The sequence below is a fragment of the Corynebacterium sp. HMSC063A05 genome (assembly GCF_001809695.1).
GTDB lineage: Bacteria > Actinomycetota > Actinomycetes > Mycobacteriales > Mycobacteriaceae > Corynebacterium > Corynebacterium amycolatum.
On sequence record NZ_KV798504.1, the window covers coordinates 1 to 57,671 of the forward strand.

Annotated in this window: 48 protein-coding genes, 1 tRNA gene and 2 pseudogenes (1 of these 51 running past the window's edge); 37 read left to right on the forward strand and 14 right to left on the reverse strand. The window is 60.0% G+C overall.

Features of this window, described 5'->3' with window-relative positions; genetic code table 11:
- The first annotated feature begins 763 nt into the window (after positions 1-763).
- The 15 genes and pseudogenes from HMPREF2651_RS06540 (at position 764) to HMPREF2651_RS06605 (ending at position 15,664) form a co-directional block, all read left to right on the forward strand.
- On the forward strand, positions 764-1,771 hold the full coding sequence (locus HMPREF2651_RS06540) for a siderophore ABC transporter substrate-binding protein (protein WP_049181200.1): 1,008 nt from the start codon (positions 764-766) through the stop codon (positions 1,769-1,771).
- Between the two features lie 39 nt (positions 1,772-1,810).
- Entirely contained in the window at positions 1,811-2,758 is a 948-nt protein-coding gene (locus HMPREF2651_RS06545; protein WP_049181199.1) for an ABC transporter permease, read from the forward strand.
- 19 nt (positions 2,759-2,777) lie between these two features.
- Positions 2,778-3,794 carry an iron chelate uptake ABC transporter family permease subunit gene (locus HMPREF2651_RS06550; protein WP_049181198.1) on the forward strand — a complete coding sequence of 339 codons (1,017 nt, stop codon included), beginning with the start codon at positions 2,778-2,780 and terminating at the stop codon, positions 3,792-3,794.
- Positions 3,791-4,549: an iron ABC transporter ATP-binding protein gene (locus HMPREF2651_RS06555; RefSeq protein ID WP_038625609.1), complete on the forward strand. Its 759-nt coding sequence runs from the start codon at positions 3,791-3,793 to the stop codon at positions 4,547-4,549. Before HMPREF2651_RS06550 ends, HMPREF2651_RS06555 begins: the two co-directional genes overlap by 4 nt.
- A 44-nt stretch (positions 4,550-4,593) precedes the next feature.
- Positions 4,594-5,505: an RNase H family protein gene (locus HMPREF2651_RS06560; protein WP_038625607.1), complete on the forward strand. Its 912-nt coding sequence runs from the start codon at positions 4,594-4,596 to the stop codon at positions 5,503-5,505.
- Between the two features lie 112 nt (positions 5,506-5,617).
- Entirely contained in the window at positions 5,618-6,814 is a 1,197-nt protein-coding gene (locus tag HMPREF2651_RS06565) for a tetratricopeptide repeat protein (protein ID WP_038625605.1), read from the forward strand.
- 109 nt (positions 6,815-6,923) lie between these two features.
- Complete coding sequence (locus HMPREF2651_RS06570) at positions 6,924-7,964, forward strand: HAD-IIA family hydrolase (RefSeq protein WP_038629017.1); 1,041 nt, start codon at positions 6,924-6,926, stop codon at positions 7,962-7,964.
- A 6-nt stretch (positions 7,965-7,970) separates the two neighbouring features.
- Positions 7,971-8,234: a hypothetical protein gene (locus HMPREF2651_RS06575; protein WP_049181197.1), complete on the forward strand. Its 264-nt coding sequence runs from the start codon at positions 7,971-7,973 to the stop codon at positions 8,232-8,234.
- A gap of 5 nt (positions 8,235-8,239) precedes the next feature.
- Positions 8,240-9,079 carry a TlyA family RNA methyltransferase gene (locus HMPREF2651_RS06580; RefSeq protein ID WP_038629012.1) on the forward strand — a complete coding sequence of 280 codons (840 nt, stop codon included), beginning with the start codon at positions 8,240-8,242 and terminating at the stop codon, positions 9,077-9,079.
- The gene (locus tag HMPREF2651_RS06585; protein WP_141737495.1) at positions 9,072-10,058 is read left to right on the forward strand and encodes an NAD kinase; all 987 of its coding nucleotides are present in this window, start codon (positions 9,072-9,074) and stop codon (positions 10,056-10,058) included. The genes HMPREF2651_RS06580 and HMPREF2651_RS06585 overlap by 8 nt, the downstream gene beginning before the upstream one ends.
- A 59-nt stretch (positions 10,059-10,117) precedes the next feature.
- The gene (gene recN, locus HMPREF2651_RS06590) at positions 10,118-11,857 is read left to right on the forward strand and encodes a DNA repair protein RecN (RefSeq protein WP_038625603.1); all 1,740 of its coding nucleotides are present in this window, start codon (positions 10,118-10,120) and stop codon (positions 11,855-11,857) included.
- A gap of 25 nt (positions 11,858-11,882) precedes the next feature.
- The gene (gene steA, locus HMPREF2651_RS06595; RefSeq protein ID WP_038625601.1) at positions 11,883-13,067 is read left to right on the forward strand and encodes a putative cytokinetic ring protein SteA; all 1,185 of its coding nucleotides are present in this window, start codon (positions 11,883-11,885) and stop codon (positions 13,065-13,067) included.
- A 90-nt stretch (positions 13,068-13,157) separates the two neighbouring features.
- Positions 13,158-14,066, forward strand: coding sequence for a copper transporter (locus HMPREF2651_RS06600; RefSeq protein ID WP_049181196.1), 909 nt, complete (start codon positions 13,158-13,160; stop codon positions 14,064-14,066).
- A 69-nt stretch (positions 14,067-14,135) separates the two neighbouring features.
- Positions 14,136-14,333: a MazG-like family protein gene (locus HMPREF2651_RS10810; RefSeq protein ID WP_080972859.1), complete on the forward strand. Its 198-nt coding sequence runs from the start codon at positions 14,136-14,138 to the stop codon at positions 14,331-14,333.
- A gap of 156 nt (positions 14,334-14,489) precedes the next feature.
- Positions 14,490-15,664: pseudogene (locus tag HMPREF2651_RS06605) on the forward strand (ISL3 family transposase).
- 246 nt (positions 15,665-15,910) lie between these two features.
- Here HMPREF2651_RS06605 and HMPREF2651_RS06610 read toward each other — a convergent pair.
- The 3 genes from HMPREF2651_RS06610 to HMPREF2651_RS06620 all read right to left on the reverse strand — a co-directional run bounded on the left by HMPREF2651_RS06610 (position 15,911) and on the right by HMPREF2651_RS06620 (position 21,655).
- On the reverse strand, positions 15,911-18,148 hold the full coding sequence (locus tag HMPREF2651_RS06610; RefSeq protein ID WP_049181087.1) for an AAA family ATPase: 2,238 nt from the start codon (positions 18,146-18,148) through the stop codon (positions 15,911-15,913).
- A 143-nt stretch (positions 18,149-18,291) separates the two neighbouring features.
- Positions 18,292-19,335 (reverse strand): type ISP restriction/modification enzyme, encoded by a 1,044-nt coding sequence (locus HMPREF2651_RS06615; RefSeq protein ID WP_070586007.1) that lies wholly within the window; start codon positions 19,333-19,335, stop codon positions 18,292-18,294.
- Positions 19,295-21,655, reverse strand: a complete 2,361-nt coding sequence (locus HMPREF2651_RS06620) for an Eco57I restriction-modification methylase domain-containing protein (RefSeq protein ID WP_070586008.1) — start codon at positions 21,653-21,655, stop codon at positions 19,295-19,297. Before HMPREF2651_RS06620 ends, HMPREF2651_RS06615 begins: the two co-directional genes overlap by 41 nt.
- A 526-nt stretch (positions 21,656-22,181) precedes the next feature.
- Between HMPREF2651_RS06620 and HMPREF2651_RS11230 the strand changes: the two genes are divergently transcribed.
- The 3 genes and pseudogenes from HMPREF2651_RS11230 to HMPREF2651_RS06630 all read left to right on the forward strand — a co-directional run bounded on the left by HMPREF2651_RS11230 (position 22,182) and on the right by HMPREF2651_RS06630 (position 24,023).
- Entirely contained in the window at positions 22,182-22,406 is a 225-nt protein-coding gene (locus tag HMPREF2651_RS11230) for a hypothetical protein (protein WP_070586009.1), read from the forward strand.
- Positions 22,407-22,424: 18 nt separating this feature from the next.
- A pseudogene (locus HMPREF2651_RS10815) lies at positions 22,425-22,577 on the forward strand (transposase); the annotation flags it as partial.
- A gap of 330 nt (positions 22,578-22,907) precedes the next feature.
- Positions 22,908-24,023 (forward strand): lipase family alpha/beta hydrolase, encoded by a 1,116-nt coding sequence (locus HMPREF2651_RS06630; protein ID WP_049181085.1) that lies wholly within the window; start codon positions 22,908-22,910, stop codon positions 24,021-24,023.
- A 55-nt stretch (positions 24,024-24,078) separates the two neighbouring features.
- Here HMPREF2651_RS06630 and HMPREF2651_RS06635 read toward each other — a convergent pair whose 3' ends face one another.
- Both HMPREF2651_RS06635 and HMPREF2651_RS06640 read right to left on the reverse strand, forming a co-directional pair.
- A complete protein-coding gene (locus tag HMPREF2651_RS06635; protein ID WP_049181084.1) occupies positions 24,079-24,867 on the reverse strand; it encodes an LURP-one-related/scramblase family protein in 789 nt (262 codons plus the stop codon).
- Between the two features lie 40 nt (positions 24,868-24,907).
- A complete protein-coding gene (locus HMPREF2651_RS06640) occupies positions 24,908-25,426 on the reverse strand; it encodes a type 1 glutamine amidotransferase domain-containing protein (protein ID WP_049181083.1) in 519 nt (172 codons plus the stop codon).
- Between the two features lie 266 nt (positions 25,427-25,692).
- On the opposite strand from HMPREF2651_RS06640, the gene HMPREF2651_RS06645 reads away from it, so the two are divergent.
- From HMPREF2651_RS06645 to HMPREF2651_RS06705, 13 genes are all read left to right on the forward strand, one after another.
- On the forward strand, positions 25,693-27,324 hold the full coding sequence (locus tag HMPREF2651_RS06645; protein WP_049181082.1) for a CTP synthase: 1,632 nt from the start codon (positions 25,693-25,695) through the stop codon (positions 27,322-27,324).
- Positions 27,325-27,372: 48 nt separating this feature from the next.
- On the forward strand, positions 27,373-28,026 hold the full coding sequence (locus HMPREF2651_RS06650; protein WP_049181081.1) for an NUDIX domain-containing protein: 654 nt from the start codon (positions 27,373-27,375) through the stop codon (positions 28,024-28,026).
- Positions 28,023-28,961: a site-specific tyrosine recombinase XerD gene (locus HMPREF2651_RS06655; protein WP_049181080.1), complete on the forward strand. Its 939-nt coding sequence runs from the start codon at positions 28,023-28,025 to the stop codon at positions 28,959-28,961. The genes HMPREF2651_RS06650 and HMPREF2651_RS06655 overlap by 4 nt, the downstream gene beginning before the upstream one ends.
- Positions 28,962-29,077: 116 nt before the next feature.
- Positions 29,078-29,953, forward strand: a complete 876-nt coding sequence (locus HMPREF2651_RS06660) for a ParA family protein (RefSeq protein WP_049181079.1) — start codon at positions 29,078-29,080, stop codon at positions 29,951-29,953.
- Between the two features lie 3 nt (positions 29,954-29,956).
- Positions 29,957-30,799 (forward strand): segregation and condensation protein A, encoded by an 843-nt coding sequence (locus tag HMPREF2651_RS06665; RefSeq protein WP_181895337.1) that lies wholly within the window; start codon positions 29,957-29,959, stop codon positions 30,797-30,799.
- Positions 30,800-30,972: 173 nt separating this feature from the next.
- On the forward strand, positions 30,973-31,587 hold the full coding sequence (scpB, locus tag HMPREF2651_RS06670; RefSeq protein WP_038625570.1) for an SMC-Scp complex subunit ScpB: 615 nt from the start codon (positions 30,973-30,975) through the stop codon (positions 31,585-31,587).
- Positions 31,588-31,983: 396 nt separating this feature from the next.
- Positions 31,984-33,117 carry a PDDEXK family nuclease gene (locus HMPREF2651_RS06675; protein WP_049181077.1) on the forward strand — a complete coding sequence of 378 codons (1,134 nt, stop codon included), beginning with the start codon at positions 31,984-31,986 and terminating at the stop codon, positions 33,115-33,117.
- 248 nt (positions 33,118-33,365) lie between these two features.
- Positions 33,366-34,736, forward strand: a complete 1,371-nt coding sequence (locus HMPREF2651_RS06680) for an adenosylmethionine--8-amino-7-oxononanoate transaminase (RefSeq protein ID WP_080972840.1) — start codon at positions 33,366-33,368, stop codon at positions 34,734-34,736.
- Between the two features lie 121 nt (positions 34,737-34,857).
- Positions 34,858-35,547 (forward strand): dethiobiotin synthase, encoded by a 690-nt coding sequence (gene bioD / locus HMPREF2651_RS06685; RefSeq protein ID WP_049181076.1) that lies wholly within the window; start codon positions 34,858-34,860, stop codon positions 35,545-35,547.
- A 378-nt stretch (positions 35,548-35,925) separates the two neighbouring features.
- Positions 35,926-36,777 (forward strand): pseudouridine synthase, encoded by an 852-nt coding sequence (locus tag HMPREF2651_RS06690; protein ID WP_080972844.1) that lies wholly within the window; start codon positions 35,926-35,928, stop codon positions 36,775-36,777.
- Between the two features lie 66 nt (positions 36,778-36,843).
- Complete coding sequence (gene der, locus HMPREF2651_RS06695; protein ID WP_049181074.1) at positions 36,844-39,144, forward strand: bifunctional cytidylate kinase/GTPase Der; 2,301 nt, start codon at positions 36,844-36,846, stop codon at positions 39,142-39,144.
- A gap of 157 nt (positions 39,145-39,301) precedes the next feature.
- The gene (locus tag HMPREF2651_RS06700) at positions 39,302-40,273 is read left to right on the forward strand and encodes a PASTA domain-containing protein (protein ID WP_049181073.1); all 972 of its coding nucleotides are present in this window, start codon (positions 39,302-39,304) and stop codon (positions 40,271-40,273) included.
- An 86-nt stretch (positions 40,274-40,359) separates the two neighbouring features.
- Positions 40,360-40,433 (forward strand) — tRNA-Pro (locus tag HMPREF2651_RS06705).
- A gap of 112 nt (positions 40,434-40,545) precedes the next feature.
- Here the strand turns inward: HMPREF2651_RS06705 and rraA are convergent.
- On the reverse strand, positions 40,546-41,019 hold the full coding sequence (gene rraA, locus HMPREF2651_RS06710; protein WP_049181072.1) for a ribonuclease E activity regulator RraA: 474 nt from the start codon (positions 41,017-41,019) through the stop codon (positions 40,546-40,548).
- Between the two features lie 191 nt (positions 41,020-41,210).
- Between rraA and secA2 the strand changes: the two genes are divergently transcribed.
- The 5 genes from secA2 (at position 41,211) to HMPREF2651_RS06735 (ending at position 46,521) form a co-directional block, all read left to right on the forward strand.
- Entirely contained in the window at positions 41,211-43,490 is a 2,280-nt protein-coding gene (gene secA2, locus HMPREF2651_RS06715; RefSeq protein WP_049181071.1) for an accessory Sec system translocase SecA2, read from the forward strand.
- Positions 43,491-43,728: 238 nt separating this feature from the next.
- Entirely contained in the window at positions 43,729-44,154 is a 426-nt protein-coding gene (odhI, locus tag HMPREF2651_RS06720; RefSeq protein ID WP_038625554.1) for an oxoglutarate dehydrogenase inhibitor Odhl, read from the forward strand.
- A gap of 71 nt (positions 44,155-44,225) precedes the next feature.
- Positions 44,226-44,984, forward strand: a complete 759-nt coding sequence (locus tag HMPREF2651_RS06725; protein WP_049181070.1) for a transcriptional regulator FtsR — start codon at positions 44,226-44,228, stop codon at positions 44,982-44,984.
- A 45-nt stretch (positions 44,985-45,029) separates the two neighbouring features.
- Positions 45,030-45,629 (forward strand): bifunctional nuclease family protein, encoded by a 600-nt coding sequence (locus HMPREF2651_RS06730; RefSeq protein WP_049181069.1) that lies wholly within the window; start codon positions 45,030-45,032, stop codon positions 45,627-45,629.
- 388 nt (positions 45,630-46,017) lie between these two features.
- A complete protein-coding gene (locus HMPREF2651_RS06735) occupies positions 46,018-46,521 on the forward strand; it encodes a MerR family transcriptional regulator (protein WP_172620271.1) in 504 nt (167 codons plus the stop codon).
- Between the two features lie 144 nt (positions 46,522-46,665).
- Here the strand turns inward: HMPREF2651_RS06735 and HMPREF2651_RS06740 are convergent, their stop codons facing one another.
- From HMPREF2651_RS06740 to gndA, 7 genes are all read right to left on the reverse strand, one after another.
- The gene (locus HMPREF2651_RS06740; protein ID WP_049181068.1) at positions 46,666-48,279 is read right to left on the reverse strand and encodes a vWA domain-containing protein; all 1,614 of its coding nucleotides are present in this window, start codon (positions 48,277-48,279) and stop codon (positions 46,666-46,668) included.
- Positions 48,280-48,376: 97 nt separating this feature from the next.
- Positions 48,377-49,294, reverse strand: a complete 918-nt coding sequence (locus HMPREF2651_RS06745; RefSeq protein WP_049181067.1) for a hypothetical protein — start codon at positions 49,292-49,294, stop codon at positions 48,377-48,379.
- Entirely contained in the window at positions 49,291-50,505 is a 1,215-nt protein-coding gene (locus HMPREF2651_RS06750) for a hemolysin family protein (protein ID WP_038625543.1), read from the reverse strand. The genes HMPREF2651_RS06745 and HMPREF2651_RS06750 overlap by 4 nt, the downstream gene beginning before the upstream one ends.
- Positions 50,502-51,887 carry a hemolysin family protein gene (locus HMPREF2651_RS06755; protein WP_049181066.1) on the reverse strand — a complete coding sequence of 462 codons (1,386 nt, stop codon included), beginning with the start codon at positions 51,885-51,887 and terminating at the stop codon, positions 50,502-50,504. Before HMPREF2651_RS06755 ends, HMPREF2651_RS06750 begins: the two co-directional genes overlap by 4 nt.
- Before the next feature lie 3 nt (positions 51,888-51,890).
- Positions 51,891-53,225, reverse strand: coding sequence for a DEAD/DEAH box helicase (locus tag HMPREF2651_RS06760; RefSeq protein WP_224786556.1), 1,335 nt, complete (start codon positions 53,223-53,225; stop codon positions 51,891-51,893).
- Between the two features lie 80 nt (positions 53,226-53,305).
- The gene (locus tag HMPREF2651_RS06765) at positions 53,306-54,919 is read right to left on the reverse strand and encodes a bifunctional hydroxymethylpyrimidine kinase/phosphomethylpyrimidine kinase (RefSeq protein ID WP_038625537.1); all 1,614 of its coding nucleotides are present in this window, start codon (positions 54,917-54,919) and stop codon (positions 53,306-53,308) included.
- 47 nt (positions 54,920-54,966) lie between these two features.
- Positions 54,967-56,409 carry an NADP-dependent phosphogluconate dehydrogenase gene (gene gndA, locus HMPREF2651_RS06770; protein WP_193393892.1) on the reverse strand — a complete coding sequence of 481 codons (1,443 nt, stop codon included), beginning with the start codon at positions 56,407-56,409 and terminating at the stop codon, positions 54,967-54,969.
- Positions 56,410-56,523: 114 nt separating this feature from the next.
- On the opposite strand from gndA, the gene HMPREF2651_RS06775 reads away from it, so the two are divergent.
- Positions 56,524-57,087: a PaaI family thioesterase gene (locus HMPREF2651_RS06775; RefSeq protein WP_224786555.1), complete on the forward strand. Its 564-nt coding sequence runs from the start codon at positions 56,524-56,526 to the stop codon at positions 57,085-57,087.
- Positions 57,088-57,179: 92 nt separating this feature from the next.
- Here HMPREF2651_RS06775 and HMPREF2651_RS06780 read toward each other — a convergent pair whose 3' ends face one another.
- A protein-coding gene (locus HMPREF2651_RS06780; protein ID WP_049181063.1) for an NAD(P)/FAD-dependent oxidoreductase crosses the window boundary here: on the reverse strand, positions 57,180-57,671 show its 3' portion. It continues 930 nt past the right edge of the window; 492 of the gene's 1,422 nt are visible here — the last part of the coding sequence; the start codon falls outside the window, past its right edge; the stop codon is at positions 57,180-57,182.

Genomic DNA, 57,671 nt, shown 5'->3' on the forward strand with positions numbered 1-57,671 from the left:
CCCACTTTTGTTTTACCCACAAGTAAACAACATTAAACAAGGGTTGGTCCGGTCGGCGGCGGAAGCCGTACTTGCCGGTCTCTCAGGAACTAAAGGGTAAGGGGTATCCGGGCGAATGGGCACAAGCGTGTCTGCTCAGCGAATCGCCTGGTTGGCGCCTTTCGCTGCTTATCCCAATGCGAGTTACTGACTGCCTTTGTGGCTGTCAGGGGCGGGTCGATGCGGGGCTAGTGAGTGCGTTTATGGCGGCGGCTGAAGGCTAATCGAAGTTACTGACTGCGTTTATGGCAGAAGTAGCGCGAAAAATGGCTTTAAAGTGTCATAAAGTTGCACAGTTTCAGATTTGCAGCCCGTATCCACGCATGCTGCCCGCGTTCACAAGTATGGCCTCCAATCGCGTGCACAATCCGTCCATCACAATTACAGCCCCAGTTCACACGCAAAACCCACAAACGCATTCGCAACTACGTCCAACTCGGTCCAAACATGCTTCGACAGCGCACAGGTTACCTTCGATAGTGCCCCAGTTATCCCCGTTATCGATCGCTGCAAACAGGCGAGTACCTGTATAAATTAGCCAATACTAAACGATTTGAAGAACCCTGCCCTAAATATTGCGCAAATTCATAACGTATTTATTTGTTAAATAGGGAACCCTAAGCTAATGTTTGCCAGGTAATGATTACCTAAGTTAGTGATTGGGTAACCGCGTCCACGGGACGCATGTTTAACAATCCTACTGTGACCGAAGGGATGCCTTTAAGTGGCGCGTTCTAACTCCGGCCGTATTCGCAATATCGTAGTCGCATCTGTTTCGAGCCTGGGGCTTGTACTTGGTGCATGTTCTACTGATGCCGGTAACGAGGATAAGTCTGCAGCTGCAGGCAACAAATCCACCGTTACCGTTACTGACAATCACGGTGAGCAGAACGTACCGGCCGAAATTGACTCTGTTGTGGCAACGGATAACCGCTCCTTCGAGATGCTCGATCAGTGGGGTATTAAGCTGGCTGCAGCTCCGAAGCCGATTATCCCGTTTACGGTTTCCGACTACAAGGACAATCCTGACGTTCAGGACATCGGTAATCACCGCGAGCCGAACCTCGAGATCGTTGCAGCCGCCGACCCGGACCTGATTGTCACCGGTCAGCGTTTTGACAAGTACTACGACGACCTGAAGAAGCTCGCTCCGAACTCCGCCATCGTGGACTTCGAGCCGCGCGAGGGCAAGTCGCTGGATGAGGAGCTCAAGCGTCACGCCGAGGGGCTTGGCACCATCTTCGGTAAGGAGAAGGAAGCCGATCAACTCATCGCGGACTTCGACAAAGCTCTGGAGCGCGCTCGCAAGGCCTACAACCCGGACGTGAAGGTTATGGCGCTGAACTCGTCGGGAGGCACGCTCGGCTACATTGCTCCGACTGTTGGTCGCACCTTCGGCCCGCTGTTTGATCTGATTGGCATGAAGCCGGCACTGGAGGTCGACAAGGCCAGCGATGATCACCAGGGTGATGAGATTTCCGCCGAGTCCATCGCTAAGGCGAACCCGGATTTCATCATGGTTCTCGACCGCGATGCTGGCACCTCGGTGCGCGGTACCGATGAGTACCGTTCGGCGCAGTCTGTGGTCGAGGAAGCTGCTCCGCTGAAGAACGTGAAGGCCGTCAAGGAGGGCAAGATCTACTACGCCCCAGAGGACACTTACACCAACGAGTCCATCATCACGTACACGGAGATTTTGAACGAGCTTGCCGACGCCTTCGAGCAGGCCTAATAGTTCTCTGGCCAGTCACAGGAGTACCTCACCAACTCTATGCAGAAGTTACTGGAACCCCGATTAGCCATTGGGATTGCCGTTGTGGCAGTCCTGGTGGCTATGTCGCTGTTTGTAGGCCAATACGACATCCTGGGCGCCGACGACGGCTGGCAGATGTTCGCTACCACGCGTATTCCGCGCACCATTGCGCTAGTGCTCTCGGGTGCCGCGATGGCGATGTGCGGCCTGGTCATGCAGCTGCTTACACACAACAAGTTCGTCGAACCCACCACGACGGGAACCACGGAATGGGCCGGACTTGGCCTGATCTTCGTGATGTATTTCTTCCCCTCAGCGTCGTTGCTCGGCCGGATGAGCGGCGCGATTATTTTCGCTTTCATCGGCACGGCAGTGTTCTTCCTGTTCTTGCGCCGAGTGACGTTGAAGTCGAGCCTGGTCGTGCCCATCGTGGGCATCATGCTGGGCGTGGTAGTCAGTTCGATTTCGACTTTCTTTGCGTTGCAGACAGACATGCTGCAGTCGCTGAGCGTCTGGTTCGCGGGCTCCTTCACTGCTATTTATAAAGGGCAGTACGAATTCCTGTGGCTGGTCGTCATTGTGGTCGCGATCGTCTTCGTATTCAGCGATCGGCTGACGGTAGCGGGCCTTGGGGAGGATATCGCGACCAACGTTGGACTGAACTACAAGCGAATCGTGTTCCTGGGTACGGGACTAATCGCGATTGCAACAGGCCTGGTCACAGTCGTGGTGGGCAATTTACCCTTCCTGGGCCTCGTCGTCCCGAACATCGTCTCCATGTTTCGTGGTGATGACCTGCGTTCCAATTTGCCATGGGTGTGCCTGGTGGGCATTGCCATCGTGACGATCGCGGACATAATTGGCCGCGTCATTATCGCCCCCTTCGAGATTCCGGTATCGGTGATTCTCGGCATCCTGGGTGCTGCCATTTTCGTCTATCTGATTGTGGAGCGGCGTCGTGCTTAATCTCAGTTCAACTCACACGATGGCCAACCAGGTTGGCCCGCAAACGACGTCGTTTAGCACGGGCGCCGCGGCGCGCAGGTACTGGATCATCATTGCTGTGCTGGTGGGCTTGGCGACGTTGTTTACCGCGGGTCTGCTCGCATGGGACAACCCGTTGCCGTTCGGCACGGAGGGCTTTTGGCTGATTGCGCGTCGTCGTCTTGATGCCGTGATTGCCATGATTGTGGTTGCCTGCTGTCATGCAATTGCGACGGTTGCGTTCCAGTCGATTGCGAATAACCGAATTATTACGCCGTCGATTATGGGATTTGAAGCGCTGTACGTGGCTATCAGTACCGCCGCGGTCTACTTCCTCGGCGCGACGGGTCTGATGAATGCCGGCTCGGTTGGGGCGTTTGTCCTGCAGCTTACGCTGATGGTGGGGCTGTCGCTGGTGCTGTACGCGTGGCTGCTGACTGGGAAGAGCGCGGATATGCACAGCATGCTGCTTGTGGGCATTGTCATCGGTGGCGGGATGGCCTCGGTATCGACGTTCATGCAGCGCATGCTGACGCCTTCGGACTTTGACCTGCTGACGGCGCGGTTGTTCGGCTCGGTCAACAACGCTGATCCGGAGTTTTTCCCAGTGGCAATTCCGCTAGTGATAGCGGCAATCGTTGTAATCGCGCTGCATTCGCGGGCGCTGAATGTCATGTCGCTAGGCCGTGAGGTTGCGACGAATCTGGGCGTGAATTACCAGGTTCGGTCCATCACCGTGCTGGTTGCGGTGTCGGTGCTAATGGCAGTATCGACGGCTATGGTCGGCCCGATGACATTCCTCGGCTTCCTGGTCGCGACCATTGCGTACCAGGCTGCGGATACCTATGACCATCGCTTTGTACTGCCGATGGCGGGGCTGATCGGCTACGTCACGTTGGCCGGTGCGTATTTCATTCTCAATCACGTTTTCTATGCTCAGGGCGTGGTGTCCATCATTATCGAGCTGGTTGGCGGTTCGATCTTCCTCTACGTCGTTTTGAAGAAGGGACGGCTATGATTCTCCTCGACAGTGTAAGCAAGAGCTATACCAGCGAGGTGTCAATTGGCCCCGTTGACCTGGAAATTCCGACCAACTCCATCACGGCGCTGATCGGACCGAACGGTGCGGGCAAGTCCACGCTCTTGACTATGATTGGCCGCCTTCTGGCCGTCGATTCCGGCGACATCAACGTCGGCCCGTACAACGTGGGCAAGACCAAGTCGAAGGATCTGGCGAAGGTGCTGTCGATTCTGCGTCAGGACAATCACTTCGTCACCCGTCTCACCGTGCGCCAGCTAGTCAGCTTCGGCCGCTTCCCGTACAGCCAGGGGCGCCTGACCGCCGAGGATGAGCGCATCATCTCTCAGTACATCGAGTTCCTCAACCTTGAGGCGCTCCAGGGCCGCTACCTGGATGAACTCTCGGGCGGTCAGCGTCAGCGCGCGTATGTCGCAATGGTGCTCTGTCAGGAGACGGATTACGTGCTTCTCGACGAGCCGTTGAACAACCTGGACATTTCTCATTCGGTCGACATCATGTCGCACCTGCGCACTGCAGTGCGCGAGTTGGGTCGCACGATGGTGGTGGTGTTGCATGACATCAATTTCGCGGCTCGCTACGCCGATTACATCTGTGCGGTCAAGGATGGCCAGATTGTTGAGCACGGCCCAACCTCAGAGCTGATGCGTTCGGAGGTTCTGAGCCCAATCTTCAACACTCACATTGACATCGTCGAGGGCCCGCACGGCCCGGTCGCCTGTTACGGCTCTTAAGCCAATTCCGAGCCGGCCCCACGCAGCCGATACAATCTAGCCTCATGACTATTACTGCTGCCGTTGACGGTTCCGCCTTGCACAACCCCGGACCTGCCGGGTGGTGCTGGTATATCGACGACAGCTGCTGGGCCGCCGGCGGATGGAGAGAGGGAACCAACAACCGCGGGGAGCTCACTGCTCTTGCCGAGCTGCTCCGCGCTACCGCGCACATCCCCGACGAACCTCTTTTCGTACTGTGTGATTCGCAGTACGTGATTAACTCCGTTACCAAGTGGATGCCGGGGTGGAAGCGCAAGGGATGGAAGAAGCGCGACGGCAAGCCCGTCCTCAACGTCGATATCTTGCAGGACATCGACCAGCTGCTCGTCGGCCGCAATATCCACCTCGAGTGGGTTAAGGGACACTCCGGCCACGACATGAACGAGGCCGCTGATCAGCGCGCCCGCGCGGCCGCCACTGCGTATCAGAAGGGCACCGCAGTGCCCGAGGGGCCAGGTTTCGCCGGCGCGGGGAGTCGCGGGCAGACGAATGCAGCACAGGCGAATGCAGTGCCGACAAAAACCACGCCCGCCGCGCCTATCTCCGAGCCCAAACAACCCAAGACCGCAACCTTCGAGCAGGAGGGTCTCTTTGACCTCGCTGCCGACACCACCGTGATGCCCGAGGACGCCGCCAAGGAAGCGCTCACCGTTTTCCGCCGCGCCGCACATCGCGCTGAACAGGGCAATGCTCGCGCCCTCAAGGCATTGCTTAACGACGCCCTGGGCGCCAACCTCGCCGTGCCAGACGGGCTTTCGGATGCCGAGCATGAGCTCCGCGTCGAGGGAACCACCGCTACCGCGCAGTTCACTACCGACGGCTGGATTGGCTTGGCTGTCTGGGATTTGTCCCAGGCAGTGGGGAAGGCCACAGGTTCCGCGCGTTTGCTGGGCTGGAATGTGGGTAGGTCTTAGCAGTAGTATGAAAGTTTGGTCTTTTAGGTAGACCACCAGGCAATCCGGGGTTACTGGTAGCCTGAAAACACATAAATTCTTTTACTCATTACATATAAGGAGCTCCGACTTCATGGCTGAGCACGTAGGTCCTCGTTCCGGCGAAGGCCGAGGAAATCGCGGAAACCGCGGGTCTAACCGTTCCCATGGTCGTGGCGAGGGCGGCTTTAACGGGCGCAACCGCAACGATCGTCGTGGACAGGGCGGTGGCCCAGGTGGTCGTGGCCGTGGTGGTCACGGTGGTCATGGCGGCAACCGCGATTCCCGTGGTTCGCGGGGCTTCCGTCGTGATGATCGCGACGATCGTGACTTTAACCGCGGTGACCGCAATGAACGCGGTGGTCGTGGCGGTCGTGGTTACAACCGCAACAATCGCGATGATCGTAATGAGCGCGGCGAGCGCGGTTACAACCGCAACGACCGGGGCGACCGCAATGATCGTCGCGGCCCGGGCGGACGCGGTGGCCAGGGAGACCGCAACTTCGACCGTCGTGGTGGTAAGCCACGTCGCTCCAACCGTGGTGGCCGCTTCCAGGATGAGAAGCGTACGCACCGCACCGGCCCGCAGCGCCCAGGTTTCCGCGAGGAGCGCATTGAGGCCCGCAAGAACGAGCCGAAGCTGCCAGATGACATTCGTGCAGACGAGCTCGACCCGAGCGTGCGCCAGGATTTGAAGAGCCTAGCTAAGGACAACGCCGACAAGGTCGCTCGTCATATGATTATGGCTGCAATCCTGATGGCTGAAGACCCGCAGCGTGCCCTGGAGCACGCCCGCGCAGCGAAGGACCGCGCAGGCCGCGTCGGTGTCGTTCGTGAGACCGCTGGTGTTGCCGCTTACCACGCAGTTGAGTGGAAGGAAGCCCTGGCGGAGCTGCGTGCTGCTCGTCGCATCTCCGGTGGTCCGGGCATGCTCGCGGTGATGGCGGACTGTGAGCGCGGCCTCGGCCGCCCGGAGAAGGCCATCGAGCTGGCTCGCTCCGAGGAAGCCAAGCAGCTGGACAACGAGTCCAAGACTGAGCTGGCTATCGTCGCCGCAGGTGCCCGCCGCGATATGGGCCAGATTGATGAGGCTCTGGTTGAGCTGGAGACCCAGGATTTGAACCCGGACCGTGAGGACTTCGAAGCAGCTCGCCTGTTCTACGCCTACGCTGATGCGCTGGTGGAGGCCGGCCGTAAAGACGATGCCAAGGTGTGGTTTACCCGCTGCGCCAAGATTGATGTCGACCAGATGCTCGATGCTCGCGAGCGCATCGAAGAGCTGAGCAAGTAAACAGCCCAGCTGCCCGGCTCGCACAACCAGCCACCGCTGACGCAATCCGGCCGCGCATCTACAATTCGTCGTAAAGCGTTCCTATTTCGTAAAAGGAGAAATGCACCTCATGGCTTCTGTCGCTTCTTCCTATGATGCCGCTCTGCTTGATCTGGATGGCACGATTTACGAGGGCGGCGCGGCGATTCCGAACGCGCTGGAGGGGCTGACCGAGGCGGCGCTGCCGATGGTGTTTATTACGAACAACGCCTCCCGTGCGCCACAGACGGTGGCGGATCAGCTCAATGGGCTGGGCTATGACGTTCACGCGGACGATGTGATGACGTCAGCGCAGGCGGCCATCGAGATGGCGGCGGAGGTCATTGATCCGGGCTCGAACGTTTTTGTGTTGGGTGCGGAGTCGTTTAAGCAGTTGGCTCGTGAGGCGGGGTACACCGTGGTGGATTCCGCTGATGACAACCCTGCGGCGGTTTTCCAGGGGCTCAACCGTGAGATGACGTGGAAGCAGATGTCGGAGGCGGCGCTGGCGGTGTCGCGGGGTGCGCGCTACCTGGTGTCGAATTTGGATACGACGCTGCCGTCGGAGCGCGGTTTCCTGGTCGGCAATGGTTCGGTGGCTGCGGCGATTTCGACGACGACGGGCGTGGCGCCACTGTCGGCCGGTAAGCCGAAGCCGCCGATGTTCATTAAGGCGGCGGAGCGTGTGGGCGCAAAGAATCCGCTGGCGATTGGGGACCGCCTGGATACCGACATCGCGGGCGGAAACGCTGCCAAGGTGGACACGTTTATGGTGGTCACGGGCGTTTCCACGCATATGGATGTCGTCGCAGCGCCGCCCGAGCACCGTCCGACGCTCATCGGTGCTGACATGACCGCGCTGAATCGTGAGCTGGATCAGGCACGTCCGGCTCCGCAGGCTGGTTTCACCGCGCGTTACGACGATGCGGAGGCCGGTGTCATCGTTCTTTCTGGCGGTGACACGGAGGATCCTCGGTTGGCGAACCCGGCGGAGGCCGCGGTGGCGGCGCTGCTGACGGTCGCGGATGTGGTGTGGAACTCTGAGGCTGGTCGTGCTGGCGCAGTCGAGGTCACGCAGGTCCGCGCAGAGGGCCCGGCTGCTGAGGCGGCGCTGGCTGCCTGGCGGAAGTGATAGCTGATGAGCGAGATCGCACCGAAGCCTGGGCAGGGGCCGGGGCAGGAGTCTGGTCCCGTGCCGGGGCCGAAACCGGGTCCCTCTGCTGCACCCAGCCCGGCGGCAATGCCCGGTGCGCGCGAGGTAACCCCGGAGGACGTCCGGGAGCAGGTTGCGGCTGCACTATCCGCACCAGCGCCGACTCCGCAGGAGAGAGTCGCACAGTTCGAACGGGCGCATGAGATTTTGTATGAGGCCCTGGGCTCGTCACGCAGGGAAGGAAAGTGAACGCGGTGGCAAAGAAAGCTCCTAAGCGCAGGCTCGATGCGGAGCTGGTGCGAAGGAAGATTGCTCGCTCCCGTGAGGCGGCAGTGGACATGATTAAGGCCGGTCGAGTCGAGGTCGGTGGTTTTGTCGCCTCCAAGCCCGCGACTGCGGTGACAGGGGACGTGTCCATTCGCGTCAGTGGCCTGGAAGAAGACGAGAACTGGGCGTCGCGCGGGGCTCACAAGCTGCTCGGAGCACTGGAAGCGTTCGAGCCGCAGGGCCTGGACTTGAAGGGCCGGAAAGTGCTGGATGCCGGTGCCTCGACAGGCGGTTTTACCGATGTGTGTCTGCGCCGCGATGTTAATACCGTCTACGCCGTCGATGTCGGCTACGGTCAGCTGATTTGGCGCCTGCAGGATGACCCACGGGTGGTTGTGCTCGACCGAACTAATGTCCGCACGCTGACCCCGGAGATCCTCGGCGGCACGGCCGATGTCATGGTCGGCGACCTGTCGTTTATCTCTCTGAAGCTGGTCCTGCCAGCGATTGTATCCTGCCTGGACGAGGGCGCTGACCTGCTGCCGATGGTCAAACCACAGTTCGAGGTAGGCAAGGAGCGCCTTGGCTCCGGTGGTGTTGTGCGCAGCGATGCGCTGCGTCAGGAAGTTGTCCAAGAAGTCGCCGAGTACGCCCGCACTCTGGGGCTGTCCTTCCGCGCAGCTGTGGCCAGCCCGCTTCCGGGTCCGAGCGGCAACGTGGAGTTCTTCCTATGGCTGGTGAAAGACGGTGGCGCCAGCGATATTGGTGATGAGGCTATGGCTGCGGCCATCGCTAAGGCCGTTGAGGAGGGGCCGCACAATGACTAGCTCACCGACCGGCTCACCGACTAGCGCGAAGACTCACTCACGGGAAAGCAAGCCCAAGACCAGCGCCGGCAAGCGCGAGATCCTGCTGGTCCCGCACACTGGCCGCAGCGCCAACCTGGAAATGGCCGCCGAGGCGGCCGAGCTGCTTGAGGCCGCGGGTATCGATATCCGCGTGCTGGCCGGTAAGAACCCGGAGGCGTTGGCCGCGCACCCAACGCTCGGTAAGTACCCGCGCTACTGGCACTCGCCGCAAGCAGCGTCGGGATGCGAACTCGTCCTCGTCCTGGGTGGCGACGGTACCTTCCTGCGTGCCGCAGATATCGCGCATTCGGCTGACCTGCCGGTGCTCGGTATCAACATGGGACACGTGGGCTTCCTCGCCGAGTGGGAGCAGGAGTCCATGACGGAGGCGATCAACCGCGTTATCAAGCGTTCCTGGCGTATCGAAGATCGCATGACCATCCGCGCCACCGTCCGTGACACCACCGGCCGCGTAATTGGCTCCGGCTGGGCGCTGAACGAAGTCAGCATCGAAAACGTCAACCGCCGTGGCGTGCTGGACGTCATCCTAGAGGTCGATCGCCGCCCGGTGAGTTCCTACGGCTGCGATGGCGTGCTGATTTCCACGCCGACAGGCTCCACCGCGTACGCCTTTTCCGCAGGTGGTCCGGTGCTCTGGCCGGAGCTCGATGCCATGCTGGTCGTGCCCAATAATGCCCACGCGCTGTTCTCCCGCCCGCTGGTGATCTCCCCGCACTCGACCATCGCCATTGAGACCAACCACGACACCGCCGAGGCAGTCGCGGTGCTCGACGGCTTCCGCAACATCACCATGCCGCCGGGCAGCCGTATCGAAATCGAGCGCGGCGCGCAACCGGTGCGCTGGGTGCGTCTGGATGATCAGCCGTTCGCCGATCGTCTGGTGCACAAGTTCCGCTTGCCGACGTCCGGGTGGCGCGGCCCCGCCGAAGCCCAATAGCCTTTTACCCACGGCAGACAAGACCCCACATTCCAAGGGAAGGACTGATTGCAGGCGCCATGCTGACTGAGATTTCCATCCGCGACCTCGGCGTTATCCCCGATGCGACGCTTGAATTCAGCCCAGGCCTGACCGTACTCACAGGTGAAACCGGTGCGGGTAAGACCATGGTGGTCACCAGCCTCAAGTTGCTCTGTGGCGCGCGTGCCGACGCCGGCCGCGTGCGCACCGGCGCCGACAAGGCTCTGGTGGAAGGTCGCGTTTCCACCGAGCACCTCTCGGAGGAAGAGTCAGCCACCATCGATGCTGTGGTCTCTGAGCTCGGCGGCGAGCGCGATGAGAATGACGAGTACCTGCTTGCCCGTCAGGTCTCCGCGAAAGGCCGCTCCCGTGCGTGGGTTGGCGGCCGCAGTGCGTCGGCTGCGGCATTGGCGGATGTCTCCACGCGCCTGATCGCGATTCATGGCCAGAATGATCAGCTGCGCTTGCAAAGCGCTGATGAGCAGCGTGCGGCGATCGACCGCATGGATGCCGAGACCATCGTGCCGACGCTGGAAACCTACCGTCAGCAACGCGCACACTGGCGCACCATGGTCAAAGAGCTGGAAGAGAAGACCTCTAAGCGACGCGAGTTGGCCATGCGTGCTGACCAGCTCAGCTTCGCCATCGAAGAAATCGACGCAGTCTCGCCCGAACCAGATGAGGATCAGGACCTGGCCTCCCAGATCCGGCGCATGCAGGACCTGGACGGTCTCCGCGACGCTGCAGCCGTGGCGCTTGCCGCCATCGATGGTGCCGCCGCCGTGAGCACGACCGGTATGGATGCCGCCACCGAGGACTCCGGTGCTGCCGAACTGCTCGGTGCCGCCGCAAACGAGCTCGCCGGCTCCAATGATGACGAGCTCACCGAGTTTTCCAACCAGCTCAATGAGCTGACCAGCCAGCTCTCCGAGATTTCCGCTGGTCTCGGCGCGTTTCTCTCTGGTCTGCCGGAGGAAACCGAGTCCCTGGATAAGCTCATGCAGCGCCAGGTGGAGATCAAGAATCTCACCCGTAAGTACGCCCCGGACATCGCGGGCGTGTTGGCCTGGCGGGATAAGGCGGAGCGCAAGCTCGCCACGCTGGATGTTTCCGGCGAAGCCCTGGACAAGCTCACCGCAGAGATCAAGGCCGCAGAGAAGAAGCTCGGTAACACCGCGCGGAAGCTCTCCAAGGCCCGCGCAAAGGCTGCGAAGCACCTGGAACAGTCCGTGACCAAGGAACTCAAGGGCCTGGCCATGCCACATACCTCGCTGGTGGTGGAGATCACCAAGGCCGACACCTTTGGCCCCGCTGGCGTGGACAACATCGAGTTCAAGCTCCGTGCCCACGAAGGTGCCGAACCGCGCCCGCTGGCCTCATCCGCATCCGGAGGCGAGCTATCCCGCATCATGCTGGCATTGGAAGTTGTCCTCGCCGAAGGACAGGCCGGACACACGATGGTTTTCGATGAAGTCGATGCCGGTGTTGGTGGGCGCGCGGCTGTGGAGATTGGCAAGCGCCTGAAGCAGTTGGCGGTGAATAACCAGGTGATCGTCGTCACGCACTTGCCTCAGGTGGCGGCGTTTGCGGATACCCACTTGGTGGTCAGTAAGGATGCCCGTTCAGGTGCGGTGTCGTCGAAGGTGACGAGCCTGGGCGATGAGGAGCGGATTGACGAGCTCGCGCGGATGATGGCGGGCTTGGACGATTCGGACTCCGGACGGGCGCACGCGCAAGATCTTCTGGATCAAGCTCGGCGCGCCTTCGCGGCCAAGTAGCTGCACTTATGTTTGACTAAGTGCCATGAGTCTGTTCTCTCGGAACGAAAAAGATCTTCCTGGCATTTCGGGGACCGTGCGGGATGGTTCCCGCCTGGATCGTGCGCTGAAGCGTATGGGCGAAGGCGACATCGTGGTGATCGATGCACCGGATATCTCGCGTCCACTGGCACAGCAGTTGATTGATGCCAAGGTCGCCGCAGTGGTGAACACTGGCGCGTTTACCACGGGTTTTGTGCCGAATTACGGCCCGCAGATGATGCGCGACGCCGACATCGAGATGGTGCAGAACGTCGGCGACGAGGTCTTTGCCAAGCTCAAGGACGGTAAAAACGCAAGGCTTCACGACGGCAAGCTCTACCACGGTGACCGCCTAATTGGACAGGGCGACGAGGTCGACCAGGATGAGCTGGAGCGCGCCTTCGACGAGGGTCGCACCAGTATGGTCGACCGCCTGGAGGCGCTCTCTGGCAACTTGGTGGAGTTCGCCAAGACCGAATCCCCGCTCTACATCGACGGCCTGGGCATTCCGGACGAGACAGAGCCGCTGCGTGGCCGCAAGGTCGTTGTGGTCAGCCCTGGCGAGGGACACCGCAAGACGCTGGAAGATCTGAAGAACTTCATCCGCGAGTACGAGCCGCTGCTCATCGGCGTCGATGCAGGCGCCGACACGCTCTTCGACCTGAAGTACGAACCGGACTACATCATTGGCGATCCGGAGAACATCAACTCTGAGGCGCTGCGGTCTGCCGGATGCGTGATTCTGCCCGCTGATCCGGACGGTCACGCGGTGGGCCTCGAGCGCATTCAGGACCTCGGCATTGGCGCCATGACCTTCCCGGCGCTGTCCGATTCCGCTACTGACCTGGCGCTGGTCTTCGCCGCGCATCACGAGGCCGACATGGTCGTCTCCGTCGGTGCGCCGCAGAACATCGACAGCATTTACCACGACGAGGATCAACGGGGTGTGCCGTCGGCGCTGCTGTCGCGGTTGAAGGTCGGGGAGAAGCTTGTCGACGGTCGCATGGTCGCCGACCTCTACCAGGTCAATAGCCGCGGTTTCGGTGTGGCCTGGGCAATCCTGGCTATCTTTGTTGCCGTTGCGGTGATCTTCGCTATCGCTGGTACCTCCGGTGATGGTTCTGTCAGCGAGAATCTGATTGATACCTGGAACTCCATCGCACTGTGGTTCCAGGGGCTGTTTAAGTAGTTTTAGCGGTATCTTGAGCATTGTGAGCGCCTGAAGTTTTCAGCTGTCAGAGCTGATTGAGGCGCCGGCGAAAGGAATGAGGGACGGGCGATGGGGAAGAAGCGCAGGAGCGGGAAGTTTACAGCCGGTGTGACAGGTGCTGCCCTCGGTGTGGCGGCAGGTGCTGCACTGGGTGCCTACGTGCTGAACCCTGCTGGTGCTGGCATTGATTTCGGCACTGGTGCCGCCTCTGAGCGCGATGCCGCTGTCGCTCGTGCCGATGCGCAGCAAGCGCGTGCCGATGAAGCCAACCGCATCATCGAGCCCATCGTCGGGGAGATTGTCAAGGACTCTTTGAAGGACGTACCCGTCCTTGTTATCGCGACTCCCGATGCCACCGATGAGCAGCTGGCAGGGGTTTCCGAGACCCTGCGCGCTGCTGGTGCCCCGGATGCGGGCGTGCTGAAGCTAGCCGATAAGTTCCTCTCTGCCGCTGGCGCGGATGAGCTGAAGGACACGGTCGCTACCTCACTGCCAGCTGATGTGCAGCTGGACCCGGAGCGCCGCGAGCCGGGCCGCCAGGCTGGCCAGGCGCTGGCTCCTGTGTCGGAACTGGATAAGGATGGGGGAGAGCGGGCTTCCGCTGCGGACCGAAAGCTACTGCTGGAGGCGTTGAAGGGCGGCGGCTTTGTTGAGTATGAGGAGGGGACTCTGCGCCCGGCTGCTGGCATTGTGATTGTTGGTAATCACGGCACTGTGTCAAAGGCTGCGATTGATAAAGGCGAGGACCCGGAGTTCGGTGCTGGCCTGGTTGCGGATCTGGCTGTGGCTCTTGCTGAGGGCTTTGGTGCTGGTGACGATGCTGCTGGTCACGTGGTGGTGGGGACTGATGGCTTCGGCCGTGAAGGCGTCAGTGCTCTGCCTGATGACCGCTGGGGCGCCGACCCCGCCGTGAAGCGTGTGGACGCTGTGTCTGATGCGGCAGGGCAGGTTGGGGTTGTTGGGGAGTTGAAGAAGTAGAAACGCATGGAAGTTAGTAGAGAAACAGTAGAGCAGCTTTTTAAGTTTTCTGCTGACAGAAAGTAGGAGATTTTTCATTCTCCTGAGAATCTTGCTAAAGCGATTTCAATTGAGTCTGCTGAGTTGCTCGAGCTCTTTCAATGGGATGCCGAATATGAAAAATCTGACCTTGAGGACGAGCTTGCAGATGTGCTGAGCTACTGTCTTTTACTAGCCCGTAGGGCTGAAATCGATCCTAATGAGGCGATTGCGAAAAAATCACCTTAAATGAAGTGCGTTATCCGCGAAGTAAAAGGGGCTCTTCGCGTTTTGGAGTGTGTAGCTGACCGCAGAGCCTGGTTCGGGGTGGCGCAACATGTAGGGGTCCTGGCCGGTACACGATGACAGTTACTACGCTCCGTCTGGCCGAACGAGGACCCTACTGTGCGGCCTAGTGTCAGCCTCGTCGCAGACACTATCTGCCGCACAGCAGTAATCGGCTTGGCGTTCGCCGGAGCCGCCGGCGCGGGAACTTTCACCATCACCGATGCCGCCGCTCTGGTCGCTCTCGAGGGGGGGGCACTGCCCCGACTGCACCCAGCCCGGGAAACTGTGTGATGACACTGTCCGCTGACTGGTTGACCTGCTGGTCGTGGGGTTTCCGACTCGCCTGCACGTTCGTGTCCACGGATTTACCTGCACCAATCAACAATGTCTGAGGACAATCTTCCACGCCTTCCTCAACTGCGCCAATGACGGGCCCACGCTCACCCATCTGGATGGGGTGCGCATCCTCGGGGTAGATGAGCACGTGTGGAAGCACAGCCGAAAGCCAGGCCAGCCGTCCCACCTGGTGACGATCCTGGTCGACCTCACCGCGCTGGCCGATGGCCGTGGGCCGGCCCGACTATTGGATATCCGCCCAGGCCGCAGCGCGGACGTGGGTGCGCACGTGGCCGCAGGAACGCGACCCTGGTTTCCGCAGCCAGGTGCAGGTGGTGACCATGGGCGGCTTTACCGGCTACGCCACCCCCGTCGATCAGGTACTGCCCCAGGGCAGGAAAGGTGGTGGATCCGTTCCACGTCGTGCATCTGGCCGCGGACAAGCTCACTGGCTGCCGGCAGAGGCCCCACCGTGAGACCACCGGGCGTGGTAGACGCAAGGACGGTCCGCTGTACAAGCACCGGCGGACCCTGTTGCCCAGGAGGAACTACCTCGCCGAGCGGAAGAACAGGCGGCTGGACCTGTTGTGGGCCACCGATGACGAATACGTGGCACTCGAGGTCACGTGGATGTTCTACCAGGACATAATCCAGGCCTACGGGCACCCGAAGAAATCGGAGGGCAAGAAGTTGATGGAACGAATCATCAACACCCTGCGTAAGGGCGTGCCGAAAGGGGTGGAGGAGCTGGCCCAGCTGGGTCGGACGTTGTGGCGTCGGCGCAAGGATGTGCTGGCGTACTTCGACATCGGGGCGTCTAACGGGTCGGTCGAGGCCATCAATGGTCGGCTAGAGCATCTACGGGGGCCGCCCTGGGGTTCCGCAACCTCGGCTACTACATCTTGCGTTGCCTGATTCACTCCGAGCAGCTGCACACCTGGATCAACGCACTCTAGATCGCGAAGAGCCTGTTGGGATAGCGATGCGTTGGCTGCGACGCTGATCGAGGATGTTTGCGCCGATGCGGGCGGGCATATACTTAGGAAAAAGGAACGTTCTTAAAAAGACCGCGAATTTTATCAATGCTATGTACATGTGGAGGTGTGAGGAGAATGTCAAATTGTCACGAACGAAGAATCACGCGAACCGGCGTACTTGGTTGAGAAGACCGCTGGCGCTGATAAGGGCAGGTCAAAAACACCTTAGCGAGGCTTTGCCCTATCCATCATCATATCAAAATGTGGACCGTGGCCGGAACTTCGAAAAATCTGTTCAAATACCTTAAGATAGCTTCCAACTTCGTTTTCGTCGACAGTTACAAATAGTGAATCCAGGGCATTGTGGGAGTTGGAATGTAACCAGCTGCGAAGGCTGTTAAAAATTACTTCTTCTTCCTCGGTTGCCTCGAAATCAATCTCTGCCAGATTAAGTCCGTTAGTCAATTCGAAATAGGACTCCAAAATCCTTCGCATCGTATTTCCAAGCGAGCTCACATTCGAAAGCGTCTTTTCCCGTGCGGCGAATACATCGTGCCACAGGGCAGAGTAACCGTTCATCACTGAACCATTTTCCGTTCGCTTCACGCGATGATGATGAAACTTGCCTTTGGTGATTCGGTAATGTGCGGTTTTGCCTCCGGGTTTAGATGAGCGCTCACGACCGTAGCATAGCTCGTTGTAGAAAACTTCATTATGTGACAAGCAGAATATCTGATCGACCTTGCTGTTTCCGTCGTCGATTCGTGCGATGACTTGTTTAATTAATGTGGCCGCCACGAATAGCCATTCTGAATCTAGGCTCGACATGGGATCATCAATGATAACTGTCGCGGCTTCAGTATCGGAAACGCCCTTGGGATCATCAATATTATTGATGTCTGCGATGAAGTATAAGAATGCGACGATCTGGGATTCACCTTCGCTTAATGTTTCGTTGGCTGGAGAGCCATCGGCGCGAGCAACGCGATATCGGCCAGAGTTCCCAGTCGGCTCTAGACTGAATGAGTCGCCGTGAATGTTGCGTAGCATTCTATTTATGAACAAACGGGTGAGTTCGGACGACTTTCCTACGTTTCTCAGCGATTCGAGTTGCTTCTCGATATCGGAGTTTTGATTCTCGATCGTCTTTATGCGATCGGACATTTTCTGGATCGCTGCACGAACTCCTCTCTCCGAACTATATGAATCTTCCCTTGGAGCCTTGGTTTCATTAAAGACGAAGCTAAAGAAATCGTGTTGAACCGATTCCTTCAGGGTGGAACTAGAATCAAAGATCGAATTATTCTCTTGAACTAGTTCATTAAAGTCAGAGATGCGGCCGGTCAAGATTGAAATGTCTATAACGGCGTCGCTGGCAATGGGCGTTCCCATTGACTGCAACTTTCGGTCAAGCTCTGATGACATTGTCCGAAGATTGCTGGTCAAATTGGAAACTTCGGCACGAATATCATTCAGGGTATCGCGCAATTGGCCCTTCAGATTGGGATAGTCGATACGGCTCCACCATTCCTCCAGGGCCCCAGTAGCTGATTCGGCAGCGGTCTTTGCGTCGATTAGTGCATCTCGCTGGTTTTTGTAAGTTTGATCAAAGAGATTGTTGATCTCTTCAAGGATCTGAGCGTTCAGGCTTTGCCCACAGAAGGGGCAATCATGGTTCGCTTCATCATGGGAAATGAATTCTAGGCCCTCATGGATCCAGTCAGTATTTTTAAGTTCCGCTACTACTCGGCCTATTTGCCCTTTGGGTTTAGTAACATATATCTGATCCAGGAGAGATGAGACGTTGGAAATGAATGATAAGTCAGCTTCGGGGATGGTAATCTTTTGGAGATGCTGAATCTCTCCAGCTAATGAACTTTCAAGGCTCTTTAATGATGTCTTGAGGTCATCTAGCGAGACAGGCGAAGCTCCACTTGTTCCAGCCTGCTCAACTCGTTCAAAAAATCGTTTTTTCGTGTGGAGCCCACGAAGGAGGACCTGTTGTAGTGTTTGGGACAAGTGGCTGCGAAAAGGCCAGGTGAGATTGTATCGGTTCTTGTAGATTTCTTCGAGGGAACCGTATTTGCCCGAATTTCCTTGAGGCTCCCCTAGCTGTTCTTTCAGCCGTTCAAGGTTTTTGTGATTTTTTTGTTTTTGTTCTTGTAGGCGCTTTATTTCCTTCTCGGCATCTGCGGCTTCTTCGCCAAGTGCGAATTTTCCTTCAATTTCACTCGTTGCGATAATCCTGTCACGATACTCTTTGTTGTAAAGGAGGCAGCGAGTTTTCTTATTGTTGTACTGGGGGTCGGTTTCGATTTGAAGTTTGATTTGCCGCCCGGCACTTGTTTTGCCGGAGCCGTTGCCTCCGAATATGAAATTGACCTTGCAAAGCCCCTCTATCGAGGGGTTGGGACCTGATTGAAAGCAGGGTACATCTTGGAGGTGGACGGTATCGATGAACAACTTTATTTCTCTTTTTCTGTCTGGAGTGTGGTATTTGTATCGAAGTTTCGCTCTGTCGGGCCTTGGATGATTCCTTTTGGCCGTTTCGGGGGAGTCATTTTTCCGTTCACTTTGCGGGGATGTGGTTTTGTGGGTTATTTCGATCAGGGTAGTTCTCTCTGCTGAGACGACTTTTTGGACGGCGGTTTAGTTTCATTCGCGGGTGGCGGTCCCATGCGTCCCATTTCGATAAGGTCTGCGGTAACTACTCGGTCGATAAGTCGGGCGGCGTCGTTTTCCGCTGAGAGGAAGAACTCGACTTGCCACAAGAGTTCCAATAGTTCGCGGTCGAACTCCCAGCTTTTCGCTTGAACCTGATCCAACGGAGATGATGACTTGCCCGCCGGCGTCTTCATCCGGTAGCCCAACCATGACGCCACCACGTTCATCCCTGAGACGTTGTATTCCATGACCTCCGGGGCGACACCGGTGATAATGCCGCTGCCGCCGACGTGAAGCGTGTGGGCTTTGTCGTCGTAGGCCCAATCGTCGGGGTACTCGACGGTCGAGGTTGGCGTGTCGATGCGTGCCTGTCCCTGGAACCGTTGTCCGACAGGTTGGCCGAACATATTCAACTCTCCGAAGCGTTCACCCCACGTCTGCTCGAAGATGAGGCGTCGGCCAAAGTCCCGCACCTCCTGGAACAATGCATAGTTGCTGGTAAACGGGATTCGGGCAGGTGACTCGGCGAGTTCTTCTGCAAACTTGGCCGTGTACGCGCCCGTGCCGAGCAGCCCGAACACGTACGACGCAACGTCTTCGGCCCCCACCGACTGCCGATAAGCCTCGGCGAGAGTGGAGAGGAGAACCGAGGAGACGTTCGGCGCCTCTGAACCGTCGGTCCGGTACAGAGGATGAATGTCCTTGGCACCGTATGAACCACGGAAGAAGTGAAGGTCGGTGACGTAGGGGCTGACGGTCAATGCCGGTCCCCCGCTCATGCTGGTGGACGTGAGGGTCGCAAAATAGACCTGACGGTCGCTAAACGCATCCCACAGCGGCTGGCGGATGTACGTGCCCACACGATGATCCGGGATCGCCCACTGTCGATCAAAGCTGCGGTAGCCGTATCGCACTGGTTCCGCCATCGAGTGGACGGCCCGAGGCTCATTGAGCTGCGGTAGCTCGGTGCGGGAAAAAAACTCCATACTTCTTCGAGCTGATTTTGACGTCCCGGTCTTCAACGAAAAGCCCTGGGTCCGCTACCCCGGGAGAAAAGAGTTCAGCCCATCGTTCCGACAGGACCTGAGCCGAGCAGGCGATCGGCCATGTCCGCTTGTACTGAGCGCCCGAGACATGCCACGGGAATACCCAGTCCAACGGCGCGAACGCCGTCATCGACGCGGCGGTATCCGGCACGAATTTCCCATGCCAGTCGTCGGACTCCAGCTGCACCCAATCCGAGTCCGCCTCCGGCTCGGTGACCGCAGACAAGGCGCCGAGCTTTTCCTCCCGGGTGCCCTCCACACGACGATAGTGGACAGTCGCCTTCGACCTGATGCGATCGCTGTGCTTTTTCTTCGACCCGGTGCTCGTCTTCTCCCGCTGGATCCCGAAGAAGATCGCCACCGGGGTTTGGATCGCGAAGACGTTCTCTTCCTTCCTCGCCCCGCGCCCCTCGCCACCGAGGTCGACGATCCACAGTTCATCGAACATACGGCGCATGTACTCCCGCATGCCGGCGAACCCCGGTCCGCGAAGGTACGACGACGAGGTGATGAACGAGACGACACCGGCTTCATCCCGGTGTTGTTCGCATGCCTTCCAGATCGCCCAGCGAATGAAGTAGACGTAGCTGTTGTAAAGGTTCTTTGCCTGCCCACCCGCGCCGATCGCTTTGAGTGGCTTGATGAAGTCATCGAGCAGCGGAGCGCGGCCGTTGACCTCTTCGAGAATGACGTTGGGAAACCGTTCCGAGCCAGCACCGAGGGTCTTTTGGCGCGAGCCGCGATCGTATGGCGGGTTGCCAAGGATCACCCGGATGTGGGTATCGGCCTTCTTCACCAAACCTGCCCTGCGAGTTTCCTCGTTGAGGTTCTGCTCGATCTCCCAGATGGATATCTGCTGGTTGGCGCCTGCGATGTCACCTGCGTCGGTGAGGGTGTTGGTCAAGAACACCTGCACTCCGTCGGCACCCAACTCCGCGCCGGTTTGTTCCAGCATCTGCGTCAACCGCAAATGAGCAACCGAATACGGCCCAACCAGGAGTTCGAACGCGAACATCCGCCGTGCCAGGCTCCTGGCATCATCGACCGGGGTCGGGGAATCCCGCAGTACATGTTCGGCCACTGCCAGTGGGTACGCACCCGTGCCGGCCGCCGGATCGAGGAGCTGAATGTCATCGGCGCCGAGCCCGCGTTGACGGCCAAACCGGGAGCGCAAGATTCCGTCGAGCAACCTAACCTGAAAGCGGACGACTTCCACCGGCGTGTAGTAGACACCGGCGTCATTGCGCATCTTGGGGTCATAGGTGGCCAGGAAGTCTTCGTAGAAGTACAGCCAAGGGTCCGACTTCGCGGCGAGCTTGTCGGGGTCGACGGCCCCGATGGTCGTCTCCAGCAGCCCCACCGGCCCTTCGACTGGCTCACGGTACGACTTCTGCGACATCATTTCCAGCACGGAGCCGATGAGCTTGTGCCCGTTTTTCAGCAGAGCGTTCGTCACGGCGGACGCCGTGAACTCATCGGCGGGCCGGTTGGACTCGATCCGGGCGAGCAGGAGGGCGTAGGTGAAGGTTTGGGCGAAACTGTCCGCGAAGTCCTTCACGGTTGCCCCAGGAATGAGGATTTCCTGCCACCGGTCGTACAGGCTGGGCAGGCCGGTTTTGCTTTCGGGCGTGCTTTCCAGGGCGTCGAGCACGGTGTCCCGCAGAAACGCTGTCAGTGGGGACAACTGATCGGCCAAGACCTTCGGAGACGAAGGTGCCAATGGCTTCCACGACACGAAACGGGAAAACAGGTCCTCCATCTGGGCGACTTGGTCGGCCAACGCGGCCCCAGTCGCGTCCGGGTTCAAGACCACATGTGCCAGTGGCGCTCCGGCGCCGGTGCGCAACAGCGTCCACTCCCAGCCATTGGTGTAGATTAGATTTGGGTGATTGGACAGCTTTTCCCACTGAACCCGGTCGTGTATGGACCAGCCAGCTTTGCGGTAAGGATTGGCGCTCTTGCCGGGTGCCTTCAACTCGACGTGGCCCAGAAGCTGGCCGCGGCCACCCTTGACGGCCATGTCCAACCTCACGCCTTCGACGACATCTCCGGAGACCTGCCGGTGCTCCATCATCACGGTGATCTTGCGATTGAAAGCACGAGCAGCCTGGTTAAGGAACGTGCTGACCGGCACTTTCAGCTGGTCTTCCGGATTGGATCGCTTGTCCGCGGCGAGTTGCTTGTCGACATCGGCAAGTCTCTTCATGAGCAATTCCAGCGACTCGCCGAACGACATTTTCACAGACTCAGACTCAGACATGAGGGCCACTTCCACCAGACGTACATGGGCTAGCTCAATTATGCCTACTTAGCTAACTTTAAGTGGCTCGGATTGTGGGACGCAGCAAATATGGGGGGCACGGAGATCGGGGCAAACGCCAGCATCGGGGCACCTCGTAGACTTGAGGATCAAGTATTCGCTCGCAGAGCAGGAACTCGCGACGCGGGCTCATCGGTGGGGAGTAGCATGCGGGCATTCGAAACCTCGAACTCGAGGAAGATCCGACGAGGGGCCCTTGGGGAGAGGTGAATAACCTCGGGCCAGTTTGAGCGCGAAGCGAACTCCACGCTCAGCCGGGTTTTTCGCTCGCCGTTGACCGCGACATCGCAAACCAAACAGGCCGACGTGGATTGCTCCACGCCGGCCTGTCGTAAGGGGCTCTTCGCGTTTTTGGAGTGTGTAGATGACCGCAGAGCCTGGTTCGGGGTGGCACAACTTGTAGGGGGCCTGGCTGGTGCAAGATGAGAGTTACTACGCTTCCATCTGACCGAACTAGGACTCTGATGTGCAGCCTAGTGTCAGCCTCGTCGCAGACACTATCTGCCGCACAGCAGTAATCGGCTTGGCGTTCGCCGGAGCCGCCGGCGCGGGAACTTTCACCATCATCGACGCCGCTCTGGTCGCTGTCGAGGGGGCACTGCCCCAGAAATCGGAGGGCAAGAAGTTGATGGAATGGATCATCAATACCCTGTGTAAGGGCGTGCCGAAAGGCCTGGAGGAGCTGGCCTAGCTGGGGCGAACGTAGTGGCGTCGGCGCGAGGATGTGCTGGCTTGCTTTGACATCGGGGGCCCAATGGGCCGGTCGAGGCCATCAATGGCCGGTTAGAGCATCTACGGGGGATCGCCCTGGGGTTTCGGCAACCTCGACGACTACATCTTGCGGTGTCTGATTCACTCCGGGCAGCTGCACACCCGGATCAACGCACTCAAAATCGTGAAGAGCCCGTTTAATTTTGCCGGCGATTTGGACATCGGCAGCAATCCCGGGGATTGCAAAGAAAGTGTGGCTTGTTTTGACCTGTGGTCGATATCACCTCAAAAGCCTGCACGCCCCTAAGTGAATAGCATTATAATTATATTTAGTTTATATTTTATTAACCCTTTTGAGAGGCTTTCATTGATCGCCTTTCAGAGTACGATAACGATTCATAGCCTGTAATTTTTGGCTCTTGCCTGCCGTAGTTCTTATTGGAACCGTTTTACTATTCACTGCTCTACGCAAGGAGTAATCATGGGCACTCATCGGGCATTTTCGAAGCTGGCACGGTCGGCCACAGCACTGGTAGCCGCAGCTGGTGTCGTTCTGGCGGCCGCTCCCATCGCGGCTGCCTCACCGACTTCGACAACTGGTAATAATCAGGTCCTGTCTTGGACGGAAATGGGCGAGTGGGGGCCAAAGGCAAATGATTTCCCCACCGTCATGGTCAATCAGGGGATGACGGAAAACATCAGCCCCGAGGGCACGAATGTGCAGTGTGTTCCTGCTCCTGGTGAGAATCCGGTCGTCATGATCCATGGTATGAACACGAACTCGTACCAGACCTATGCCCGCATGGCACCGGAGCTAAAGGCAATGGGTAAGTGTCTGTACGCATTTAACGTCGGCAAGCTAGGCCCTGACGAGTTTTCGGTGCTGGGCTCTATTCCAACCATGCGTAACATGACCCCGTTGGATACCGCTTTGGCAGAGCTGACTGCGAAGATTGACACCCTCAAGGCGGAAACTGGTGCAACCGCCGTTGATATTGTTGGACACTCTGCCGGTGGCGCCTTGGCGGCCGCCTACGCCAAGCAGGAGCAGGGCCGGGGGATTGGCACCATCGTTTCCCTGGCGGGCGTGCTGCACGGCACAACTCTGCTGGGCGCTTCCTATGGTTTGGAGCAGCTCAACCAGTTCGACAACGCCGGTGACAAGGCTGCGGGTTTCATTGTCAGCCCGAGCCTGGTGGATCTGCTGCAGCATAGCCAGTTCATGGCCAAGATGAATGAAGGTGGCCTGGAGCAGCCGGGCGTCAACTATGTTGCAATCTCTACTCAGGTTGATGAAGCCGTCACACCAATGGCCGCAAGCCAGTGGAACGCACCAACGTCCAACAACATTCTGCTGCAGGATGGGTGCTCTGCGGACCTGTCGGGCCACATCGGACTGACCTTCTCGCCACGGGCAATTGCGCTGGTAGCTAACGCACTGGGGCGCAATGTTGAGGTTCCATGTGTACCGGTAACCGCCGTTGTGGAAGGTGGCATCAATGACAATGCCAATGTTCGCCCAGAACATGTCAATGCGGTTTCTGACGGCATCACGGAAATAGACGGACGAATTGCCCAGGCTGCAGAATCACGGTAGCGATAGTCGCGAGCAGTAGCTCTTGGTAGAAGGCGCGAGCCGACAGTGAAATCAGCTAGTCGGATTGCGCCTTTTTCGCCATCAAATCCAGGGCGATAGCGGCGCCAATAATGGCTGCGCGTAGTTGTGGCGGCAAATCATCCTTGAGCTGCAAAACATAGCGCTCATTGCCGGACAGGAGATTCGCAAACCCCGACCACTTGCGTGACATCTGTGCAACTTTGATGTCGTTGATCATAAAAGTGGCGTCGTAGTGCCAGGGATTCCCGTCGACACTGCAATTAGCGAAACCAGGGATCGAGATTTCCAGCTTCCGCTTAAAGAACGCAAACTTCTGCTGAATAGTGGCCAAAAGGCGCGGTGCTCCCGCTCCGCCCTGCTGTTTGCCTTCGGCATCAGTCGCATGCGGGTCGGGGTAGTAGACCTCATAGCGGTCAAGGGCGAAATCAGTCGGATCGGTAATAACGAACACCGGGGTGCCGTCTGGCTCGGACACTGTCAGGCGACGAGAGCCCATAAACATTCGGCTCAGCGTGCTGCCCGTAGTTTCGATCTTTCCGATGCAGTGGCCCTCGGTATCCAAAATGTCGAAATCATCCGCCATGAAGTTTCGAATCTGCTGGATAACGATGCTGTTGTGTGAGAGCAATCCCCGGTAACGCCCTTGCTGTGGCGGAAGCTGCTCCGGTGCGGGAGGCTGCTGCGGCGCGGAAGGTTGCTCAGGCACGGAGGGCTCCTGCTCTGGCGCGGAGGGCTCCTGCTCTGGCGCGGCAGGGTGCTCTTCCTGATCGTGCTGTGGAATCTGATCCCACAGCGACTTTGGATTATCCCAATATGAACTCATGGCAACAGCCGTCCTTTGGTGGTGCTAAAAGCCGAGTGGCTTAGAAGTTCTCTACGAGTGCCTTGTTGAAAGCCTCAAGGTCGGCCGGGGTGCGGGAGGAAATCAGGTTGCCGTCAACGACAACTTCCTCATCGACCCAGTTGGCACCAGCGTTAATCAGGTCAGTCTTGACGCTGATGTAGGAGGTAATAGTGCGGCCCTTCAGCACATCCGCATCGGTGAGAATCCAACCGCCGTGGCAAATCACGCCAATCGGCTTGTTGGCTGCGGCGAATCCCTTCACTAGCGCCACGGCATCCTTATCGATGCGAATCTGGTCTGCATTCACGGTGCCGCCAGGCAGAATCAGGGCATCGTACTCATCGGCAGAAACGCTGCTGGTGAGCTTATCGACGTCCACCTGCGTGCCATTCTTGCCCTCAATGGAGCCATCTTCGGTGGAGATAACGTGCACGGTTGCACCGGCATCCTTCACGGCCTCAGCCGGGCTAGTCAGCTCGGAGTCCTCAAATCCATCGGTGGCCAATACTGCAATGGTCTTATTCGCTAAATCAGTCATGGCCCCGAGGGTAACGGCACAGTCACGTTTATGCATTGATGCACCGCAGGTGGGGTTCGGTCCGAGGTGTAGCCACGACTCCGGCCATGCACCGCAACCGTGGCCGAAGTCTTGATCGCCTTTACACACCGCAACCGTGGCTGCAGCTATGGCCGTCGTAAAGCCTTGTAGAAAACCCGAAAAAGTTACCCAAATATGAAGACATTATCCGCCATTGTGAAAAATAGCTTGCGCTCATACCCGCGCAGGCGATATTCTGAAGTCCCGTGGTTACGAAATACATCATCGTTACGGGAGGCGTAGCCTCCTCCCTCGGCAAAGGCTTAACCGCGGCGTCGCTCGGTCGCCTACTTACCTCGCGTGGTCTGAAAGTGACTATGCAGAAGCTCGATCCCTACCTCAACGTAGATCCGGGCACCATGAACCCCTTCCAGCACGGCGAGGTCTTCGTCACCGAAGACGGCGCGGAAACCGACCTGGACCTGGGGCATTACGAGCGCTTCCTCGACCGCAACCTCTCCGCCGGCGGCAACGTCACCACCGGCAAGGTCTATTCTTCGGTCATCGCCAAGGAGCGTCGCGGCGAATTCCTCGGCCAGACTGTCCAGGTCATCCCGCACATCACCGACGAGATCAAATCCCGCATCGTCGCCATGGGCAACGCGGACGCAAACGGTGAAAAGCCCGACGTGGTCATCACCGAAATTGGCGGCACCGTCGGCGATATCGAATCGCAGCCCTTCCTGGAAGCCGCGCGGCAAGTGCGTCACGACGTCGGCCGCGAAAACGTCTTCTACCTGCATGTGTCACTGGTTCCGTACCTCGGCCCCTCCAAGGAACTGAAAACCAAGCCCACCCAGCACTCGGTGGCCGAACTTCGCTCGATTGGCCTGGTTCCCGATGCCGTCGTTTTGCGATGCGACCGCGACGTCCCCGACTCCCTCAAAAACAAGATCGCGCTGATGTGCGACATCGACCGCGAGGGCGTGGTGTCCTGCCCGGATGCGCCGAGCATCTACGACATCCCGAAGGTCCTCTACGACGAGCACCTGGACACCTTCATCATCCGCCGCCTCAACCTGCCGTTCCGCGACATGGATTGGGCCGTGTGGGGAGACCTGCTCGAGCGAGTCCACAACCCGAAGGGCGAGGTCACGGTGGCGCTCGTCGGTAAATACATCGACCTGCCGGACGCCTACCTTTCCGTCGCGGAAGCTGTGCGCGCCGCCGGTTTCGCCCACCGTGTGAAGGCAAACATCCGCTGGGTCGCCTCCGATGACTGCGAAACCCCTGAGGGGCTGAAAGAAAACATGGCCGGCGTTGACGCGATTGTCATCCCCGGCGGCTTCGGCGGGCGAGGAATCGAAGGCAAGATCGCGACCATCCGCTATGCCAAGCAGACCGGCACGCCACTTTTGGGAATCTGCCTGGGCATGCAGTGTGTCGTCATCGAGGCGGCGCGCACCGCGGGTGTTGAGGGCGCGTCGTCCACCGAGTTCGACGAAAAGGCGGCCGAGCCGGTCATTGCCACGATGGAGGAGCAGCTCCAGGCCGTCTCTGGCGAGGCTGACCTGGGCGGATCCATGCGCCTGGGTTCCTACCCGGCGAAGCTCGCTGAAGACTCCGTCGTCGCGCGTCTCTACGGCAGCACCGAGGTCACCGAGCGTCACCGCCACCGCTACGAGGTCAACAACGCATACCGTGCCCAGCTCGAAGAAGCAGGCCTGGTCATCTCGGGCACCTCGCCGGACGGCAAGCTCGTCGAATTCGTCGAGTACCCCACAGACGTGCACCCATACCTCGTGGCCACGCAGGCGCACCCGGAGCTGAAGTCGCGCCCCACCAACGCTCATCCGCTTTTCGACGGCCTCATCGCCGCAGCCCTCAAGCGCAACTAGCCTTGGCTCCGCGAGGGTGAATCCGGCCTACCTATTAGAGTGAAACTCATGGCGCACCAATTTGACGTTGTTGATTCCGAGATTGTTCTCGAGGCACCTATTCTCGCGGTCCGCCGCGACCAGGTGCGAATGCCGGGTGGGAATGTGTCCGCCCGTGAGATTGTGGAGCATTTCGGCGCTGTTGCAGTCGTTGCCGCAGATGAGGATAACCGCCTCTACCTGCTGAATCAGTGGCGGCAGGCGGCAGGGGAGCGTCTGGTGGAGCTGCCGGCCGGGCTCCTCGATGTCGCAGACGAAGACCCACTGGAGGCCGCCAAGCGTGAGCTAGTAGAGGAAGCTGGACTGGAGGCCGAGTCCTGGTCCCTGCTTACCGATATGTTCAGCTCACCCGGCTTCGCAGAGGAAGCGGTCCGGATCTACCTGGCTAGGGGTCTCCGTGCCGTCGATAGGCCAGAAGCTCACGATGAGGAAGCGGACATGACTGCGTCGTGGATCGGCGTCGAGGAGTCGGTGGCGATGGCGCTGCGCGGAGAGATCCTCAACGGCATCGCGCTGTCCGGCATTTTGCTGGCGGCGGAGGTGCTGCTGAGGGGCGCGACGCCGCGCTCGGTCGCGGAGCCGTTCGACATTCGGCCGACGGCGCTGGCGAAACGCCGGACGGAGCAGCTCGGCGCCGGAGCGGACCTGAAACGTATCCGATGAGTTCAATTGATCCGCTTGTCGACGCCTTCGTGACCTACCTCGCGGTGGAAAAGGGCCTGTCGGCGAATACGCTCGTCAGTTATAAGCGCGACTTGGAGAAGTACCGCACCTATCTGTGGGAGATTGGGCGCACGGAATTGGCGCAGGTCACCGAGCAGGATGTAACAGAGTTCCTGGCGTATCTGGCGCGGGGAGATAAGTCGGCGGGCAGGCCAGCGTTGGCCCCAACCTCGGTGACGCGGTCGCTGTCGGCCGTGCGGAGCTTCCACAAGTTCGCGGTGGGTGAGGGGGCGTTGGAGGTGGATGTCGCCAAGCGAGTGGCGCCGCCGAAGCAGCCCTCGCGGTATCCGAAGGCACTCAGCATTGACGAGGTCACCCGCCTAATCGAGTCCATCCCCGACGACGACACCGCAGACGTGACCGACCTGCGCAACCGCGCACTGGTGGAGTTTTTGTACTCGACAGGTGCGCGAGTTTCAGAAGTCACCGGCCTGGATATCGATGACGTGGACCGCGAAACCAACCTCGTGTTACTGCATGGCAAGGGCGGTAAGGAGCGCATTGTGCCAGTGGGCTCGCCGGCCATGGCTGCGCTCGATGCCTGGCTGACGCGCGGGCGGCCGAGCTGGGTGCGGGCGAACACCGGGCCGGCGCTGTTTATCAACTCGCTGGGACGCAGGCTGTCGCGACAGTCGGCCGGAAATACGCTGGCGGAGTTGGGTGAGCGCGCCGGGCTCAGCGTGAAAATTTCCCCGCACACCCTGCGCCACAGTTTCGGCACGCACCTCATTGAAGGTGGTGCCGATGTGCGCGTCGTCCAAGAGCTATTGGGACACGCCTCAGTGACGACAACCCAGATTTACACCATGATTACCGCGGAGAATATGCGACGAGTCTGGGCGGGGGCTCACCCACGGGCTGAATACTCGCGGTAATATGCGGCGGTAGTACGTAGCGCTACTACGCGGCGGTAATATATGGCGGTATTACGTGGCAGTATTACGTGGCGCAGTAGAATTGATGAGAAATCTTCAAGGAAGAGGGATTGACTGTGGCTGAAGAAGGGTTGTTTGAGGCCGATCGAGTTGAACTCGGTCTCACCGGTCGTCCGGCACGTGAGCTGCCGGAACCCGCACCCCTGACCAGTCACGGTCCCGCGGTCATCCTGGCAATGTGTAACCAGAAGGGCGGCGTGGGTAAGACCACCTCGACCATCAACCTGGGCGCAGCACTGGCGGAGTTCGGCCGTAAAGTCCTGCTCGTTGACTTGGACCCGCAAGGGGCACTATCCGCCGGGCTTGGCGTCCCACATGAGGAACTCGACCTGACGGTCTACAACCTCATCGTCGACGACACCACCGATGTCCGCGACGCCATCCACCACACCTCGGTCTCCGGCCTGGACCTCGTCCCTGCCAACATCGACCTGTCGGCTGCAGAGATTCAGCTTGTCAACGAAGTCGGCCGCGAACAGGCCCTCGGACGCGCGCTGCGCCCAGTGATGAATGACTACGACTTCATCATCATTGACTGCCAGCCGTCGCTAGGCCTGCTGACCGTCAATGCGCTGACCATCGCCGAGGGCGTCATCATCCCGATGGTGGCGGAGTACTTCTCGCTGCGCGGCCTGGCACTGCTCACCGACACGGTGGCCAAGGTTCGCGACCGCCTGAACTTCAACCTGGAAGTCTCCGGCATTCTGGTCACCATGTTCGACCGCCGCACGCGCCATGCCAAGGAAGTCATGGAACGCCTCATCGAGGTCTTCGGTGACAAGGTCTTCGACACGGTCATCACCCGAACCGTCCGCTTCCCGGAAACCTCCGTTGCCGGCGAGCCCATCACTACCTGGGCGCCAAGCACCCCAGCTGCGGCACAGTACCGCAACCTGGCCCGCGAGGTCATCGAACGCAAAGGCCGCAAATAATAGGTGACTTCCCCGGATAGTTACACTCCCGAACCGTCGTCAAGCGAGGGCGTGCAGGAAGAAATCACCGGCTTCCGCGTCGCGCTCGCGAACTTCAGCGGCCCCTTCGACCTGCTACTGCAGCTGATCAGCAGCAAAAAGATGGACGTCACCGAAGTCGCGCTGGCGGCGGTCACAGACGAGTTCATCGCATACACGCGCAGCCTCGACGCAGTCAGTGACCTCGACGAAATCACCGAATTCCTCGTCGTGGCAGCGACGCTGCTCGACCTCAAAACCGCACGACTTCTGCCGCGTGGCGACGTCGACAGCGAAGAAGACCTCGAACTGCTAGAAGCGCGCGACCTGCTGTTCGCCCGACTGCTGCAATACCAGGCGTATGGCAAGGTGGCCGACCAATTCGAGGAGTGGCAGAAGACCGCGCCACGGCGCTATCCGCGGGCTGTGGGGCCGGACAAGCAGTTCGAGGAGCTGCTGCCGCCCGTGCGTCTGGGCATGACGCTCGGAGAGTTTGCCGAGTTTGCGGCCGTCGTGATGCGGCCGAAGCCACCGGAGGAAGTGGGCGTTGGGCACATCCACGGTGTGCCCGTGTCCGTGCCGGAGCAGGCGGGCAAGATTCTGGACTCGCTGCGTCTGGCCGGCGAGGGGACCTGGCTCACGTTTACGCAGCTGACCTCGGAGTGCCGCGTGTCCATGGAGGTTGTCGGGCGGTTCCTGGCTCTGCTGGAGCTCTACCGCGCCAAGGCGATTGGTGTGGAGCAGGAGGAAGCGCTGGAGGAAATCCACGTGGCCTGGACCGGGCTCGACGTGGACCCGGCCGTCGTGGCGGCGGCGAACTGGGAGTAGGTGGCTGTTGATTTGTGCTGGCTGTTGGGCTCGGTCGGGCTCGGGCGGGCGTGGTTGGGCCCTGCTCGGTGCGGGCTCGGTCGGGCTTGGTTGGGCTGGGGCTGAGTTGGGGCCCAGCTAATTAGCGGCCACTAATTAGCGCCCGGCGCGGGAGGTTGCGTAATCTGACGCGCATGAGCGAAACCAGTTCCGCACCATCCGAGCAGGCCACGGAGTCTGCGTCTGCTTCTCCGGCGCAGTTGCCACCCATTGACCCGTTGCGAGCAGGCGTGGAGTCGATTCTGCTTGTGGTCGATACGCCGGTGGCGGCGGAGGATATGGCGCGGGCGCTGGATGTTTCCGCAAGCGATATCCGTGACGTGCTTCGCGAAATCGAGTACGAATACCGTGCGCGCCGCAGCGGCATTGAGCTGCGTGAAACGGATGAGGGCTGGCGCTTCTACACGGCTCCCGCGCACGCCAGCGCGGTGGAGCGCTTCTTGCTGGATGGCTCGCAGTCGAAGCTCTCACGTGCAGCTATGGAGACGCTGGCAGTGGTGGCGTACCGGCAGCCGGCCACGCGTGCGCAGGTCTCCGGTGTGCGCGGCGTCAATGTTGATGGTGTGATGCGCACGCTGGTCGCGCGCGGGCTGATTGCCGAGTCGGGAGAGGACCCGGCCACCGGTGCGCATTTGTACGTTACGACGACGCTGTTCCTGGAGCTTTTGGGGATTGATTCGCTAGACCAGCTGCCTGACTTGGCTCCGCTGCTGCCAGAGGTCGACTTGATCGACGAGCCGTTGGACTAGGCAGGGCTTGGGGTGGTGGCTAGGCGAGCCACTCCGTTTTAGATTCACGTCACGGTTATCGATCCACTTCACGACACGCGTGTCACCTCATGCCACCTCCAAAGCTGCCACGAGGTGACATGGGTGTCGTGAAGTCGCGTTTAGGGGCTGCTCACTGCCGCTCGCTGCGCACTGCGGGTCTTTGCCCCCTGCTGCACCCACCGCACGCCCTGTGGATAACTCCTGAAAACTGAAAACCATCCACAGCCAACGCCAAATCGACGCCGCCTGACCCTCCGCGTGTGTCAAAAAATGAGAACGTAGCACTCGCAAACACACAAACACGCAACCACTCGCACCGCCCAGCACACACCACCCACCGACCAGCAGTTGCCTGGACCTCAGGAGCGCAATCCGATGCCGCAGTGGATCTACGACGCCGACGACATCATCCGTACCGGCCAGCAGCGCGAATGCGCCCGCCCCAGCACCTTCGCAATTTCCCGAATCGGCCAGCACTCCGACCGTGATCTCCACCGGCGAGCCAAACGCGGCAGCCTTCTGTGGCTCGCGCATGGCGCGTACGTGCCCGTCGACAGGTGGCTCGCCTTACACAGCACCGAACGCTACGTTCTGGAAATCAAAGCGCTCATTCATCGCGGCACCGCCACCGTAATCACCCGCGATGCTGCCGCTGCCCTCCATGGTTTACCTCTACTGACGCATGGCACTCCCATCGCGATAGCCAACTCCGGCCGCACGCGTGGGCAATTGCGAAGCACACCGAATGGCCCGTACCAGCCGCACAAACGCCTCATCCGCGTCTCCGGCCGGATTCTCCCCGAGGACGTCGTAGAAGTCGATGGCCGCCTCGTCACCGATGTCCCAAAGTCCGTCATCGATGTCTGCCGTTCTCGCACCCCGCATAATGCACTAGTGCTTGCCGACGCCGCCCTCCAGCGCCACACCGATACCGAGGAACTGTTGGCCACGTTGGCTGCGTATCCCCGTGCTCCGGGAAATGCGCAGGCCAGGAGGTTGTTGCGGCAAGCGACAGCGTCGTCGGAAAGCATTGGGGAATCGCTCACTAAAGAAGCAATCGTCCAGGCGGGGCTAGCTTCTGTCGACGATTCTCGGGCTCCGTTGCTTCAGCAGGTTTCCTTTCGGGATGATCGTGGCTTCATCGCACGCGTGGACTTTTATCTGCCCGAACTTGGGCTGGTCGTCGAGTTCGATGGCCGTATGAAATACACCGACGGCGGGGTTGCGGACACGCAGGTGGCAATCGCAAAGGAGTTGGAGCGCGAAAAGCGCCTGAAGAATCTCGGGCTGAATGTCATCCGGATTGTCTGGTCACAGCTTTTCGACGGCTCCGCAGTAGCCACCTTGAGGCAAACGGCCGCGGAAATCCGACATCACCTGGCAAGTGGTGGCAGATGCTATAGCGGTAACTACGCCTTCGCGCGGTCGCCCCTCACAATCACAGGAAAGGCGGCCGAGCTGGCTATGCGTCGCCGACGTGTGTGGAGCCAGGCGGGGCGGCTGTACTAGCTGGCTGGCTTATCGGGCTTAGCCCCCTGCCGGTGCCGCTGCCGCGCCCGGCCCGCTGCCGCTGCCCTCGAGCCCAAAATTTCACTTCACGACACCCCTGTCACCTCATGCCACCTCCACAGCTGCCACGAGGTGACATGGGTGTCGTAAAGTCGCTGAGACTGTCTGTAATCCTTGCGAAAAGTCCCAAACACCAACCCCGAACAGTGTTCAAGTCTGGCGCTGTACAGGTACTATGCTTGAGTATCATGACAGCCTCGGAAACCACCCAGCCGCTCGTACCGTCGTCTGCACCAGCATCCGCGAAGTCGCCTACACCGCAGCCAACGCAAGCATCCGTCGCCGACCTCGCAGCCTTCGACGCCGACCACATCTGGCACCCATACGGCCCCATCCCGTCGCCGGTCGCGCCCAAACTGGTCGAGTCCGCCGAGGGCGTCAACCTCCACCTCGCCGACGGCCACACCCTGATCGATGGCATGAGCAGCTGGTGGGCCGCATGCCACGGTCACTCGCACCCGAAGCTGGTCGAAGCCGCGAAGAAGCAGGCCACCACCATGTCGCACGTCATGTTCGGGGGACTGACACACCGCCCGGCCATTGAGCTGGCGGAGAAACTCTTGAAGCTCGCGGGCCCCGGCTTCGATGCCATCTTCTACTCGGACTCTGGCTCGGTCTCCGTCGAGGTCGCCATCAAAATGGCGTTGCAGTACCAGCAGGCCAAAGGCCATCCCGAGCGCACCCGCCTGGCCACCTGGCGCAGCGGCTATCACGGCGACACCCGCGCGCCCATGACCGTCTGCGACCCCGAGGGCGGCATGCATTCGCTGTGGACGGGCCAGTGGACTCCGCAGGTCTTCGCCGACAAACCACCCGCCCGCGGCGCAACCGAAGAGGAACGCGCACGTTATCTCGCGCACTTCGATTCGCTTATCGACGACTCCGTCGCCGGCATCATCGTGGAACCAGTAGTCCAAGGAGCTGGTGGCATGCGGTTCCATGACCATGAGCTGCTTGTGGGGCTCCGGAAGCTGTGTCACAAGCACGGTATTCTCCTCATTGCGGATGAGATTGCCACCGCCTTCGGCCGTGCCGGTGACCTGTTCACGACGCAGACGGCCGGGATTGTGCCGGATATTATGTGTGTCGGTAAGGCGCTGACCGGCGGCTTCATGAGCTTCGCAGCCACGCTCACCACCGCCGAGGTAGCCCGCACCATTTCCAGTGGTGCAGGCGGAGGCATCATGCACGGCCCGACCTTTATGGGCAACCCCTTGGCCTGTGCGGTGGCCTGCGCGCAGCTCGACCTGATTGCAGAAGGGCAGTGGCGTGAGGATGTCCCGCGCATCGAGTCCCGACTCCGCGACCAGCTCCAGCCCCTAGCCGGCAGCGATGCCGTGGCCGATGTTCGTGTCCTCGGTGCTATCGGTGTCGTGGAGATGCAGCGTCCAGTGGATATGGGCCTGGCTACCGCAGCGGCTGTTGATGCCGGGGTGTGGCTGCGCCCATTCGGCAAGCTGGTCTACACCATGCCGCCGTATATCAGCACCAATGACGAGGTCGACCGTATCTGCGAGGCCATCGCCGCCATCGTCGCCGCGGAGGAAAAACGTAGGTAGCGCAGCGAAGCAGCACAACGAGTAGCGCAATCGGGACGACGACCAACCGCGCAGCAAGGCAACACAACAGCGTCACAGCCTCAGAATCACACCACCACAAGCAGAAGGAGCATCATCCACCATGAGCATCGTCCTTGTCACCGGCACCGGTACGGATATTGGAAAGACCATCGGCGCGGCAGCCCTGGCCGCGGCACTACGCGGGGAGGGCAAGGAGGTGCACGTCGTCAAGCCAATTCAGACCGGCTTCCCGGGCCCTGACGGCGGTGATTTGGACACTGTCGCGGAGCTGACGGGGATCGACAACCTGCATGGTTTCGAGCGTTACCCCGAGCCGATGGCGCCGGTAGCGGCGGCGCAGCGCGCGGGCATGCGACTGCCGAAGGCCACGGAAATTGCGGAGAAGGTCAAGCTTATCGACGGGCCGAACCGCGTTGTCCTCGTGGAGGGCGCGGGCGGGCTGCTAGTGAGGCTCGGCGAGGACTGGGCGCTGCCGGAGCTGGCGGCGTTGCTGCCGGGGAGCCAGATGGTGGTCGTGACGCGGTTGGACCTGGGGTGCCTTAACGAGGCGGAGCTCACCGTCGAGGTGGCGCGGGGCCGTGGGGTCAATGTCACGGCGCTGGTGGGCGGTTCGCTGCCGGCGGAGGTCGATCCGATCATCGAGACGAACCTGGAAGAACTGCCACGCATCACCGGGGTGCCGCTGCTGGGGTCGGTGCAGGCGGGAGCGGGCACGCTGGGCCGGCAGGAGTTTGTGTCGAAAGCTACGCAGTGGCTACCGGGCGTGCGAGAGTGGGCCGCAGCGCTGTAGGGGAGCCGCAGCGCTTTAAGGGGCGCTCTGGCGGCGCCTTGAAGTAGAGGCCGCGCGGGACGTCGTTAAGCTGGCGTTTTGCGAGAAACGTGCTAAGGTGACTAGACGACAAGGCGCGAGGCTTTCTCTGTAATTCTCTTTATTAACCTGCTTCCACCGGCCATTTTGGGCCCACGGGGGAGAGAACAGCGTCGCCTGGCGCTGACGTTCTAACAAACAGAACATTCTCCAACGCTTGAAAAGGATGTAGGTCAAGTGGCTAAACCCGCTCGCCGAGAAGGCACACCGGCACACAAGAACCGTAAGAATCACTCCAACCGCGCACACGGCTCCACTAACGCCCAGCGCAATCGCAGCCGTCGCGACAGCGGCGCGAAGATGGAGACCTCCAACGTCCACGCGAAGGACATCTACGTATCCAACGCCCGCCCGGCGCGTCATCAGCACGTGGACTCCGACCGTCGTAGCTCGGGCAAGCGCGCTCACAGCCAAGCAGGTGAGGGCGTGCGCCTGCAGAAGGTGCTCGCGCAGGCAGGCGTGGCGTCGCGTCGCATGGCGGAAAAGCTTATCGACGAAGGCCGCGTCGAGGTCGACGGCAAGATTGTGACGCGACAGGGCGTACGGGTGGATCCAAACACATCTGTGATTCGCGTTGATGGTTCCCGCGTCATCGTCAATGAGGACATGCAGTACTTCGTCCTGAACAAGCCGCGTGGTGTGCAGTCGACCATGCACGATGACATGGGCCGTCCGTGTGTGGGCGACATCATCGGTGAGAAGATCAGCGCTGGTCAGCGACTCTTCCACGTTGGTCGTCTGGATGCGCCCACCGAAGGGCTGCTGCTGCTCACCAACGACGGTGAGCTGGCCAACCGCCTGATGCACCCAAGCTACGAGGTCACCAAGACCTACATGGCCACCGTTGTCGGCGAGGTTGACCCCAAGGTCATGCGCGAGCTGGAAAAGGGCATTGAGCTTGATGATGGCATCGCCAAGGCGGACATGGCGCAGATTATCGACGTTTGGCAGGGCCGCTCTATCGTCCGCATCGAGCTGCACGAGGGCCGCAAACACATCGTGCGCCGGATGCTCAAGACCGCGGGCTACCCGGTCGAGCGCCTGGTGCGCACTAAGATTCACACTGTCCAGCTGGGCGAGCAGACTCCGGGCGCTCTCCGCGCACTCAACCGCGCTGAGCTGACCTCTCTCTACAACGCGGTGGGGCTGTAAATGGCACTAGTGAAGAAGAACGAAGAAAACCACGGAGTGGAACAACAAGGAGCTGAAGGAGCCCACATGAGCGAGCAGAACACTGACGACATGCTGTTGGTTGCCATCGATGGCCCTTCCGGCACTGGCAAGTCGACTGTCTCTCGGATGGTCGCAACCGAGCTGGGTGCAAAGTACCTGGATACCGGCGCGATGTACCGCGTGGCCACCCTGTGGGTACTGCGCCAGGGCATCGACCCGGCCGACGAGGAAGCCGTGGCCAAGGCGACGGCCGCCCTGCCACTGGAAGTCTCCGATGACCCGAACTCCACCGCTGTCCTCCTCGACGGCGAGGATGTCTCCGGCGAGATCCGCGGCCCGGAGGTTACCCGCAACGTGTCGGCTGTCTCCGCGATTCCGGCCGTGCGTACCAACCTGGTCGCGCTCCAGCGCTCGCTGGCCGCATCGGCGGTGCGCTGCGTGGTGGAAGGCCGCGACATCGGCACGGTGGTGCTCCCGGACGTTCCGGCGAAAATCTTCATGACCGCCTCCGCTGAGGTGCGCGCCCGCCGCCGCTACGACCAGGACATTGCTGCTGGTCGTCAGGCTGACTTCGACACCGTGCTTGCCGACGTCATCCGCCGCGACGAACTCGACAGCAACCGTGCGACCTCGCCGCTGAAGCCAGCCGAAGACGCATTCATTTTGGACACCTCTGAGATGGACATCGAAGAGGTCGTGGAAAACGTCCTCGATGTCGTTGAGGCCGGCTACCCGGGGTCCACCATGGACTGGGACGATGTCGACAACGAAGAGTTCGAGGGCTCTTACGAGGACTCCGAGGACGACACCGCCGGACACCTGGTCGCAAACGTGGAGACCGAAAACGCGCCAGGCACCGCAGGCAGCCACACCAGCGCAGACGAGTTCATCGACCGCACGATTGCCGACCACGAGACGATTATCTCCGAAGCGATCGAGCGCGCCGAAACCGGCCAGATTGACGATGACGCCGACTGGGAAGAGCTGGAAAACGCATTCGCAGCACTTGGCGTGAGCGACGAGGAGGAAGAAGCCCTTCCGACCGTGGCCATTGTGGGACGACCGAATGTTGGTAAGTCCACCATGGTTAACAGGTTCATTGGCCGTCGTGAAGCAGTTGTCGAAGACTTCCCGGGCGTGACTCGCGACCGCATCTCCTACCTGGGAGAATGGGGCGGACGTCGCTTCTGGGTGCAGGATACCGGCGGCTGGGATCCGGACGCCAAGGGCATGCACGCGGCGATTGCTCGTCAGGCGGAGACCGCCATGGAGACCGCCGATGTGATTGTCATGGTCGTTGACACCACCGTCGGCATCACCGCCACGGAAGAGGTTATGGCCCGCCGTCTGCAGCGCGCGGAGCAGCCGGTTATTCTCGCCGCCAACAAGTTTGAGTCGGATTCGCAGCTTGGCGACGTCGCGGAGTTCTGGGCCCTCGGGCTCGGCGAGCCGCACCCAACCTCGGCCCTCCACGGTCGTGGCAATGCCGACGTGATGGACGAAGTCGTGGCCTCCTTCCCGGAGGTGCCGCGTGCGAAGTCGCTGCCGACCGGGCCGCGTCGCGTGGCGCTGGTGGGCAAGCCGAATGTGGGCAAGTCCTCGCTGCTGAACAAACTCTCCGGTGAAGATCGCGCAGTAGTCAGCGACGTGGCCGGTACTACGGTTGATCCGGTGGACTCGCTGGTGCAGATGAACGCCACGCTGTGGCGTTTCGTGGATACCGCTGGTATCCGTAAGAAGACCAAGACCGCCAAGGGCCACGAGTTCTACGCCTCGCTGCGTACTCGTTCGACGATTGACAACGCCGAGGTTGTGATCTTCCTGGTCGATGCCTCTGAGCAGATTACCGAGCAAGATCAGCGCGTGCTGCGCATGATTCTCGACTCCGGTCGCGCACTCGTGGTGGCCTACAACAAGTGGGACCTCATGGATGAGGACCGCCGCGACCTGCTCGAGCGCGAGATTGAAGAGCAGCTTTCGCACGTGCCGTGGGCTCGTCGGGTGAATATCTCCGCCAAGACCGGGCGTGCTGTGCAGAAGCTGGAGCCGGCAATGCTGGAGGCTGTGGAGTCGTGGGATAAGCGCATCTCCACTGGTCGCCTGAACACCTGGCTGCGCGCGATCATGCAGCAGAACCCGCCACCGCTGCGTGGTGGTCGACAGCCGCGCGTGCTGTTTGCCACCCAGGCGTCCTCGCGCCCGCCGGTGATTGTGCTGTTCACAACCGGCTTCCTGGAGCACGGCTACCGTCGCTTCCTGGAGCGCAAGCTGCGTGAAGAATTCGGTTTCGAGGGCTCGCCGGTGCGCATCGCGGTGCGTGTCCGCGAGAAGAAAAAGCGCCGGTAGGAAGCTGCTAGGAAGCGCCGCTGGGACGTGCTTTTAAGCCCTGCTAGTCGCTCGAACTGAGCTGAGAAAAGCCCAAAATGTGATTTAGGCAATTGCATTTTGGGCTTTTCGTTGGCATTTTGGAGTTTTAGGAAATTAGCGATAAGGAGAACTGACAATGGTCAGGCGCGGCAACAACCGTGACGGCTCTCAGCACGACGGCCGAGACAACAGCTACGGACGCGATTCCTCAAGCTCATACGGCGATGACTCCGCGACTCGCTACATTCCGCGGGGCGAGGGACATCGCGGGTACAACCCAGATGCCGACTTTGCGGGCGAGCAACCGACCGAATACTTCGGTGGCGACTCCTCTGAGACGCAATTCCTCCAGCGTGGCGGTGAAACACGATTTGATAACCCGCGAGGTGCCGGTGTCGGGGCGCAAGGCGGCGGCGCACAGGGCAGTGGCCAGTACTGGGCCCCGCTTTCAGAAGAAGAACGCGGCTATGGTCAGGCGAGCCAGCAAGCAGGTGCAACCCAACAGTACGCCGCAGGTGTCGCAGGCGGTTACGGCGACCCGAACAACGGCAACCGCGACAACAGTGGTAACGATGACTCCAAGAAGGGGTGGGGTAAGCCTGTCGCCATCGTGGCCATTGCCGCGATGGTGGCCGTAGTCGCGCTGGTAGCCCTGGTTTTGTCCTTCACTTCGGGAACCGAGGACAAAAACAACAATACGGCGGCGCCGACGCAGGAGACGTCGTCAAGCCCGACGCCGACGACAACCTCGCCGGAGGAAACCACGACAAGCCCTACCGATCGTTTGGACCCGTCGGGCACGATTAACGACACCCGTGAGCGCCTTGAGCAGGAGCTGGATCAACTTCGCGAGTCGCCGCCAGCTATCCCTGGGCCCGGTGAGCGCAGTAGCGGCTGGGGTACTATCCCGCAGGGTGTGGTGGGCAAGAGCCCGGCCTCGGTCGAGGTGGAGCTGCGTACCAACGGCTACCAGAACGTGACCGTCGTCGACGCAGAGGGAAACCAGACCAATTCTGTGGCCACGATCATGGGCAAGGTTGCCTCGATCGATCCACCGGAGGGACAGATGGCGGAGACATCCACGCCTGTGACCATCTACCTGCAGTAATGCGATAGGTAGGGCATGCGTCAGGGGCGATTTCCGCCAGCAAACACCAATGATGTAACCTATAGCTCGTTGCACTTTCGTGCACACGGGCTGTAGCGCAGTTTGGTAGCGCACCTCACTGGGGGTGAGGGGGTCGTCGGTTCAAATCCGGTCAGCCCGACAAAAATAACCGCCGCCTTCTGGAAGATTCCGGGAGGCGGCGGTTTTTGTTTACGGCTATTGCTTACGGTTTGTTTGCCGTCTATCGCACCGCGCACTAGCGCACAATCGCACTAGCGCACGACAATGCCGTCAGAGTCCGCGTAGAGCGTCTCGCCCGGAACGAAGTCAATGCCGCCGAAGGAGACAACGACGTCGCGCTCGCCTTCGCCGGTCTTGGTGGACTTGCGCGGGTTGGTGCCAAGCGCCTTGCACCCGAAGTCCATCTCACCAATCAGCTTGGAGTCGCGGATCGCGCCGTTGACGACCACACCAGCCCAGCCATTGTCCTTGCCGAGCCCCGCAATAACGTCACCGACCAGCGCCGTGTGGACCGAAGCGTCACCGTCGATGACAAGCACGCCGCCCCCAGACGGCTCGGAGAGGACCTTCTTCAGCAGCGCATTGTCCTGGAAGCACTTGACCGTGGAGATCTTGCCGCAGAACTCCACGCGACCGCCGAGGTTGCGCATCTGGGTATCGCAGGAACGCACGTCCGGGCCGATCTCGTCAACCAGGTCAGCGGTGGGGATGAATTCGATTGCCATAGGGGATTTCAAGTCCTTCCGAAATTTGCTCGTAACAAGTGTTAACTCCATTGTTTCAAACTCAAGATGTGACCAAAGACATATGGTGCAAATTCGCTGGCAGCGATTGATGCTCCGAAGGCCGGTCCAGATTGATTACTCTGGTGAGTCAGAACGCGCCGACAACCACACGTGCGCAGGAAGGGTAGAAGATGGCTGGGTTTAATTGGTTTTGGAAGGCTCTTGGCGGCAAGCAAGGGCGCAACCAAAAACGCAGCGTAGGGCTGGTGGCGCGCGCTGCTGAGCTCGAGCCACAGGTACAGGCGCTTTCCGACGCCGACCTCGCCGACTTCGCCCGCCAACACGCCACCGATGCACCGGAGCTTTTAGCCGCGCTCCGCGAAGTCTCCCAACGCACCCTATCCATGCGCCCCTTCGATGTGCAGCTGCAAGGCGCGCTGGCGCTCATGGAGGGAGACGTTGTCCAGATGGCCACCGGTGAGGGCAAGACTCTCTCCGGCGCCCTGGCTGCAGCCGGGTTCGCGCTGCGTGGCCACCGCGTGCATTCCGTGACTGTCAACGACTACCTCGCAGGCCGCGACGCGCAATGGATGCAACCGCTGTTCGGGTTCCTTGGGCTCTCGGTGGCGGCTATTTCGCCGCAGGATGGTCCGGGGGAGCGTCGTAAAGCATATGCGGCAGACATCATCTACGCCGCCGTCAACGAACTCGGCTTTGACGTCCTGCGCGACCGTTGCGCGCCGACCATTGAAGACCGCGTGCAGTCGCCAGCTGCCGTCGCCATCATCGACGAGGCCGACTCAGTGTTGGTGGATGAAGCGCTAGTCCCGCTCGTGCTCGCCGGCAACGAACCTGGCACCGCGCCAACCGGGCAGATTACCGACGTGGTGCGCCGCCTGCAGCTCGGCGATGACTACACCGTCGACGAAGGCCGCCGCAATGTCTTCCTCACCGATACTGGCGCTGCGCGCGTCGAACGGCTGCTCGGCATCAGCTCGCTGTACGACGCCGAACACGTCGGCACCACCCTGGTTCAGGTCAACGTCGCACTGCACGCCCACGAGCTGCTGCAGCGCGATGTCGACTACATCGTGCGCGACGGCAAGGTACAGCTCATCGACGCCTCGAAGGGACGCGTGGCGGAACTGCAGCGCTGGCCGGACGGTCTCCAGGCGGCGGTAGAGGCCAAGGAGGGCCTGCAAGTCTCGGAGGGCGGTCGCATCCTAGACTCCATGACCATCCAGCAACTCGTCGGCCGCTACGACATCACCTGCGGCATGACCGGCACCGCCACCTCCGCGGGCGACCAGTTCCGCGAGTTCTACGGACTCCACGTCTCTGTTATTGAACCCAACGTCCCATGCGTCCGCGACGACGAGCCCGACCGCATCTACGCCACCACCGACGACGCGTTCGCCGCGCTTGTCGACGAGGTCGTGGAACTCAACGGCACCGGTCGACCAATACTCGTAGGCACCCGTGACGTGGCGGAATCGGAACGACTGGCCGATGCGCTGGTTCTGCGCGGCATCGAATCGTCGGTACTGAACGCGAAGAACGACGAGCTGGAGGCCCAAGTCATCGCGGGTGCTGGCGATATTGGCCGCGTCACGGTGTCCACCCAGATGGCCGGCCGCGGTACCGACATCCGCCTCGGAGGGGCAGACGAATCCAACCGCGATGCCGTAGTCGAACGCGGTGGCCTATGCGTCATTGGTCTGGGTAAGCACCGCACTGACCGACTGGATAACCAGTTGCGTGGCCGCGCCGGGCGCCAGGGCGATCCGGGCTCGTCGGTGTTCTTTGTCTCCCTGGATGACCCGGTGATTTCCGAAGGTGCTGCCGGCGAAACACTGAGCGTGCTGCCTGAAGACGACGGTCGCGTCCGCGATAAGCGGGCATACCAGTTCATCGACCGAGCACAGCGAGTGACAGAGGCGACCATGCTGTCCATTCATGCGACGACGTGGAAGTACAACAAGCTCATCGGCGACCAGCGCGAGATTCTGGATGAGCGCCGGGAGAAACTGCTGACTACGAATGCTGCCTGGGAAGAACTGTCCAAGCTGGCATCGTCGCGGGCGAAGGAAGTGGAAGCCGCAGTTGGGCGCGAAGTCGCCGAGGACGCTGCCCGGGAAATTATGCTGAGCCACCTGGATCTCGGATGGTCGGAACATCTGGCGGATCTGGACGACCTGCGGGAGTCGATTCACCTGCGCGCGCTGGCTAAGGAAAGCCCCATTGATGAGTTCCACCGCGCCGCCATCGGTGCCTTTAAACACCTGGTCAACAATGCCGTCACCGAGTCGGTGCAGACCTTCCAGGAGGTCGAAATCGATAGCGATGGCGCGCATCTGGAGGACACGGGACTTGCCCGCCCGAGCTCGACGTGGACGTACATGGTCAACGACAACCCATTGAGCAATGGTGGTGGCTCGGTCGTCGGTTCAATTGCAGCGATGTTTAGGTAAGCCGTAACCACAGGTTTGGTAACAATTTGAAAATATTTCTCAAGTGACCGGCCTAGGTACACCCACGGAGAAAGCTCTCCGATGTCGGTATTTACGCATATCAATCATGTTGTACATACCCTCTCGGTGAGCTGCGTCACAACATGGTTGGGATTAGATAACAACACGAAAGCGGTTGGGGCGCTATTATCTAAAAAGTAACGAGTAAATCGCCCAAGGTTATCCCGGAGGGAAAGATATGACTAGCAATAGCGGCCAGCCAGAGGCATCGGTCGAGACCACCTCGGTCTTCCGTGCAGATTTGCTGAAGGAGATGGAGTCCAGCTCTAACACGGACTCCACGGTCTCCGGTGTTGAAGGACTTCCGGCAGGCTCGGCACTCTTGGTCGTCAAGCGGGGGCCAAACGCGGGTTCGCGTTTCCTGCTCGATCAGGCAGTCACCACCGCTGGTCGTCACCCGGAAAGCGACATTTTCCTCGATGACGTGACTGTTTCCCGTCGCCACGCAGAGTTCCGCAAGAACGGTGACTCCTACGAGGTTGTCGACGTGGGATCGCTGAACGGCACCTACGTTAACCGCGAGCCGAAGAACTCCGCGGTTCTGGCTAATGGTGACGAGGTCCAGGTCGGTAAGTTCCGCCTCGTATTCCTTATCGGTAACTAATTCGACATCGGTTAGTGTCGACGTCTGTCGGCATTAACCCCCTTATTTTTGTAAAGGCTCGGAAAAGACCAGTGGCAGCAGTACACAAATCAGCGGTTTCGCAGCCGGCTTCGTCAGAAAGCACTGCGAAGCAAGCACGCTCGGTGGGCAAGAAGAAGACCATCGGTGCTGTGCTGAAGGAAGTCAAGGTTGAGTTCCCTGATGTAACGCTGTCCAAAATTCGTTTTCTCGAGTCGGAAGGGCTGCTGTGCCCGTCGCGTAGTTCCTCGGGCTATCGTCGCTACAGCCAGGCGGACATTGACCGCCTGCGCTACATTCTGACCGTTCAGCGCGATAACTACTTGCCGCTGAAGGTTATTAAAGAGCAGCTCGACGAAATTGATGCGGGCAACGCTGGCGGCGACGGTCTGGCTTCGGTTACTCCACTGGTGACGGCGGATCAGTTCCGCGAAGCTGCAGTGGTCTCGCTGACACAGGCGGAGCTGGCAGAGCGCACCGGCGCTAGCGAGAAGTTCATCACTGAGCTGGTCCGCGTCGGCTTGATTACTCCGGACACGCTGAACATGTTCGACGGCGATGACCTGCTCATCACCGAGACGGCAGTCAAGCTGTCTGAGTTCGGTCTGGATGCCCGCCACCTCAAAACTGTGCGTACCGCTGCGACCCGTGAGGCTGATTTGGTGTCGCTGGCAGCTGGTCCGCTGAGTAAGTCGCGTGCGGCTAGTGGCAAGCAGAAGGCTGTGGAAATGGGTCGTGAGATGACCGCGCTGATGGTCACGCTGCACGGCACTTTGGTCAAGCGCCAGGTCAACAAAGATCTGGGGAAGTAGTCAGTAGTCCCGCGTGAATAGCGGCTCGCTACAATTATCGCTGTTATGGACGAAAAACTCGTAGAAGTCAAGTTTCTAGACTGGATGGCGCATCCTCCTGAGGACGATCCGGTACTGCTCCTGCATGCCGAAGAGACTAACCGGATTATCCCGATTTGGATTGATTTGGCGACGGCGACGGAGTACTCCGCCCGCGAGACCGGCGCTACGCAGCGTCGTCCGGGCATGCATGACGTCTTTGTCGACACGCTGGACATGGTGGGGCAGAGCGCCCTACGCGGCCAGATTACGGGCGTGCATGAGGGTGTTTTCATCGCCAGCCTGGTGCTCGAAGGCGGCGCAGAGATCGATATGCGCCCCTCCGACCTAATCCTTATCGCCAGCGAGCTTGAGGTGCCGCTATATGTTGCACGCGATGTGCTCGATGCTATGTCGGTGTCGGCGCGTCTTGTCGCTACCAATGGCGGTTCGCTTACCGACGACACGGAGACCGACTCTGTCGAGGCGTCGGTGTCGGAGTTTGCTGAATTTCTCGACAGTATTGATGCTGACTACTTTGCCGAGCCGTATGGTGATGCGGAGGGTAGGGAGTCCGATGGTGAAGCCGACGGTGGTGCCGACTCGGCTTCCGATGGCGACCGTTAGCAGTGTGACTGGAGTGAACACCTGACAACTTTTGATGTAGTTGTGGCGCGTATTTCCTCCGGCACGTCGCTGAATGACCCCATAAAAGGGGTAACTTTTCTTAAGTTATAGTTTCACCCCTTCCTGGGGTTTTTCTCCCGGGCTGTGCTTGAGCTGGGGAAACTGCGACTCCAAACTCTAAACCTTAACTTTAGGTTTAGAGATTCGGCGTGTCGTCCTGTGATGTATTGACAGCCGATTAACCTTGGCGAAAGATAAATAGCGGCAGTGAAACTACCTCGGGAGAATTTATATGGTCGACGACAACAGCGGTTCGCTCTTTGGCGACAATGAGCTCCGTGCGTCGGACTCGCAAGAGCCACGCGCGGTCCAGGAATCCCTGTTCGACATGGGACCGGACGAGCAAGTTGGCTACCGCGTCCCCATCGCATGTCAGGTAGCGGGCATTTCTTACCGTCAGCTGGACTACTGGGCGCGCACCAAGCTGGTTGAGCCTTCGATTCGTACCGCCAAGGGCTCGGGCACCCAGCGTCTGTACTCCTTCCGCGACATCCTCGTTTTGAAGATTGTTCGTGGCCTGCTGGACACCGGTATTTCCCTGCAGAACATCCGCCTGGCTGTCGACCGCCTGCGCGACCTCGGTGTCGATGATCTGGCTACCATCACGCTGGTTTCCGACGGTCGCACCGTCTACCAGTGTCGCTCCAATGAAGAAGTCATTGACCTGCTCAACGGTGGCCAGGGAGTGTTCGGCATTGCTGTCCCGGGCATTATGAAGGAACTGACTGGCACCATCGCCTCCTTCCCATCCGAGCGTATCGACGGTACTCAGGAAAACCCAGGTACTGGCATCGACGAGTTGGCTGAGCGCCGTCGCCGCCGCATCTCCTAACAGCCAGCGATACGGCTAGATAGTGGCGTTGCTGCTACGGCCGCCGCTCAAAGAAGCGAAACAAAACTAAACGAAAACCGCCTTCCACAACTGGTTCCGTTTTCCTCTCCCGAGGTTGGGCCAGATGGAGGCGGTTTTTGCTGGTTACTCGGTACCGATTGCCGCAGCCAACTGAGAGGCCAGGCCATCGCCATAGTCAGCCGCAATGCGCAGAGAACCAGTGGTCATATTCGCCACTTCCTGCAGTTCAGGGATGGAGCTGTCCCCGTCGGGAAGCACGATGACCTCAATCGTTACCGGGCGGTCCGGGCTAATGAGTTCCTTGATTCGCTCGACGGACTCGGCGGCATCGGCGCCCGAGGCATCGCGCCCCGAGGTGAGCACGACGAGCCGGTTCGGCTTGTCAGGGGAGTAGGTGTCGCGGGCGGCCTGGTAGGCATCGATAAGCGCTGGCCAGAACTGCGCCTCACCACCGGCCGGAAGTTCGGCCAGCGAGCTCTTTACGGCGTCTGCGCCATTGTTGGCCTCGTCATCGGGGGCTGGAAGTTCCGCGAGACGGTTCACCTCGGGGGCGAATGTCCACAGGCCGTAGCGGCCACCAGGTGCGGCATCGATAGCGCCGGTCAGAGCAGCGGATAGCGCCCCGACATCGACGCCATCGGAGGTGTCAGCGAGTAGGAGCGCCGAGCCTACCGCAGTTGCGGGCTGTTGCGCATCCGGCTGCTCCAGTGCTGGCGGCAGCGCAAAGGAATCTGTCTGGATCTGCGAGAGCACTCCAAAGTTCTCCGCTACTTTAGGGCTGAAGGTGCTCTCACTAGCTTCGCCGTCGGCGCCGTGATCTGCCGCGAAGTTCCGGAAGTCCTCGGCCGCGCGAGCCGTGTTCTCGTCGATCTTGCCGCCGGAGCCAAAGGTGACAACTGGCGCGTGCAGCTGGGGTGCATCCGCAGGGGAGACCAGCTTCAGCCCCTCGCCGGCCATCTGCAGCATGGGCTGGGTTGCGGCCACACCGTCGAATTCGGCGACATTCTGGCCGAGCATGGTCAGCAGAGTATTGGAGGTGTAGACCTCACCCAAGTCCGCGCGTTCGCGAGCGACATCCGGGCCGCCGCCAAGTCGAGCACTGATCACGGCAGACAGTGCAGCATCGGAGCCACCGGGGGCGGCCACGCGCAATCCCGCAAGCTCTTCCCAGGTGGCGTTGTTCAGCTGGTCAGCACGATTGGTTGTGAAGGCCACGCCACTGGCAATCGGTGGCAACCACGTCTTGGGGTTGTTGACCTTGACCTTGTCTGAATTCTTCGCTTGATCCACGAAGGAGATATCGGCGGGAATCCAGACTCCCGGCGTCATAATTCCGGCACTGGCCTCGTCAGCTGCAGAATCATCCGCAGCGGGGTCCTCCGGAGCCCCCTCACCAGCTTCAGCACCGTCAGCATCAGCCAAGGCGTTCACAACCTCCTGCGAGCCGGCCACAGTAATCTGTGGCCGCACGCAGAAGTCCCTCACCACGGGATTTGACTCGCCATAGTCCTGCACGAGTTTCTGTGCCGAGCCCACCGCAGCAGGGTCAGCGGTCACCACCAGTGTCAGGTCACCCTTGGTACACCGTGCACGGTCCGCATCAATCGACGAATCGTTGCTCTTGCGCAGATTAACCCAGGCAAAAACCGCAGCCACCAGAACAATGACGACCAAGACGGCAATAAAAGGCCCCTTAGCCACTCGATAGTTGTTCTCACCCGAGGCGTGTCGTCCCATGTCGTTTTAGCCCTTTCTATGCTGAGTGTGCTCGGCGCTGTCGACTCGCAGCAGACCTCGTCGTAAAGCACAAACGCGCACGTAACTCCTGCCAACTCTACTGCGTGGACAATGCGACATCTACTACTTGCAGCAAACGCCCGCGCAGGACGTCGGCGCGAGCAGAAATCTCACGCTGGCGGCGGACGTACTCGGCCTTGCCCTCGGGAGTCTCGATGCGAATGGGAGCAAAGCCCCAATCCCGCAGATCGTAGGGAGCGGCGCGCATATCCAACTCACGGGCACTGCACGCGAGCTCGAAAGTATCCAGCCACAGGTCGCCGGGGACCGCCTCGCCGAGCTTGGTCGCCCATTTATACAAGTCCATGTTGGCGTGCAGACAGCCCATCTGCTCACAGTGCGGCTGTGTCTCGCGCGTCGGCGCAAACTCGTTGAGCGGGACGGCGTCGGGCGTAAAGAAGCGGAAGGCGTCGAAGTGCGTACACCGCACTGTGTGGGCCTCGACGACCTCGTCCGTGCCTGCCTGACCAAGCCGCAGTGGCTCCGGGTGACGATGCTCGGGCTGGCGATACACCATCGCCCATTCATGCAGGCCGAAGCAGTCAAAGTGCGCTGGATTCGCGCGCGTCGAACGCAACAGATTGCCGATGTACGCCACCGTCTTACCTCGCTTATCGACGTACGCCGAAACATCCATGCGTGCCGTCCCCGAGGCGGTATCGGTGGGCTCCTTGCTAGCAGAACTGTCGGTAGCGTCATCCATGTCGAGGGTAAAAAACTTCAGGTGACTGATGTCCTTGGCTGTCGCACCGGGAAGATCTACGCCGATGCCCGGTGACCAGCGACGGAGTTGACCGGGCTTGACGGGGTAGTACTCGAAGATGAAGTCCCACACCGGGTGGCGCTGGCCACGACTGCGACGGGACAGGTGATCGCGGGTCAGGGCATCGACGCGGGCGATATGCCTTGCTTTGGCTTCACGCCAGTCGAAAGACGAATCGGGCGTAGATGTCACTGCTGGCGTCCCTGCGTGGTGCCCGGCCGGATCCGGGGCTGGTTCACGATCGGGTACTGCTTTGGTGCACCGCTGCGACGCGGGGAGACCTCGTGGGTCCAGTCACGCACGACACCGACCTGCTCTTCGATGAGGTCCTCCAGAGCCACGATGCCGATCTGCTCCGCGCCGGAGAAAGCACCGGTCTTCGGGGCGATACTTGCCGGGGCGCTTGCGCGCAGGTGCGGCTTCGGCATGCGAGCGCGTACAGCCACTGCCATGTGGGCGCTGTAGCGGCGCATGATGCGCAATCCCTCATCCAGCGTGGCATCGATCGGAATCTCGATCATCGGGCGAATCTCGTCATCAGGGATGGCTGTCTCCGGTCCGGAGGCAGGGTCCATGACGCGGTCGAGGACATCCTTGACGTGAACATAGCCACGGTACTCGTTGGGTTCATTGTTGGCCGCAGCGACGGGGAACCGGGAGAAGCCAGTTTCGGTGACCGCCGTCTCTAGGTCGCCCACAGTCGGTGCGGTGGGGAGGCGCCGAATCTGCTCGTGCGGAATTAGCACCTCCTCAATGGTGCGCGTGGCCGAAGCCAGCGTGCGACGAAGACGGACGTGCTCCTCGCTGTCAAGGAGCCCCTCTTGACGAGACTCCGCAATCATCGATGCCAACTCAGTGGAATCAACAGTGGTGTCAAGCTCATCGCGCTGCTCAATGCCGAACAGCCTCAGTGTATGGCGAGCCAACCAGTTAAACAGCAGCAACAGCGGTTTGGTCAGGCGGTAGAAAACCATGTGAACCGGAATAAGCAGCATGGCCACTGTCTCTGGGCCGGCTAGGGAAATGTTTTTTGGAACCATTTCGCCGAGCATGATGTGCAGCACTGACACCAGCATCAACGCGATGGCAAAGCTCAGCGGGTGTAGCAGTGATTCCGGAATACCCATGGCGTGGAAAGGAGCTTCCAGCAGATGTGCCAGCGCCGGTTCAGAGACCTTACCCAGCAGCAGCGAGGCAATGGTGATGCCCAGCTGTGCGGCGGCGAGCATCATCGACAGGTGCTCAGAAGCATTGATAACTGTGCGAGCGCGCTTCTTTCCCTGAGCCAGCAGCGCTTCCAAACGGTCACGGCGAGCAGCAATAAGTGAGAACTCCGCGCCCACGAAAAACGCGTTGACCAACAACAAGACGAAGGTCAGGAGGATTCCAAACCAGTCACTCATAGGTTGAACATCTCCTTAGCGCGCTCGTTGGTCACAGGAATCAAAATGGCACGATCCACGCGGCGGTCATCCATCGCCAGAATGCGGGCGTACCAGCGTCCGGCGATACCCGATTCGAATTCGTCCATGAAGTCGCGTTCGGTCTCTGGCAGCAGGACGACATCACCGACCTCTGGGATGCGACCGAGCGCAAACATAATCAGGCCACCGAGGGTTTCGAAGCTGCCCTCCGGGGCGAAGTATCCGACCTTGGTCGGCAGCTCGTCGGTACGCACAAGGCCGGAGCAATTCCAGCCTTCAATTGCGCGCTTGACTTCCTGCTCGGACTCCTTGTCGTCGTACTCATCCCAGACCTCGCCAAGAATTTCCTCGACGACGTCCTCGATGGTGACAATGCCGGCGATGCCGCCATACTCGTCCGCGACCAGCGCAATCTGCGAACCAGCCGAACGCACGGCCTCCAGTACGGCATCGCCGTCCAGCGACTGCGGCAGCGTGGGCACTGGCCGTGCAACCTCCCGCATGGTGGTAGTTGAGCGCTTCGTCGCAGGCACCGCGAATGCGTCCTTGACGTGGACAACACCGACAGTGGCATCGAGGTCCCCGTCAGTAATGGGGAAGCGGGAATGTCCTGATTCGATGGCGACAGCCAGCAGATCCAGCGCCGTGTCATCGACATCGAGAGAAGTAATCGTCGACCGCGGCGTCATCAGGTCCTCCGCAGTAGTTTCGCCAAAGCGTAACGACGACTCGAGCACAGCAGCCTTCGACTCATCCAATGCACCCTGCTCCGCAGAATTGCGCACCAGTGCTTCCAGCTCCTGCGGGGAACGCGCCGAAGCCAGCTCATCCGCCGGTTCAATGCCGAGCTTGCGCACCAGCCAGTTCGCCGAGGCATTCAGCGACTGAATGAAGTAGCGGAACACCCAGTTAAACGCCATCACCGGACGAGCCGTAACGCGCGCCGAAGCCAGCGGCTCTGTAATCGCGACATTCTTCGGCACCAACTCGCCGTAGACCATTGACAACATCGTGGCCACAATGAGCGCAAGAATCAGTGCGGTCGGTCCCGCTGCAGACTCGCTGAGCCCCATCCAATGCAGCATCGGCGTGAAGTATTGCGCCAGCACCGGTTCCGCGAGGAAACCAGTTGCCAGCGTCGTCAACGTAATGCCCAGCTGTGCACCGGAGAGGTGGAAGGACAGTCGATTATGTGCCTTGTGAACGGCCTCAGCAGGTGCATCCGCTGAACGGGCGCGGTCGGCGTCAATCGTAGAACGCTCCAGTCCTGTCAGCGCGAATTCAAACGCCACAAAGAGGCCGGTGCCAGCGGTTAGCGCGATAAAGCCGACAACCGCGACAATATTGAGAACAATATCCACTGATTATCTCTTCTTCTTTTTCCCTCGCTTGGGGCGGTGTACGCGACCGCCAGCACGATTCTTTCCGCTTGCCGACGGGCCGCCGCGCCCGCGGTACCCGGAACCACTAGCACCGCCTGCCGATTGGCTCTGATCTTGACGAGCCCGGCGCGGACGGCGTGCGCCCAGTTCCTTGACAAATCGCGGCAGCCCCGGAGCTGCGCGCAGCTCTTCAGCTTCAACGCCGGCTCCTGCCAGCAGCTCACGGGCCTGATCAACCTGGCGGTCACGCACAATCATCGCTACCGTGCCGGAAGCACCTGCACGCGCCGTGCGACCCGAGCGGTGAATGTACGTCGCGGAATCCCTTGGCGGATCCGCGTGCACAACCAAGTCAAGAGCATCGATATCAATGCCCCGAGCGGCCACATCCGTGGTGACGAGGACATTGATTTCACCGTCGGCAAAGGCCTTGAGGACTGCGCGACGTGTTGCCTGGCCGCGATCGCCGTGGAGGAAACCTAACTTGATGTTGTAGAACTGTAAAAACTTAGCCAGCTGCACGACACGCGCCTTAGAGTTGGCGAAGATGACGCACTGATCCTTGCGGGAGGCAATCCAGGCGACTACTTCGTCTGCCTCAGTGTTGTCCTCTACCCGAAGTAACAGATGCCGCATATTGCGCATGGTCAGCCGGGATGCAGTGACCTTGTGTTTCGCAACTTCGGTGCTACTTGCGCGACGATCGCGGATAAGCCCCGCGGCGTCGTCGTTAATCGTGGCGGAAAAGACCATGCGCTGTGCCGACTTCGGGCACGCACGGACTAGGCCCAGAACATCGGGCAGAAAGCCCATGTCAGCGAGCATGTCCGCTTCGTCTACGACGACGGCAAGGACGTGCTCAAGGCTGAGTACGCCGCGGCGGCGCAAATCGTGTGCGCGACCCGGTGTGACCACAGCGATATCGACTGGTGCTGCGAGCAGAGTCTGCTGCTTGGCCACGGAGTCACCGCCGACCAAGCTCAAGACACGCAGACCTGCAGCGGCGCCGATGTCAGCGAGGACATCAGCAATTTGATCTGCAAGTTCCCGCGTCGGCGAAATAATAAGCGCGCGCGGGTAACGGGGAAGCGCTGGAGAGGCGTTATTGAGTAACGCGACCAGCGGAATGCCAAATGCGAGCGTTTTGCCCGAGCCTGTGGGTGCCTGTGCAAGAACGTCCTTGCCAGCGAAAGCATCTGGCAAAGTCGCCACCTGCACGGCGGTGGGCGAAGTTATGTGCTGGGCACGCAGAATACTCACAATTGCTTCCGGCGTGCCCAACTGTCTGAAATCACTGGACTCAGCAGGAGGGGGCATGCTTGTTAGAATACCGCTATCCCCGGACTGCCATGCAATAGGCACGTCCGGTGAACTGGAAAACTACCGTGCCATGAGATTTACCAACCGCGACCCGGTTGCGCATAGGCCTCGCGCTCAAGAACAGCAGCTCGACGGAAGATATTGCGGATAGATTTGAGCTCCGCATCGCTGGCCGTGGACATATTCTCTTCAAGGACCTCGAGAGCCTGCTGAACACTGTCAACATACTCGGGGTCGGAATACACCTCCACCCAGTCCGCAATCGTGGAATCTCCATCGACCAGCGATTTTCCTTGCAGAGTCAGCTCGGCTGTAACCCACATTTCGGCAACGATACTGGTTACGGCGACCCGATATGGATTGAAAGCGCTACAGGAAGAATGCACGTCCAGCAAAAGCTGCGTGATGGTTGTCGGTTCGATGTCCTCGAGCGCCGAAGAAGCCTCTTCCAGCGTGTTATTGCTCAATTCCAACGCACGCACCAGGGCTTCCTGCGCGACCGATGACCACAGAACCTGTTCCTTAGCGCAGGGTGCTTTCGTTGCCAGATGCGACAGGACTGGGAAAACTTGGTGCAAGTACCAGGCCTCTTGCGCTACGAAGAAGTTGGTTTCTTCCGAGGAAAGGTCGCCGCGGAGCATCGTGGGGACGCTGAACATTCCGCCAATCTCGGCAACGATGTCCTCGATGTCCCGCCACAGCTGGGAAGTAAAGGGGCCCGCCGGAGCAATCTGGAGTGAGTGCCCGAAGAAAGATTCCAACTCTTTTGGCGATTGCGCAGTGTCAGTGCCTTCGATGGCTCCTGGGGAAAAACTGGAGTTCAGATGTACTGGTTGCATTCGCCGAAGCGCGACCTTTTCCAGGCGACGAGCCCTGTGGCCGTGGTCAATGGGGCCGTGCCCCTGGCCGACGTTGAGGTTATCCGCGAAACGAATGGACTCGCTGAGCCAGCGCGTAGTCCAGCGCAGGGCATCATTAATCGCAGAGCCCCCACCAATCCGTGTGGCGAGAGCAGCGGACAGCGAACAACCCGTGCCATGGGTGTTCTCAGTGTGAATGCGGGGAGAAGAGCTGAAGAAAACCTGGCCATCGGGGGATGCCACGGCATTTCCGGCTTCCTCATCACTTAAGTGACCAGCTTTTGCAATCACGATGACATCGTTCTTGCCCGCGAACTCCAGCGCCTGCTCAATCAGCTCAGTGAAGTCGCTGGCCTCCGGGGCGTCGGCAAGCAACGCCAGTTCGGGAACATTCGGCGTGATGACGGTGGCTTCCGCGACCAAGTCCCGCATTGCATCCATGGCATCTTCGTCAAGCAGACGGTCGCCGGAGGTAGCGACCATAACCGGATCGAGAACAACCACGGCTGGCTTGGTCTCCTGAACCCAGCTGGTGACGGCCTGCGTGAGTTCGCGTGACCCCAACATGCCAATCTTCACCGCGTCGATGGTGACATCCTCAGTCACAGCAGCCAGCTGCTCGACGAGGAAGTCAACAGGTGGGGTGTGGACGGCACGAACGCCCACGGTGTTCTGAGATACCAAAGCGGTGACCACGCCCATGCCATAACCACCGGCGGCAGCAATTGACTTTAAATCGGCATGCAGTCCAGCCCCACCGGTTGGGTCTGTGCCGGCGATGGAAAGAACTCGTGGCACAAAATCAGGCTTCGCCTTCAATGGAAATGGCATCTCAGACCCCTTTTAACTTCAAGAGTGTGAAGCGACAGACTTCAACACTATGCTTCAACCTCGGAGCGGTCGCCAGACCAGAGGGTGTGGAAAGCGCCCTCGCGGTCAACGCGCTTGTAAGTGTGTGCACCGAAGTAGTCACGCTGCCCCTGAACCAGCGCTGCCGGCAGGCGCTCTGCACGCAGGCCGTCATAGTAAGCCAGCGAGGAGGAGAACACCGGAGCCGGGATACCCATTTGTGCTGCAGTGACAACAACATCGCGCCAGGCGTCGAGGCACTCGGTGACCTGGTCACGGAAGTACTCGTCGAGTACCAGCGCCGGCAGCTCCGGATCGCGGTCGTACGCTTCCTTGATGCGGTTCAGGAACTGAGCGCGAATGATGCAGCCACCACGCCAGATGGTTGCCAGCGCACCGCGGTCAATTTCCCAGCCGTACTCCTTGGCGCCAGCGTTAATCTCATCAAAGCCCTGCGAGTAGGCAATGATCTTGGAAGCGTAGAGAGCCTTACGGACGCGTTCCACAAAAGCATCGCGATCCTCGGGCGCCTTAGCCAGGCTTCCTGACGGCAGGTTGCGTGCAGCCTCACGCTGAGCAAGGGAAGACGACAGGGCGCGAGCGAGCACGGCCTCGCCAATACCAGTTACCGGAATGCCCAAGTCCAAAGCGGCCTTGACCGTCCAACGCCCGGTGCCCTTCTGACCAGCGGCATCCACGATGACATCCACCAGCGGCTTGCCTGTCTTCTCATCGACCTGGGAGAGAACCTCAGCGGTGATCTCAACCAAGTAGGAGTCCAGGTCGCCCTTGTTCCACTCGCGGAAGATATCTGCAATCTCTGCAGGGGTGAGGCCAGCGGCCTCGCGCAGCAGGTGGTAGGCCTCGCCGATGACCTGCATATCCGCGTACTCGATGCCGTTGTGGACCATCTTCACGAAGTGGCCAGCGCCATCGGAGGAAATGTGTGTACAGCACGGAACGCCATCAACGTGAGCGGAGATGGACTCCAGCAGCGGGCCGAGGGACTCGTAGGACTCCTTCGTGCCACCCGGCATAATGGATGGGCCGGTCAGAGCGCCTTCCTCACCACCGGAAATACCAGTGCCAACGTAGTGCAGGCCACGGGCGCGAATAGCCTTCTCACGACGGATGGTGTCCGTGTAAAGAGAGTTACCGCCATCAATGATGATGTCGCCGGGCTCCATCACGTCGGCAAGCTGATCGATGACCGCATCAGTAGCGGCACCTGCCTGAACCATAATCAGAGCGCGACGCGGGCGCTCCAGCGAAGCGACGAACTCTTCGATGGTCTCGGACGGGATGAATGAGCCTTCATCACCGTGTTCAGCGATGAGGGTGCGAGTTTTCTCCGGGCTGCGGTTGTACACGGCAACTGTGTGTCCCTTGTGGGCGAAGTTGCGCGCGATATTCGAGCCCATGACGGCGAGCCCGACGACACCAATTTGTGCGAGTTCATTGTTATCGGTCATGCCCACCATCTTAAAGCCTGGCCAGGGTTCGTTGTATCTGGGACTCAGAATTTGTTACTGGTTTTAACGTTAAAACTGCCACAAGTGATGGCGTGCGCTGGCACAATGTTTGGCATGGCTGACGAGACTATTGCGAATAATGGCAGTTCACAGGATTCTAACTCTGCAGATTCCGCCGCCGAGCAGGCGAAGAGGAAGGGGCTGCGCAAGTATATGACACTGGTGACGAAGGCTAGCCAGGAAGCCTTGAGCGATGAGGAGCTGGCTGTTTTTAACAGCACCTTGGGCGATAACGGAATCGGCGGTCTAGATACGCTGCTGGGCACGAAGTTTGTCCATGTCGGGCCGGAGCGAATTCAGATGGAGCTCGCAGTCGGGCCCGACCACCTGCAACCGTGGGGCCTAGCCAATGGCGGTGTTTACTGCTCGCTAGGTGAGACTGCTGGCTCTATTGCTGGTTTCGTTGCCTGCGGTGCGAAGAAGCCGGTCGTCGGTGTGAACAACAACACCGATTTTTACCGCTCCGCCCGGGCCGGCGAGGTAATTGTCACTACTGCGGAGCCGGAGTACCTGGGGCGCACCATGCAACTGTGGCGCATTGAGCACACCCGCAAGGCAGATGAAAAACTGCTGGCCCGCACCAACCTACGAATTGCGGTACTTGACAAGCCGCTGTAGCAAATCGTCATAGGTGGTAACGGGCCAGATAGGGAACTCGCAGGTGGTTAACCTTGGTTAGCTGTTTTCTAACCTAGCCACCTGCAAGTTAACTACTTGTTCTTATTTGCGCGGTGCTCGCGGCGGGTGTCGCGAACTTCCAGAGGCAGATCCTGCTCAGCCTTGTCCTTGTTGAGCTCGGCCAGGCGATTGATTGCATTGCGTGCGTACATCTGCTGGCGGGTGGAAACCATCTGCCAACGGTTGCGGTCCAGAACATTCAGACCCCAGCTGACGCAGGAGACGAGACGGTTGCGGAAGCCCACCAGGAACATCAGGTGGACAGCCAGCCACAGGACCCAGCCGATGAAGCCGGAGACCTCAACCTTGCCCATCTTCGCCACTGCAGAGAAGCGGGAGACGGTTGCCATGGAGCCCTTGTCGAAGTACTCGAACGGCTGGCGCTCCGCGACATCGCGGCCGTCTGCCTCGGCAGCAATGTTCTCAGCGACATACTCGCCACCCTGAATAGCAACCTGAGCAACACCCGGCAGGTTCTCGCGGTTGGACATGTCGCCCACGACGTAAACGTTCTTGCAGTCACC

What these genes read in the sequence shown, in the direction of transcription:
- HMPREF2651_RS06680 (WP_080972840.1), top strand. Translation starts at nt 33,366, where the DNA reads ATGACAGCCTCGGAAACCACCCAGCCGCTCGTACCGTCGTCTGCACCA.
- HMPREF2651_RS06740 (WP_049181068.1), bottom strand. Translation starts at nt 48,279, where the DNA reads ATGGGACGACACGCCTCGGGTGAGAACAACTATCGAGTGGCTAAGGGG.
- gndA (WP_193393892.1), bottom strand. Translation starts at nt 56,409, where the DNA reads ATGACCGATAACAATGAACTCGCACAAATTGGTGTCGTCGGGCTCGCC.
- steA (WP_038625601.1), top strand. Translation starts at nt 11,883, where the DNA reads ATGAGTCTGTTCTCTCGGAACGAAAAAGATCTTCCTGGCATTTCGGGG.
- HMPREF2651_RS06775 (WP_224786555.1), top strand. Translation starts at nt 56,524, where the DNA reads ATGGCTGACGAGACTATTGCGAATAATGGCAGTTCACAGGATTCTAAC.
- HMPREF2651_RS06615 (WP_070586007.1), bottom strand. Translation starts at nt 19,335, where the DNA reads ATGGAGTTTTTTTCCCGCACCGAGCTACCGCAGCTCAATGAGCCTCGG.
- HMPREF2651_RS06760 (WP_224786556.1), bottom strand. Translation starts at nt 53,225, where the DNA reads ATGCCCCCTCCTGCTGAGTCCAGTGATTTCAGACAGTTGGGCACGCCG.
- HMPREF2651_RS06565 (WP_038625605.1), top strand. Translation starts at nt 5,618, where the DNA reads ATGGCTGAGCACGTAGGTCCTCGTTCCGGCGAAGGCCGAGGAAATCGC.
- HMPREF2651_RS06700 (WP_049181073.1), top strand. Translation starts at nt 39,302, where the DNA reads ATGGTCAGGCGCGGCAACAACCGTGACGGCTCTCAGCACGACGGCCGA.
- HMPREF2651_RS06690 (WP_080972844.1), top strand. Translation starts at nt 35,926, where the DNA reads ATGGAGACCTCCAACGTCCACGCGAAGGACATCTACGTATCCAACGCC.
- HMPREF2651_RS06750 (WP_038625543.1), bottom strand. Translation starts at nt 50,505, where the DNA reads ATGAGTGACTGGTTTGGAATCCTCCTGACCTTCGTCTTGTTGTTGGTC.
- rraA (WP_049181072.1), bottom strand. Translation starts at nt 41,019, where the DNA reads ATGGCAATCGAATTCATCCCCACCGCTGACCTGGTTGACGAGATCGGC.
- HMPREF2651_RS06560 (WP_038625607.1), top strand. Translation starts at nt 4,594, where the DNA reads ATGACTATTACTGCTGCCGTTGACGGTTCCGCCTTGCACAACCCCGGA.
- HMPREF2651_RS06735 (WP_172620271.1), top strand. Translation starts at nt 46,018, where the DNA reads ATGGGACCGGACGAGCAAGTTGGCTACCGCGTCCCCATCGCATGTCAG.
- recN (WP_038625603.1), top strand. Translation starts at nt 10,118, where the DNA reads ATGCTGACTGAGATTTCCATCCGCGACCTCGGCGTTATCCCCGATGCG.
- HMPREF2651_RS06655 (WP_049181080.1), top strand. Translation starts at nt 28,023, where the DNA reads ATGAGTTCAATTGATCCGCTTGTCGACGCCTTCGTGACCTACCTCGCG.
- HMPREF2651_RS06550 (WP_049181198.1), top strand. Translation starts at nt 2,778, where the DNA reads ATGGCCAACCAGGTTGGCCCGCAAACGACGTCGTTTAGCACGGGCGCC.
- HMPREF2651_RS06630 (WP_049181085.1), top strand. Translation starts at nt 22,908, where the DNA reads ATGGGCACTCATCGGGCATTTTCGAAGCTGGCACGGTCGGCCACAGCA.
- HMPREF2651_RS06675 (WP_049181077.1), top strand. Translation starts at nt 31,984, where the DNA reads ATGCCGCAGTGGATCTACGACGCCGACGACATCATCCGTACCGGCCAG.
- HMPREF2651_RS06765 (WP_038625537.1), bottom strand. Translation starts at nt 54,919, where the DNA reads ATGCCATTTCCATTGAAGGCGAAGCCTGATTTTGTGCCACGAGTTCTT.
- HMPREF2651_RS06585 (WP_141737495.1), top strand. Translation starts at nt 9,072, where the DNA reads ATGACTAGCTCACCGACCGGCTCACCGACTAGCGCGAAGACTCACTCA.
- HMPREF2651_RS06730 (WP_049181069.1), top strand. Translation starts at nt 45,030, where the DNA reads ATGGACGAAAAACTCGTAGAAGTCAAGTTTCTAGACTGGATGGCGCAT.
- der (WP_049181074.1), top strand. Translation starts at nt 36,844, where the DNA reads ATGAGCGAGCAGAACACTGACGACATGCTGTTGGTTGCCATCGATGGC.
- HMPREF2651_RS06555 (WP_038625609.1), top strand. Translation starts at nt 3,791, where the DNA reads ATGATTCTCCTCGACAGTGTAAGCAAGAGCTATACCAGCGAGGTGTCA.
- HMPREF2651_RS06570 (WP_038629017.1), top strand. Translation starts at nt 6,924, where the DNA reads ATGGCTTCTGTCGCTTCTTCCTATGATGCCGCTCTGCTTGATCTGGAT.
- HMPREF2651_RS06635 (WP_049181084.1), bottom strand. Translation starts at nt 24,867, where the DNA reads ATGAGTTCATATTGGGATAATCCAAAGTCGCTGTGGGATCAGATTCCA.
- HMPREF2651_RS06600 (WP_049181196.1), top strand. Translation starts at nt 13,158, where the DNA reads ATGGGGAAGAAGCGCAGGAGCGGGAAGTTTACAGCCGGTGTGACAGGT.
- odhI (WP_038625554.1), top strand. Translation starts at nt 43,729, where the DNA reads ATGACTAGCAATAGCGGCCAGCCAGAGGCATCGGTCGAGACCACCTCG.
- secA2 (WP_049181071.1), top strand. Translation starts at nt 41,211, where the DNA reads ATGGCTGGGTTTAATTGGTTTTGGAAGGCTCTTGGCGGCAAGCAAGGG.
- scpB (WP_038625570.1), top strand. Translation starts at nt 30,973, where the DNA reads ATGAGCGAAACCAGTTCCGCACCATCCGAGCAGGCCACGGAGTCTGCG.
- HMPREF2651_RS06640 (WP_049181083.1), bottom strand. Translation starts at nt 25,426, where the DNA reads ATGACTGATTTAGCGAATAAGACCATTGCAGTATTGGCCACCGATGGA.
- HMPREF2651_RS06545 (WP_049181199.1), top strand. Translation starts at nt 1,811, where the DNA reads ATGCAGAAGTTACTGGAACCCCGATTAGCCATTGGGATTGCCGTTGTG.
- HMPREF2651_RS06620 (WP_070586008.1), bottom strand. Translation starts at nt 21,655, where the DNA reads ATGTCTGAGTCTGAGTCTGTGAAAATGTCGTTCGGCGAGTCGCTGGAA.
- HMPREF2651_RS06575 (WP_049181197.1), top strand. Translation starts at nt 7,971, where the DNA reads ATGAGCGAGATCGCACCGAAGCCTGGGCAGGGGCCGGGGCAGGAGTCT.
- HMPREF2651_RS06650 (WP_049181081.1), top strand. Translation starts at nt 27,373, where the DNA reads ATGGCGCACCAATTTGACGTTGTTGATTCCGAGATTGTTCTCGAGGCA.
- bioD (WP_049181076.1), top strand. Translation starts at nt 34,858, where the DNA reads ATGAGCATCGTCCTTGTCACCGGCACCGGTACGGATATTGGAAAGACC.